This window comes from Actinomyces viscosus, from assembly GCF_900637975.1.
GTDB lineage: Bacteria > Actinomycetota > Actinomycetes > Actinomycetales > Actinomycetaceae > Actinomyces > Actinomyces viscosus.
The window spans coordinates 3,283,934-3,341,604 of record NZ_LR134477.1 but is presented as its reverse complement, the minus strand read 5'-3'; the positions used below and the strand labels follow the sequence as shown (position 1 = coordinate 3,341,604).

Sequence of the window (57,671 nt, the reverse complement as noted above, 5' to 3'; positions counted from 1 at the left end):
GCTCGCGCGGCCGGCGCTCCACCGGTCACGTCGGGGCCGTGAGCAGACCGCAGCGCGATCCGGGCCCACATCCTGCCACGTCCGGGACTCATCGCGAACCGCCTCCCACCTGGCCCCGGGCCTCGGCGAGCTCCAGGACGGCGCGGGCCGTGGCGTCGTCGACGACGAGGTCGGTGGCGGTGCGGGCCCGCAGGGCCGCCAGGAGGGCCCGGGCCTTTCCGGTCCCGGCGGCCACGCACAGGCGGCGCGGGATCCGGGCGAGCTGGGCGGGGGTCGGGCCGGTGGCGCGGGCGTTGAGAGTGACATCGCGCCAGGATCCGTCGGCACGCAGCAGCACGGTGCACACGTCCCCCACCACGTTCTGGCGGCGCAGGACGGCCTGGTCGCGGGCGGTGAGGTGGCCACCCTCGTAGACCTGGGAGGGCAGGGCCCCGTTGAGGGCGTCGAGGGCGCCGACGCCGAAGACGGCCAGGCTCGCGCGGCGCGTCACCGCCAGGACCCGCTTGACCGAGCGCTCCGACCACATGGCCTCGCGGGTGGCCACGTGGTCGAAGAAGGCCGGAACCGGGAAGGAGATCGTGCGGGCCCCCAGTGAGGCGCGCAGGCGCGAGAGCACCTCGCCGGCGCTGGGGCCCTCGCGCATCGGGTCCGAGGCTCCGTTGAGCTGGACGACGGTCAGCCCCGGGACCGGGCGCGAGGGCAGGGCGGCACTGACCTCCGACATGGTGGTGCCCCAGGCGACGCCGACGACGACGCCCCCGCCGCCGTCCCGGTCCGTATCCCGCCCGGCATCCTTCCCGACCACGCCGTCTCCCGAGGCGTTCCCGCCGGTGCCGACGCGATTGCCGTGGCTTCCTCCGACGTCGGGGCCCGACGCGCCCTGAACCGGCCCAGCCGGACCAGCCGGCCCCTGGGAATCGGCTCCGCCGCTCCCGCCCTGCTCGACCAGGGCCTCGACGAGATCGACCATGTGCGCGGCGGCGACGGAGGCGACCTGCTGGAGACGATGGATCTCCGTGGTGCCCTCGCGCACCGGCACGATGTGCGTGCGCACTCCGAAGACCTGCGCCATCCGCCCCTCCAGGGAGCCGGCGCCACCGGGCTGGACGAGGGTGACCCGCACGATCCCCTCCAGGCGGGCGCGCGCCAGAAGGCGGGAGACGGTGGAGCGCGAGACCCCCAGGTGGTGGGCGATGACCTCCATCGTCTCGCCCTGGACGTAGTACATGGAGGCCGCCTCATAGGCACGCACGAGCCCGCCGAGGTCGGTGGAAGCCGCTGCAGCGTCAGGGGCGTCACAGGCATCAGGGGCACTGGGGGCGGTTCTGCCGGTCACGACGATCTCCTTCTCCTCCCGCTGCTGACGTCACCACTGGCAGGGCCGTTCCACGCCACGGAAGGACACGGGATGACCCAGGAGGACGCCGGGGGCGCGGCCCTCATCCCACACAACATCAGATGTCCCCTTCTGGCGGAGCGTCTGCGCAGGTAAACGGACATCCTTGTGGAAGTCCTCAAACCAGTATGCACGTTTGTGCACCTACCTTGCGCATTCTTCCACGTACGGCGACAGTGGTGACCACCGCCACGGTGAACCCGTGCGAGCACAAACGAGGCGCAGCAGGAGCAGCGGAACCCGGTACCGGGACCCGGCATCACGTGCCGGAGCCCGGGCCCCGCCCCGCTCCCCTGCCCGGCACCCCGGTCAGCGCCGACCGGGGCCCGCGGGCCTCACCGACCCGCACCGGCCGCACCGGCCCACACAGACCCATCCACCCGACCTCACGACCCGTAGGAGCCCAGGAGCCATGACCTCCACCCGCACCCCCTCCTCGAAGAAGCCCTCCGCCCGCAGCTCCGCAGCCGGCCCCTCCTACCCCGTCCCCACGCACGACACCGCCCTCAACGCAGCCCAGCGCGAGCGCGCCCTGGAGGAGATGTCCTCCTCCGAGGGCCTGGACGTCCTCGTCGTCGGCGGTGGCGTCACCGGCGCCGGCATCGCCCTGGACGCGGCCGCCCGCGGCCTGCGCACCGGCATCGTGGAGATGGGCGACTGGGCCTCGGGCACGTCCTCGTGGTCCTCCAAGCTCGTCCACGGCGGCCTGCGCTACCTCTACCAGCTCAACTTCGCCCTCGTGCACGAGGCCCTCACCGAGCGCGGCCGCCTGCTGACCACCACCGCGCCGCACCTGGTCAAGGCCCAGCCCTTCCTGTGGCCGCTCAAGCACCACTACGAGCGCTCCTACTCGGCGGTCGGCGTGGGCATGTACGACGCCCTGGCCCTGGCCGGCGCCCGCGGCCACAAGACCGTGCCGATCCAGCGCCACCTGGGCCGCAAGGGCACCTCGGCCCTGGCCCCCTCGCTGGACACCAGCGGGCTGGCCGGCTCCATCCGCTTCTTCGACGCCCGCGTCGACGACGCCCGCCTGGTCATCGACCTGGTGCGCACCGCCGTCGGCCTAGGGGCGCTGGCCGCCAACCGCACCAAGGTCACCGGCTTCATCACCGACGAGCGCGGCCACGTCCACGGCGCCCGCGTCACCGACCTGGCCACCGGCGAGACCCACGAGATCCGCGCCAAGCGCACCATCAACGCCGCCGGCGTGTGGACCGAGGACGTCCAGGACCTGGCCACCGACGCCGGGGGCCTGAAGGTCCTGGCCTCCAAGGGCATCCACATCGTGGTCCCCAAGGAGGCCATCGACGCCGAGACCGGGGTGTTCCTGCGCACCGAGAAGTCTGTCCTGTTCATCATCCCCTGGCCCGAGTACTGGGTCATCGGCACCACCGACACCCCCTGGGACCTGGACGTCTCCAAGCCCGTGGCCACCGCCGCCGACGTCGACTACATCCTCGAGCACGCCAACTCCGTCCTGTCCCGGCCCATCACGCGCGAGGACATCATCGGCGTCTACGCGGGCCTGCGGCCCCTGCTCCAGCCCAAGCTCAAGCCGGGCGCGGAGGCCGCCTCCACGAAGGTCTCCCGCGAGCACACGGTCACCCGGGTCGCCCCGGGCCTGACCGCCATCGCCGGCGGCAAGCTGACCACCTACCGGGTCATGGCCTCCGACGCCGTTGACCACGCCCTGGGCGAGGCCCTCGCCCACGCCCACCCCTGCGTCACCCAGGAGCTGCCGCTGGTGGGTGCGGCCGGCTACCACGCCCTGGCCAAGCGGGCCGGGCGGATCGCCGGCGAGCGCGGCTGGACCCTGGAGCGGGTCACCCACCTGCTGGACCGCTACGGCGACGAGACCCCGGCCCTGCTGGCCTCCATCGATGAGGCCGACGCAGACTCGCGCCTGGGCGAGCCGCTGGAGGAGGCCCCCACCTACCTGCGCGCCGAGGTCGCCTGGGCCGTCACCCACGAGGGCGCCGAGAGCCTCGACGACGTCCTGCTGCGCCGGGTGCGCCTGGACCTGTCCCGCCGCGACCGGGGGCTGGCGGCCGCCGACGAGATCCTTGAGATCATGGCGCCCCTGCTGGGCTGGTCGAAGGAGGACGTCGCCGCCCAGAAGGAGGCCTACGCCCAGCGCGTGGCCCAGATCGCCGCGGCCGAGGCCGAGCTGACCGACGACGCCGCGGTGGCACACATCACCGAACCGATCTAGGCTCCTGCCGGCCGAGCGGACCGAGCCGGTGCCGCTCGGCCGGATGACCCCGTGCGACCCGCTGTTCCCGGCGGTGGCGGGCAGCACGCCAACCCATCACCCATCGAGAAACCGGACCACGCCGGTGCCGTCCGAACCCGCACAACGTCGTGCAGAAAGAGAGCCGCACATGTCTGCGACCCTGCCCCAGATATTCGCCTCGGAGGCGTTTGGGACCTTCCTCCTCATCCTCCTGGGCTGCGGCGTCGTCGCCGGTGTCGCGCTGCCCACCTCCAAGGCCAAGGACGGCGGCTGGATCGTCGTCACCATGGCGTGGGGGCTGGCGGTCTTCGTGGGCGTCTACGCCGCCTACAAGACCGGCGCGCACCTCAACCCGGCCGTCACCATCGGCCTGGCGGTCGCCGGACGGGACCTGGCCGAGGGGATCCCCGCCTCGGCCACCAACATCGTCGTCTACTTCGCCGCCCAGATGGTGGGCGCCATGGCGGGCGCCGCCGCCGTGTGGCTGGCCTACAAGAAGCAGTTCGACGAGAAGGCCGACGCCGCCGCCAAGCTGGGCGTGTTCGCCACCGGCCCGGCCGTGCGCTCCTACGGCTGGAACGTCGTCACCGAGGCCGTGGGCACCTTCGTCCTGCTGGCCTGGATCATCGCCTCGGGCAAGACCCCCACCGAGCTCGGCCCGCTGGCCGTCGCCCTGGTCATCGTCGTCATCGGCCTGAGCCTGGGCGGCCCCACCGGATACGCCATCAACCCCGCCCGTGACCTGGGCCCGCGCATCACCCACGCCCTCCTGCCCATCCCGGGCAAGGGCGGCTCGGACTGGGCCTACTCCTGGGTCCCGATCGTCGGCCCGATCATCGGCGCCGTCGCGGCCGGCCTCATCGTCCCGCACATCGCCGGCCTGTTCTGAGCCCGGCCCAGCACCGTATCGCTGCGGCCGGCGGGCCTCGCCGCACCGCAGCCCTCACCACAGCCCCCTCACAACGCAGTGAAAGGACAATTCCTTGAGCCCCAACAGCACAGCTGACAGCCCCGAGAAGAAGTACGTCCTGGCCATCGACCAGGGAACGACCTCCTCACGCGCCATCCTGTTCAACCACGACGGCGAGATCGTCGCCGTCGACCAGAAGGAGCACGAGCAGATCTTCCCGCGCGCCGGCTGGGTCGAGCACAACGCCGTCGAGATCTGGGACAACATCCGCTCCGTCGTCGGCGGGGTGCTCGCCAAGGCGCAGGTCAACCGCCACGAGATCGCCTCGGTGGGCATCACCAACCAGCGCGAGAGCGCCGTCGTGTGGGACAAGAACACCGGCGAGCCCGTCTACAACGTCATCGTCTGGCAGGACACCCGCACCCAGAAGATCTGCGACCGCCTGGCCGGAGACGAGGGGCCGGACAAGTACAAGGACCGCGTGGGCCTGGGCCTGGCCACCTACTTCGCCGGCCCCAAGGTCACCTGGGTCCTGGAGAACGTCGAGGGCGCCCGCGAGCGCGCCGAGGCCGGCGACCTCCTCATGGGCACCATGGACACCTGGACCCTGTGGAACCTCACCGGCGGCGTCAACGGCGGCGTGCACGCCACCGACGTCACCAACGCCTCGCGCACGATGCTCATGAACATCGACACCCTGGACTGGAACCCGGAGATCTGCGCCGACATGGGCATCCCCATGTCGATGCTCCCCGAGATCCGCCCCTCCTCGGGCGTGTTCGGCCACGGCCGCAAGAACGGCCTGCTGGTGGACACCCCCATCAGCGGGATCCTGGGAGACCAGCAGGCGGCCACCTTCGGCCAGGCCTGCTTCGAGAAGGGCCAGGCCAAGAACACCTACGGCACCGGCTGCTTCATGCTCATGAACACCGGCACCACCCCGGTGCGCAGCGAGAACGGCCTGCTGACCACCGTGTGCTACCAGATCGGGGACGAGCCGGCCGTCTACGCCCTGGAGGGCTCGATCGCCGTGGCCGGCTCACTGGTGCAGTGGCTGCGCGACAACCTGGGCATCATCAGCGACTCCAAGGACATCGAGGCGCTGGCCGCCAGCGTCAAGGACAACGGCGGGGCCTACTTCGTGCCGGCCTTCTCCGGGCTGTTCGCACCACACTGGCGCCCCGACGCCCGCGGCGCACTGGTGGGTCTGACCCGCTACGTCAACAAGGCGCACATCGCTCGGGCCGTGGAGGAGTCGACCGCCTTCCAGACCCGCGAGGTCCTCGAGGCCATGAACGCTGATTCCGGGCAGGCCCTGACCGAGCTCAAGGTCGACGGCGGCATGACCCGCGACGAGCTGCTCATGCAGTTCCAGGCCGACCAGGTGGGCGTGCCCGTTGTGCGCCCGAAGGTCGCCGAGACCACGGCGCTGGGGGCGGCCTACGCCTCCGGCATCGCGGTGGGCTTCTGGTCGGGCACCCAGGACGTCATCGACAACTGGGCCGAGGACAAGCGCTGGGAGCCGGCCATGGAGGAGGCCGAGCGCGAGCGGCTCTTCCGCAACTGGAACAAGGCCGTTCAGCGCACCCTGGACTGGGTCGACGAGGACGTCGTCGAGTAGCAGCCGTCCCGCAGCACCCCGCCGCCGGCGGATCCCGTCTCCCCACGGGTCCGCCGGCGGCGCCGTTTCGCGCCTTACCACGTCCCGGGCGGCTGGGGTTCGGCCTTTCCCCCGCCGATCTGTCACAGACGGCGACTTTTACCCCGCGCGCCCGCCCACCTCGCCAAGACCTCTCACACATCTACGCAGGTCAGCGCATTTCCGTCTGGGAGTGACCCTCAGAACCGGGATGAGAACGGGATGAAAAGTCGCCAATCGTGACACGGCGAGGGTTCCCGGGTCCCCACCTAGTCCTGACATACACTGCCGAGCCCCTTGAATGATCGGTAGATTCCTGGGTGGACCCGCCTGAGCTGCGGGGCCCGTCCCGTTCCCGTTGCGAGGAGTCCCCTATGACGGCTCATCCGCCCTCCCACCCTTACCCGACCACGCAGCCCCCCTCCGCCTCGACGCCGGCGCTGCCCGTTGACGAGTCCGACGACCCCTCGGGCCCCGGGGGTCCCGGCGGAGCCGGCTCGGGCGAGCGGATCATCGACCGGATCGAGCGGGCCGACATCGCGCGCATCGCGGTGGTGGGGCTGGCGGCCCTGGGCGCCTGGGCCGCGAGCGCGGCCGGCGCCTCCGGCTGGGCGGTGGGCAGCGTCGGGGTGGTGGCCCTGGTGGTGGGCTGCTGGCCGATCCTCGTCGAGGCGGTCGGGGACCTGCGCGAGCGGCGCATGAGCATGGAGCTGTCGATGCTGCTGGCCATCGTGGCGGCCGCGGCGATCGGTGAGTGGGTGACGGCGCTGGCCGTGACCGTCTTCGCTCTGTGCGCGGAGGTCCTGGAGGACCTGTCGATGGACCGGGGTCGTGACGCTCTGACGGACCTCATGTCCTTCCTGCCGCAGACCGCACGGGTGGTGACCGACCCGGAGACCGCCGAGACCACCGAGGCGCCTCTGGACGAGGTGCGCCCGGGGCAGGTCATCGCCCTGAGCCCCGGGGGCCGGGTGCCCGTTGACGGCCTGGTGCGCGCCGGCCGGGCCGATGTCGACCAGTCCCGGATCACCGGGGAGTCCCTGCCCGTCCAGGTCGGGCCCGGCGACCGGGTGCCGGCCGGGTCGATTACGCGCGGCGCCCTGGAGCTTGAGGTCGAGCGGGTCGGCGAGGACTCCTCCTACGGGCGCATCGTGGCGGCGGTGCGCCACGCCCAGTCCTCACGCGCGCCGGTCCAGCGCCTGGCAGACCGGCTGGCGGCCCGGATCGTCTACCTGGCGCTGACGGCGGCCCTCGTCACCTTCCTGGCCACCCGGGACGTGCGCGCCACGATCTCGGTCATCATCGTGGCCGGCGCCTGCGGGGTGGCCGCGGGAACGCCCCTGGCGGTTCTCGCGGCGATCGCCCGTGCCGCCCGCTGTGGGGCCTTCGTCAAGGACGGCACCCACCTGGAGCAGCTCTCCGCGGTGGACACGGTGGTGCTGGACAAGACCGGGACCCTCACCGTAGGTGCGCCCCGGGTCGTGTCCGTCAGTGCCGCGGGACCCGCGGAGGAGCCCGGTGAGAGCTCCGGTGAGGGGCCTGCCGAGGGCCCGCCCGCGGGCGAGGTCGAGATCCTGGCCCTGGCGGCCGCGGCGGAGTGGAACTCCGAGCACCCGATCGGCCGGGCCATCCGCACCGAGGCCGCCGTGCGCGACCTGACGGTGCCGGTGCCCAACGACGTCGCCTACTCCCCCGGCGCCGGGGTGAGCGCCCTTGTCGACGGACGGCGGATCACCGTGGGGCGCCGGCAGGATCAGACGCGCCGGCCAGGCCAGGAGGCCCCCACGCCCGACGCCAGTGCCACCATCGGCCCCGGCACCTCTGACGCCTCTGACCCGGAGGCGCCGTCGGCCACCTCCGTGGTGGAGGTCAGGGCGGACGATCGGCTCCTGGGCACCATCACTGTGGCCGACCGGCTGCGCCAGGGGGCGGCCACCGCCGTGCGCGACCTGGGTGAGATGGGGCTGGAGGTCCTCATGCTCACCGGCGACTCGGCCGCCTCCGCGAGCCGCGTGGCCCGCGCGCTCGGCCTGGCCGAGGACCAGGTGCGTGCCGGGCTCCTGCCCACCGACAAGGAGGAGGTCGTCCGTTCACTGCGCCAGGCGGGCAAGTGCGTGGCGATGGTGGGCGATGGCGTCAACGACGCCCCGGCCCTGAGCGCGGCCGACGTCGGTATCGCCATGGGCACCGGCACGGACGTAGCCCGGGAGGCCGGGGACGTGGTGCTCGTGGGATCCGACCCGGCCGACCTGGTCGAGACCGTGCGGGTGGCCCGCCGGGCCCGCGGCATCATCATGGTGAACTTCGTGGGCACGGTGGTGGTCGACGTCGCGGGCATGATCGCCGCCGGTCTGGGGGTGCTGGGGCCCGTGGCCGCAGCCCTCGTGCACGTCGTCTCCGAGTCCGCCTTCATCCTCAACTCGGCCCGCCTCGTGCCCCGCCCTGGCCGTCGGCGCTGAGCCCCGGGGCGGTCGGGGGCACGACCCGTCGCGGTCGTACCTTAGGTCGCGCGTTCGAGGGGTAAAGGGCACGACCGCGCGACCTACCCTACGAACACGCGGACGCCTCAGCGTGCGTTCGCAACAGGGTCCAGGTCCTTCCCCGTTTTTAGTGCACACATGGGCCCGCAATACCGGGCCCTGGACCGTCGGGGCCTGTTGCCCCCAGCGAGACGACCCGTCACTTTGACGCACGATTCTGCGCGAAAGCAGGAATCTACCGACGCACATGGTGCACGAGACACCTTCTCCGTGGCATGATCGTTAGGCCTTAGTACCCAGGAAGAGCATCCAGGAAGCAGCACCGCGGCTGCCAGCCCGGCCCCGTCCGCGACCTGGCCGACTTTCATCAGCACTCACAGTGGAGTAGCCATGACGCCAGCCGTCCTGTCAGCCCTGTCGGCGCACCCGGCGCCGCTCGCCCCCGCCCTGGCGGGCCTGCCCGCCGCCTTCACGCCGTCGACCACCGCCGTGGGCGGCAACGTCTACCTCACCGCCGCGGTGGGCCTGCTGCCGCTGGTGGTGTTCTTCGTCCTCATGGGCGTGTTCAAGGTGGCCACCCACTGGTGCGCGATCATCTCCCTGGCGGTTGCGGCCGTCACCGCCGTGGCCCTGTTCCACATGCCGGTGGGGATGACGGTCATGAGCGCCACCCAGGGCATGGCCATGGGACTCGTCCCGATCGTCTACATCATCATCGCGGCCGTGTGGCTCTACAACCTCACCGACGTCTCGGGCAGGTCCGCGGACCTGCGGGCCGTGTTCAACGCGATCGGCAAGGGCGACATGCGCGCCCAGGCCCTCATCGTGGCCTTCTCCTTCTGCGGGCTCCTGGAGGGGCTGGCCGGCTTCGGCGCCCCGGTGGCGATCGCCGCCGCCATGGTGGCGACCCTGGGCCTGCCCAAGATCAAGGCGGCCGTCGTCGTCATGGTCGGCAACGCCATCAACGTGGGCTTCGGTGCCATGGCCATCCCCACCACCACCGCCGGCAAGCTCGGCGGCGAGGACCCGGTGACGGTCGCCACCGCCATGGGTCACCTGACCTGGGTGTTCTGCGCCTTCATCCCACTCATCCTGCTGTTCATCCTCGATGGGCTGCGTGGCGTGAGGCAGCTGTGGCCGCTGGCGATCGTGGCGGGGCTGGCCACCGGCGTCGGCCACTTCTTCACCCCCTCGATCTCCTACGAGCTCACCGCGGTGCTGGCCTCCCTGCTGGGGCTGGCGGCCTCCTACATCTTCCTGCTGGTGTGGACGCCCAAGACGCCCGAGGAGTTCCGCTCCCACGTGGCCGCCGACGACGCCCCCGACCGCGAGCGCGTCCTGCTGGCCCTGCTGCCCTACATCCTGGTGGTCGTCATCATCGCGGCGACCAAGCTGTGGACCCTGGGCGTCAACCTCGACAAGGTCTTCAAGGCCACCGACCTGCAGGTGCAGTGGCCCGGCGTCTACGGCCAGCTGCTGACCGCTGACGGCAAGCCCGCCAAGAGCGCCGTCTACACGCTCCAGACCCTGTCCAACCCGGGCACCTGGATCTTCCTGACCGCCATCATCGTTACCCTCGTCTACGCGGCGCGCTCCGTGCCCGGCAAGTTCGAGATGAGCGTGGGCAAGGGCTTCAAGACGCTGGCGACCACCTGCTACACGCTGCGCATGGCGATCCTGACGATCGCGGCCGTCATGGCCCTGGCCTACGTCATGAACTTCTCCGGGCAGACCTCCGCGATCGGTGCGGCCCTGGCCGCCACGGGTGCGGCCTACGCCTTCCTGTCCCCGGTACTGGGCTGGGTGGGCACCGCCGTAGCCGGCTCGGCGACGAGCGCGGGCGCCCTGTTCGCCAACCTCCAGGCCACCGCCGCCCAGGGCGCCGGGCTGGACCCGAGGATCCTGCTGGCCGCCAACACGATCGGCGGCGGGCTGGGCAAGATCGTCTCCCCGCAGAACCTGGCGATCGCCTCGACCGCCGTCGACGCCCCCGGCACGGACGCCGAGATCCTCAGGAAGGCGGCCCCCTACTCCATCGGGCTGCTGGTGGTGCTGGGGGCGCTCGTGCTCCTGGCCTCGCAGCTGGGGCTCGGTATCTGAGCCGGCCGTGCGGGGGCCGACGACGCCGAACGCCGTCAGTTCCTGCACGCCCCGGCCGGCCCGGCTGCGGCTTCCTGCACGTCCGCACCCCCGGATCCTCCACGGTCCGGGGGTGCGGACGCGTCTACGGGCTGCGACGTCGTCGCGGACCATCGAGGGGCCTCATAGGCCGTCCAGGATCAGGCCAAGCCCCGAGCGCAGGTGCCCGACCACCTCGTCCGGCTCCGTCGGCGGGGCGTTGAGCAGGTCGAGGGTCAGCCCGTTGACGAGGGCCGTCACCAGGCGGGCCCCCTCGGCGGACGACAGGCCATCGCGCACCAGACCCGCCTGCCGGGCGCCGTCCAGGACGTCCTCGGTCCATGCCCGCATGATCTGAAGCGCCTCCCAGTAGGGGGCCGCCAGCCAGGGCCTGGTGGAGGCGGCAGCCCCGAAGGCGACCCAGGCGGCGGCGTCCTCGCGCTGCACCGCCCCGATCGGCAGAAGCTCGGCGAGAGCCCTCAGCAGGCTCTCCGGCTTCGCGGGGTCGACCTGGTGGGAGGCCACGCGCTCGGCCTGACGCTGGACGGAGCGGACGAGGGCCTCGGTCAGCAGGGCGCGTCGACTCGGCGACCGGTACTGGACGGTGCCCGGGGCGACACCGAGCCGCGCGGCGACGCTGCGCACACTGACCCGGTCGAAGCCCTGCTCGGCGATGATCGCGATGGTGGCGTCCGCGGTCGTGCTCACGGCCGGCGACATCGGGACCTCGAAGACCGACGGCTGGCCCCTGCCCTGCCCCTCGTCCTGATCCGCCTCCCGACCCGTGTTCCGGCCCATGGCGCTGTCCTCCATCCTTCTGCGTCTCCTCTGCGTCTCCGCCTTTGCCTCTGTCCTTGCCTGCGGCCTGCCAGCACCCTATGCGGTCGCTCCCGCGGCACCTCGGGCGTTCCACGGCCAGGTGCCTCACCAGCTTATCTCTCGTACGATCGTATAAGTGTTGCTGTACGATCGATTGGCAAAAGAAAAGAGGGGAGGTACCTCATGCAGCACGCCGTGACACTCGTGGGACTGGCCCTTCTGGACTCCACCAGCCTGGGCACGCTGGTCATCCCACTCGCGCTCGTCGTGCGCAGTCGCCGCGTGGACCGCGGCCCCATGGCCGTCTACCTGTCCACCGTGTGCCTGGCGTACCTCGGCCTGGGCATCGCACTGGTCGCCGGCTTCGAGCTCGTCGGTTCGACCGTGGCGCGCCTGGCCCAGACCCAGGCAGCCCAGTGGGCGACCCTCGTGATCGGCGTGGCGCTGGCGGCTTTCGGCATCCTCAGCCCCGACCCGGCCAAGCCCGACCCCGAATCCGGATCCGACTCCTTGGGAAGCCGCCCTGCCCCTGCCTCGACCGGAGCGATGATCCTCCTGGGGCTGGGAGCGTCCCTGACCGAGGCCGCCACCATGGTCCCTTACCTCGCGGCGACCGGGATCATCGCCTCCTCGCCGGCGTCGTGGCCGGCTCGGATCGTCACCCTTGCCCTGTACTGCCTGGTCATGATCTCACCCGCCCTGGTCCTGCTCGCCCTGGCCGACGCGCTGGGGCAGCACTTCCTGCCACGGCTCGCCAGGATCGCACCCAGGCTGGAGTACGAGGCCAAGGTCACCCTCCTGTGGGTCGCGGCGATCCTCGGCATCCACCTCGCCGGGCGCAGCGCAGCCGACCTGGGCCTGGTGGGGTAGCCCTTCCGACGACGTCGAGTCCCATGGCGGGCAAGACGCGGCCCACAAGGACCGGGACTGATGGCTCGAAGCAGATAACAACAGTGACCCATGACGCAATACGGCCCTGGGACTTACCTCCCACACCCTGCACTAATGACCCTCCCGGGTCCGGCCCACCCCACCGGGAACCGCGTCATCCCACCGGAAAACCCATCCCAGAAAACGGGGCTGACTGCCGGGAGCCCGAGGTTGTCAGATGACCTGCGTCGTCGGGCCGTAGCCTGAGGCACAGCCGAGGCCGCAGCAGATCCCACCCTGACGCAGGCAGTCCGGGTCGGCCCTCGTGAAGACACTGTCACCTACGACGTCGTGGAGGCATATCGTGCGAATCGCCCTTTTCGCCACCTGTCTTGCGGACACCATGTTCCCGCAGGCAGCGCAGGCAACCGTCACCATCCTGGAGCGCCTCGGCCACCAGGTCTGCTTCCCCGAGGGACAGGTCTGCTGCGGCCAGATGCACGCCAACACCGGCTACTTCAAGCAGGCCGCCAAGATCACCCGCAACCACGTGGAGACCTTCTCCCCCGTGCTCGACGGCGAGTGGGACGCCATCGTCATCCCCTCGGGCTCGTGCACCGGCGCGGTCCGCCACGAGCAGGGCCTCGTGGCCGAGCACGTGGGAGACACGGCCCTGGCCAGGCGGGTCGAGCAGATCGCCGAGCACACCTACGACCTCACCGAGCTGCTCATCGACGTCCTGGGCACCGAGGACGTGGGCGCCTACTTCCCGCACACCGTCACCTACCACCCCACCTGCCACTCGCTGCGGATCGCCAAGGTCGCCGACCGCCCCTACCGCCTCCTCAAGGCCGTCGAGGCCCTCACCCTCATCGAGCTGCCCGAGGCCGAGGTCTGCTGCGGCTTCGGTGGCACCTTCTCCATGAAGAACTCCGAGACCTCCACGGCGATGCTCGCCGACAAGATGAGCAACGTGATGTCCACTCGCGCCGAGGTCCTGTGCGCCGGTGACTACTCCTGCCTCATGCACATCGGCGGCGGCCTGTCACGCATCAACTCCGGGGTGCGTATCATGCACCTGGCCGAGATCCTGGCCTCCACCAAGGACGCCCCCTTCGAGGGCAACATCTCCTTCGCCCCCAGGTACGTCCAGCACACCGAGACCTCCCGCTACGCGCAGGCGGTGGCACGATGACGCAGGTATTTCTGGGCATGCCCCGCACGGGCGGCTGGCGCACCGACGTCGAGCAGCCCGAGAACACACTGCGCTGGGGCCACACCTTCCCCGAGGGCGCCCACAGGACGCTGGCCAACACCCAGATGCGCCGCAACCTGGGCCACGCCACGCGCACCATCCGCTCCAAGCGCGCCCAGCGCGTGGCCGAGATGCCCGACTGGCAGGACCTGCGCGACGCCGCCGAGGCCGTCAAGTTCGAGGTGGCCTCCCGCCTGCCCGAGCTGCTGGAGCAGTTCGAGGCCAACGTGACCGCGCGCGGCGGTATCGTCCACTGGGCGCGCGATGCCGCCGAGGCCAACCGGATCATCGCCGGCATCATCGCCTCCAAGGGCGTCGACGACGTCGTCAAGGTCAAGTCGATGGCCACCCAGGAGACGAACCTCAACGAGTACCTGGCCGACCGGGGCGTCACGGCCCACGAGACGGACCTGGCCGAGATGATCGTCCAGCTCGCCGACGACATGCCCTCCCACATCGTCGTGCCCGCCATCCACCGCAACCGCTCGGAGGTGCGCGGCATCTTCCTGGACCGGATGGACGACGCCCCCGACGAGCTCTCCGACAACCCCCAGGAGCTCACGGCCGCGGCCCGCTCCCACCTGCGCAACAAGTTCCTCCACGCCTCGGTGGCCGTCTCCGGCACGAACATGGGCGTGGCCGAGACCGGCACGGTCTCGATCTTCGAGTCCGAGGGCAACGGGCGCATGTGCCTGACCCTGCCGGACACGCTCATCACCCTCATGGGGATCGAGAAGCTGGTCCCCCGCTTCCAGGACGTGGAGATCTTCTCCCAGCTCCTGCCGCGCTCGGCCACCGGTGAGCGCATGAACCCCTACACCTCCATGTGGACCGGTGTCACCGAGGGCGACGGCCCCCAGGAGTTCCACCTGGTGCTCATGGACAACGGGCGCACCAGGACCCTGGCCGACCCGGTGGGACGCCAGGCGCTGGCCTGCATCCGCTGCGGGTCGTGCATGAACATCTGCCCCGTCTACCAGCACACCGGCGGGCACGCCTACGGCTCGGTCTACCCTGGTCCGATCGGCTCGATCCTCACTCCTCAGCTCACCCAGGGACTGGCCGACGACGACCCGGTCCACACCCTGCCCTTCGCCTCCTCCCTGTGCGGGGCCTGCGGCGAGGTGTGCCCGGTCAAGATCGACATCCCCACGATCCTCATCCACCTGCGGGCCCGCTCGGTGGACGTCAAGCGCCGCGCGGTGCCCGACGTGTGGGACGTGGCGATGAACGTCTCAGCACCGGTGATGTCGAAGAGCTCGCTGTGGGCGGCGGCCTCGGAGACGGTCAAGGCCTCGGCGCTGCTGGGTGGCAAGGAGGGCAGGATCGGGGCCCTGCCCTTCCCAGCCTCCCTGTGGACCGGGGCGCGAGACCTGCCGGTGGCGCCCTCGGAGACCTTCCGCCAGTGGTGGCGGCGCACCCACCCCGACGGCCAGACCCCGGTGAGCGGGACCGCGGGCTCCGCCGCCGGACGCGGACACGACGCCGGCGACGGGTTCCCGGCCGACCCGCCGCCTCCCGGTGAGGCGGCCACCGGGCCGGTGCCCGGCAGCGCGGCGGCCGACGGCGAGCCCGCCCCGGCCGCGCTGGACGCGCGCTCGGCCATCGTCAACCCCGAGCCGATCGCCCCGGGCACCGCGTCCCAGGCCCCGGCCGGCTCAACCAGTGAGGAGGAGCTGTGATGGACGCCAAGTCAGCGATCCTGGCCCGCGCCCGCGACGCGATCTCGCGGTCCCAGACCCGGCCGGTGGGGCCCATTCCCCGCAACTACATCCGCTCCGGTCAGAACCCTCCGGGCTCCAAGCCCGTGGTCGACGAGATGATCGAGAAGCTCGAGGACTACTCGGCCGGCGTCATCGTCGCCCCTAAGGACGCGGCGATCCTGGACGCCATCGACGAGATGCTCGGCGAGGCGCGCACCGTCGTCGTGCCCGACGGCCTGCCCGAGGCCTACAAGGAGGCGGCCGCCCGCGGCGGTCGCACCGTGGTGGAGGACTCCCGTAAAGAGGCGATCGCCACCCTCGACCTCAACGAGATCGACGCCGTGGTGACCTGCTCGCGCGTGGGCATCTCGATCTCGGGGACGATCATCCTCGACGGCGAGCCCGACCAGGGCCGCCGGGCCATCTCCCTGGTGCCGGACAAGCACGTCGTGGTCCTGGAGCGCGAGTCGATCGTGCCGACGGTGCCGCAGGCCGTTGACGTCCTGGGCGAGCACCCCACGCGCCCGATGACCTGGATCGCCGGCGGCTCGGCCACCAGCGACATCGAGCTGGTGCGCGTCAACGGCGTCCACGGCCCGCGCAACCTGCGCGTCGTCATCGCCCACTGAGGCTCCCTCACTGAGGTTCGTCAAGCGCAGTCACGGTCCGCGTCACCCGATCGCACACCGGTCGGGTGACGCGGACTCTTGTCCGCCTCGGCGGGAGTTGCGATGCCTGCAGGAGGGGCGCGGGCCGCACCGATGCACGCCCCCTGGTGCTCGCGCTCGTTCCTTTCCCACCTTCGCGTTGTTCACTTGCTATGACAGCAGAAAGGAACACTCATGAACGCCTCCTTGACTGAGTCCCAGCTGGCCCCCGACTACGACCGCTCCGCCATGACCACCGGGATCGTCCACATCGGTGTGGGCGGCTTCCACCGTGCCCACCAGGCCGCCTACCTCGACCGACTCATGCGCCGGCGGAGCCAGGCCGCAACCCCGGAAGGAGGATGCCTGGACTGGGGGATCTGCGGCGTCGGACTGCTGCCCGGGGACGCGTGGATGCGCGACGCCCTGGAGAGCCAGGACCACCTCTACACCCTGCTGCTCAAGCACCCCGGCGGGCTGCGGGACCCGGCGGTCATCGGCTCGATCCACGACTACCTCTTCGCCCCCGACGACCCCGAGACGGTCCTGGCCCTCATGAGCGCGCCGACCACGCGGATCGTCTCTCTGACGGTCACCGAGGGCGGTTACAACGTCGACGACGCCACCGGCGAGTTCCGCACCTCCAGTCCCGGCGCCATCCACGACGCCGAGCACCCGGGCGAGCCGACGACGGCCTTCGGCTACATCGTCGAGGCGCTGCGACGTCGTCGGGAGGCGGGGACCGAGCCGTTCACGGTGATGAGCTGCGACAACCTGCCCGGCAACGGGACGGTGGCGCGCACGGCGGTCGTCTCGCAGGCCGCGATGAGTGACCCGGAACTGGCCGACTGGATCGACGCCAACGTCGCCTTCCCCAGCTGCATGGTCGACCGGATCACCCCGCAGACCACGTCGTCGGACATCGCGGACCTTCAGCGCAGACTCGGCATCCAGGACGCCTGGCCGGTGGTCTGCGAGCCCTTCACCCAGTGGGTGCTTGAGGACGACTTCCCCGCCGGCCGGCCCCCGTGGGAGGAGGTCGGGGTGCAGATGGTCGACGACGTCGTGCCCTACGAGCTCATGAAGCTGCGCCTGCTCAACGCCTCCCACCAGGGGCTGGCCCACTGGGGGCGCCTGCTGGGGATCGAGTACGCCCACGAGGCCGCCGCTGACCCGGACATCGCCGCCTGGGTGCGGGCCTACCTGGAGCGCGAGGCCCGGGCCACGCTGCGCTCGGTGCCCGGGATCGACCTGGACGACTACGTGGACACGCTCTTCCGCCGCTTCACCAACGAGGCGATCGCCGACACGCTCTTCCGCCTGGCGCAGGACGCCTCCAGCCGGATGCCGAAGTTCGTCCTGGGCACGGTGCGCGACAACCTGACCGCCGGCGGGCCGATCCACCTGGGGACGGCGATGGTGGCCGCCTGGGCGCTGGGCGAGGAGGGAGTCGATGAGAGATGCGAGGAGATCGTCATCGACGACCCGCTGGCCGACGAGCTGCTGCCCCTGGCGGCCGCGCAGAGAGCCGGCCACGACACAGCCTTCATCTCCCACGAGGGCGTCTTCGGGGACCTGGCCACCGATGAACGCTTCCGGCGGACCTTCGTCGAGGAGCTGGGCGCCCTGCGCCGCGAGGGCGCCCGAGCGCGCCTGCGGGCCCTGGCCGGCGGTTCCCGGCAGGCTTAGGCGGGCTCGCAGACCCTGCGGTGCGACCAGGCCCCGGCTCCCATGAGGGCCGGGCCTCTCAGAACTTCTCGGGAAAGGACAGGTATGCGGGCCATCGTGCGTACCGGCGCCAGCGCCACCAGCAGTCACGACGGCGCCGCCCAGGCCGGGCCCGGCACGGAGATCAGCATGGAGATGCGGGAGGTGCCCGCTCCGCGGCCGGGGCCCGACGAGGCCGTCGTGGAAGTCGTGGCGGTGAGCCTGAACTTCGGGAGCCTGGCCTACGGGGAGCTGGCCCGGCCGGGCACCGTCCTGGGCGCCGACGGGGTCGGCCTCCTGCGTCACGACCCGAGCGGACGCCTGCCCACCCAGACCCGGGTGGCCTTCACCAGCCCTCACGGCACCTGGGCCGAGCGGTCCGTGGTTCCCTGCGACAGCCTCGCAGAGGTTCCGCCGGCCGTCAGTGATACCGACGCCGCCGCCCTGCCCGGGGCCGGGTTGACGGCCCTGCAGGCAGTGGACACGCTTGAGGCCGCACTGGACGGGCTGGCCGGCAGGAGCGTCCTGGTCACCGGGGCGGCAGGAGGGGTCGGAGGCTACGCCGTCCAGCTGGCCAAGCGCGCCGGAGCGGCGGTGACGGCCGTTGCCCGCTCGGTCGAACGTCAGGAGCACGCCAGGAGACTCGGAGCCGACCGGGCTGTCGGCTCCGTGGAGGCCGCCGAGGATGCGGGTGCCGCAGGGACTGCGGAGGCCGGGACGAGCGGCGTCGGCTTTGACGGGGTGATCGACACGGTCGGCGGGGAGGCGCTCGCGGCCGCCTGCCGGGTGGTGGCGCCCAGCGCGCTCATCCTCAACGTGGGCCACGCCTCCGGCCAGGCGTCTCTCATCGATGTCGAGGCCATGAGGCGTCGCGCTCCGGGGGCCCGGATCGACGCCTTCGTGTGCACCGATGTCAGCGGGCGGGCGCTGTCGCGGCTGCTGGCAATGGTGGCGGCCGACGAGCTCGAGGCCAATGTCGGGCGGACGCGCCCCTGGGGCGAGTACCGACAGGCCGTGCGCGAGCTGCTGGGGCGGAGGTCGGTCGGCAAGACGGTTCTGACGGTCTCATCACCGTCCCCGGCGGCCGAATAGAAAAAGGCGAAGGCGGCGGCCCTACTCGGCCGGGTCCCCTGCAGGCAAACCGACCATTCCCCGTCATTGCAGGGATTGCTAAGGCTTACCTTGCTTTGGTGACCTTTGTCCCATAGCATGAGGTGGTTCGTGGGCCTCAGGGCTGAGCCATGGAGGCCGGCCGTGCTCACGAGCGCTCCGCACCGCGGAGCGTCCAGAATCCGACTCACTGATGAGGTTCCTATGGTCAAGCGTCAGCTTCCCAACCCGAGCGAGATCTTCGAGCTGCTGCACTTCAAGACGCCCGAGCTCAACCCCAAGCGCCGACGCCTCGAGGCCGCGCTGACCACCTGGGACCTGCGCAAGATCGCCAAGCGGCGCACCCCGGCCGCGGCCTTCGACTACACCGACGGCGCCGCCGAGGGCGAGGTGTCGCTGCGCCGCGCCCGCCAGGCCTTCCGCGACATCGAGTTCCACCCCGACATCCTTCACCCCGCCGTCGACGTCGACACCTCCTGCGAGATCCTCGGCGGCCCCTCCGCCATGCCCTTCGGCATCGCCCCCACCGGCTTCACCCGCCTCATGCAGACCGAGGGCGAGATCGCCGGGGCCGGGGCCGCGGGCGCCGCCGGCATCCCCTTCACCCTGTCCACCCTGGGCACCACCTCCATCGAGGACGTCAAGGCCGCCAACCCCCGCGGGCGCAACTGGTTCCAGCTCTACGTCATGCGCAAGCGCGAGATCTCCTACGGGCTGGTCGAGCGCGCCGCGGCCGCCGGCTTCGACACCCTCATGTTCACCGTCGACACCCCCGTGGCCGGGGCCCGCCTGCGCGACAAGCGCAACGGCTTCTCCATCCCGCCGCAGATCACCGCCGGCACCGTCATCGACGCGATCCCCCGCCCCTGGTGGTGGTTCGACTTCCTGACCACCCCCAAGCTGGAGTTCGCCTCCCTGAAGTCCACCGGCGGCACGGTGGGCGAGCTGCTCGACAACGCCATGGACCCCACCATCAGCGACGAGGACCTTCAGGTCATCCGCTCCATATGGCCCGGCAAGATCGTCATCAAGGGCGTTCAGACCGTCGAGGACTCCAAGCGCCTCATCGACCTGGGCGTCGACGGCGTTCTGCTGTCCAACCACGGCGGGCGCCAGCTCGACCGCGCCCCCGTCCCCTTCCGTCTCCTGCCCGAGGTGGTTCGCGAGGTCGGCAAGGACGCCACGATCATGGTCGACACCGGCATCATGAACGGCGCCGACATCGTGGCCGCCATCGCCCTGGGCGCCAAGTTCGGGCTCGTGGGCCGCGCCTACCTCTACGGGCTCATGGCCGGCGGCCGCGAGGGCGTGGACCGCATGATCGAGATCCTCTCCGACGAGGTCATCCGCACCATGAAGCTCCTGGGCGTCTCCAGCCTGGACGAGCTCGAGCCGCGTCACGTCACCCAGCTGACCCGCCTGACCCCGGTGCGTCCGCAGGTCAAGGCGGCCGCCGACGTCGTCGCCCGCTGAGTCCGGCCGGAGCGATCAGTCCGGACCCGCCTGTATCAGCCGGTCCTGACCAGCCCTCCCCCTGCCCTCCGCCGTGCGGAGGAATCCCTGCGGCCGCCCTCGGGCGGCACCCGGTGGCCCCGGGCAGACAGCCCCGAAGCTGTCTGCCCGGGGTCACCGGCACTCTGCGCCGGAAGCATGCCGGAAACAGACTGCCCGCTATCGTCGCGGCAAAACCACATATCTTGTCGGCGACAGGTCTGGACCTCCTCCCGCACTCCGCGCACCATGGACCACCCGGCGCCCTGGATCGGATCACCGCGGTCGGCGCGCACCGCCACCGCTCATAGGAAGGGACAGCGCCATGGCACAGTCCACGCCAGGCCCCATCTCAGGCCCAGCAGCAACGGTCGACGACCTTGCGGACGACCTTGCGGACGAGGACGCCCAGCCGGGGCGTCTTATCTCCAGCCGGTGGCGGCCCGCCGCCCTGCGCACCACGCCGTCGAGACAGGACCGTGGGCTCTTCGGCCACCCCAAGGGCCTGCCGTGGATGCTCAACGTGGAGATGTGGGAGCGCTTCTCCTACTACGGGATGCGCGCCATCCTGCTGTACTTCATCACCGACACCGTGGCCAACGGCGGCCTGGGCCTGAGCGACAACTCCGGGCAGGTCATCCTCGCCTCCTACGGCGGCCGTCTACCTGCTGGCGATCCCCGGCGGCATCTTCGCCGACCGCATCATCGGGCCGTGGCTGTCCACCCTCTACGGCGGGGTGGTCATCATGGCCGGCCATATCTGCCTGTCCATCCCCGTGGTGGCCACCTCCTGGCTGGGGATCGTCCTGGTGGCCGTGGGCACCGGCTTCATCAAGCCGAACCTGACGACGATCGTCGGAGGCCTCTACCGATGACGACATCCGCCGTGACGCCGGCTTCCAGCTGTTCTACATGTCCATCAACGTCGGCGCCTTCGCCTCACCCCTGCTGACGGGTGGCTGCGCAACCACTACGGCTACCACGCCGGCTTCTCCTCGGCCGCCGTCGGCATGGCCTTCGCCCTGGCGGCCTTCGTCTACGGGCGCCACAAGCTCTCCGCCTTCGCCTTCACCGTCCCCAACCCCATCCGCCCCGAGGAGCGCCGGCGCCTCCTGCTGGGCTCCCTCGGGGTCCTGGCGGCTATTGGTGTCCTGGTGGCGCTCCTCCAGGTGGTCACCGGCAGCCTGGTGAACACCGTCGCCACGGCGGGCCTGCTGGTACCGGTGGGCGCCGCAGTGACCTACTTCGTGGTCATGTTCCGCTCCCCGAAGGTGACCGCCCGCGAGCGCACTCACCTGCACGCCTACATCCCCCTGTGGATCGGCGCGGTCCTGTTCTTCATGATCACCGAGCAGGCAGCTGGCAAGATGGCGACCTTCGCCGAGTCCAACACGGACCTGCGGCTGCCCCTTTTCGACTGGTCGACCACCGCCGAGGCCTACCAGTCCGTCAACCCCGCCGCGATCGTGCTCCTGGCCCCGCTGATCGGCATGCTCTTCACCCGCCGGGCCGGCAGGTTCCCCTCGACCATCATGAAGTTCGTCATCGCGGTGCTCATCGTCGGGCTCTCGGCGCTCATGCTGGGTTACGGCTTCCAGATCTGGCCGGGCGGGCAGCACCTGTCCCCCTGGTGGTTCCTCGCGCTGGTCTACGTCATCCAGACCGTGGCCGAGCTCTTCCTGACCCCGGTCGGCCTGGCCACGACGACGACCCTGGCCCCCAAGAGCTTCGCCTCCCAGGCGATGGGGCTGTGGTGGCTCAGCGTCGCCGCCGGGCAGGGCGTCGCCGGGTTCATCATCGCCCAGACCGAGGACATCTCCGACTCCACGTACTACTACGGCCTGGGCGTGGCCACGCTGCTGATGGCCCTGGTCCTGTTCGCCGTCGCCCCGTGGACGCAGCGGCAGATGGCCGACGTCGAGGCGGCAACCGCCGAGTAGGCGCCACGAGATCCTCCCGCGTTGTCCTCCGACATTCTCCCCCGACCGACCGCACGGTCGGGGTAGGGTTCACGGGTACCTGTGGTTCGTGCCGGACAGTGACGGTCCGGTTGCACGTCTCACCCGACCACAGGAAGGGAGAGTCTTATGCCAACGACCCCGACTCCCGTCGAGGACGATCTCGAAACCAGCCGGATGATCTCCAGCCGGTGGCGGCCCGACACCTTGCGCATGACGCCGTCGAAGGAGGATCGCGGACTGTTCGGTCACCCCCGGGGGCTGCCGTGGATGCTCAACGTGGAGATGTGGGAGCGCTTCTCCTACTACGGGATGCGCGCCATCCTGCTGTACTTCATCACCGACACGGTGGCCAACGGCGGCCTGGGCCTGAGCGACAACTCCGGGCAGGTCATCCTCGCCTCCTACAGCGCGGCCGTCTACCTGCTGGCGATCCCCGGCGGCATCTTCGCCGACCGCATCATCGGGCCGTGGCTGTCCACCCTCTACGGCGGGGTGGTCATCATGGCCGGCCACATCTGCCTGTCGATCCCTGTAACCGCCCTGTCCTGGCTGGGGATCGTGCTGGTGGCCGTGGGCACCGGCTTCATCAAGCCGAACCTGTCCACGATCGTCGGGGGCCTCTACGATGACGACGATCCCCGACGTGATGCCGGCTTCCAACTGTTCTACATGTCGGTGAACCTCGGGTCCCTGGCCTCCCCGCTGGTGACGGGCTGGCTGCGCGAGCACTACGGCTACCACGCCGGGTTCTCCTCGGCCGCCGTCGGCATGGCGGTGGCCCTGGCGGCCTTCGTCTACGGGCGCCACAAGCTCTCGGCCTTCGCCTTCACCGTCCCCAACCCCATCCGCCCCGAGGAGCGCCAACGTCTCCTCATGGTGTCGGTGGCGACCCTGGCGGGCACGGCCGCGCTCGTAGCCGTCCTGAGCAGCCTGACCGGCAGCCTGCTGGACGCCATCTCCACCACCATGCTCATCATCCCGGCGGGCGCGGCGCTGGGCTACTTCACGCTCATGTTCCGCTCCCCGAAGGTCACTGCCCGCGAGCGCACCCACCTGCGCGCCTACATCCCCCTGTGGATCGGGGCGGTGCTCTTCTTCATGATCTCCGAGCAGGCAGCAGGCAAGATGGCCACCTTCGCCAAGGCCAACACGGACGGCCGCATCCCCCTGCTGGGCTGGGTCATCAATCCTGAGACCTACCAGTCCATCAACCCGGCCACGATCGTCATCCTGGCCCCGTTCATCGGGTGGCTGTTCACCCGCCGGGCCGGCAGGTTCCCCTCGACCATCATGAAGTTCGCGATCTCGGTGCTCATCATCGGCTCATCGGCCTTCATCCTGGGCTACGGTTTCCAGGCCTGGCCGGGCGGGCAGGACCTGGCCCCCTGGTGGTTCCTGGCCGTGGTGTTCATCATCCAGACCGTCAGTGAGCTCTTCCTGTCCCCGGTGGGGCTGGCGACGACGTCGGCGCTGGCGCCCAAGAACTTCGCCTCCCAGACGATGAGCCTGTGGCTGCTGACGACCGCGACCGGTCAGGGGCTCGCCGGCTTCATCATCGCCCAGACGGAGAACGTCGCGAACTCCACCTACTACTACGGACTGGGCGCAGTGACGGTCGCCGTGGCCGTCATCCTGTTCGTCGTCGCCCCCTGGACGGAGCGGCAGATGGCCGACGTCGGGGTGACCTCGCAGGACTAGCCGCCAAGACCGCCGTTCCAGCCGCGCCTTCGTAGGGTAGGTCTCGCGTTCGTACCCTCTACCCCTCCGACCTCGACCCGTAAGGTACGACCGCGAGCCCCGGCCGCCGATGGGCTAACGGGAAAAAGGGGGTGCCCCGGGCGGCTGGCCCGGGGCACCCCCGTCGCTGGTCGGATCAGGCGAGGTCAGGAGGCCTTGGGGTAGGCCTTCTGGACGGCGTCGAGCATCTCGAGGGCCGAGTAGTAGTCCAGCCGGAAGGACGAGGGCGGCATGTACTGCACCTTGCCGCCGGTCACCGGGGCGGCCGAGCTGAAGGTCTCGTTGCTGGTGACGGCGGTCTTGGCGGTCTCGTCAGCGGCGATGACCACCCAGTTGTCGCCGGTCAGCCCGGCCTGGACGTTCTCAGGCGAGAGCTGGACGATGTCCTTGCGCTCACCCATGGACTGGTCGCCCTTGACGGAGTCGGGGACGGCGGCGATGGTGAAGCCCAGGTCCTTGAGGAGCTGGACCTGCGGGGCCTCCTCAGTGAAGGCGTTGGCGCCCTTGGTGCCGTCGCCCGGGACGGTGAAGACCGACGTCGACCCCTGCGGGACCGAGATGGCGCTCTTGGCCTTCTCCGCCTTGGTGTTGTAGTCCTGGATGACGGAGTCGGCCTTGGCCTGGCGGCCGGTGGCCTGGCCCAGGGTCTTGGTCACGTCCTGCCAGGAGTGCGAGCCGTAGTCGATGACGAGGACCGGCACCTCGAGCTGGCGCAGGCTGTCGACGACCTTGACGGCCGAGTCCTGGCCCGTCTTGGCGACGATGATGAGGTCGGGGTTGTCGCCGGCCACGGTCTGGGCAAGGTTGTCCTCCGTACCGTCGATGGCCTTGACACCCTTGTCAGTGGCCTGCTTGGACCACTGGACGAAGAAGCCGTTGTCGTCGGTCTTGTCATCCTTCTTCTTGGCGGGGGTCGAGGCGACCACCGGGGCATCGATGGCCAGGAGCGAGCCGGTGAGCGTCACGGAGGTGGACACGATGCTCTTGGGCTCGGCCTTGATCTCGACGTCGACGCCGTCGTCACCCTTGATGGTGACCGGCCAGGTGGCCTGCGGGGAGGCGGCCGACGACGCGGCGCCGGAGGCCCCTGCTGAGGCTGCGGCGGTTGAGGTGGAGGTCGAGTCGGAGGAGCCGCAGGCCGCCAGTCCGGTACTCAGCACCATGGCGACGACGGCGACGAGGCCCTGTCTCAAGCGGCGGGCGCGCCGCGTGGATGCGTTCATCTGTCGGTGTTCCTTTCTTGTCCGTCCTGCTGGGAGCGAGCAGTCGGGCTGATACCTGCCGAGGCGGGCTCGGCAGTGGACTGTGGAGCGGGGGCGGCGGGCACGGAGTCCGGGCCGGAGCCCGCCTGCGCGGCCGCGCCCAGGTTGCGGGGCACCACCATGGGGGTGCCGGCCACCGGGTCGGGGGCGATGACGGCCTCCAGGCCGAAGACCTCCTCGATGAGGTCCTCGGTGAGGATCCGGCGCGGGGAGCCGGTGACGCGCACCCGGCCGGCATGCATGACGATCATGTGCTCGGCGCAGCGTGCGGCCTGGTTGAGGTCGTGCAGGACGGCCACCACCGTGCGCCCGTCGGCGTTGAGGCGGCGGCACAGCTGGAGGATGTCGACCTGGTGGGCCAGGTCGAGGAAGGTGGTGGGCTCATCCAGGAGGATCGTCTCGGTGCCCTGGGCCAGGGCCAGGGCGATCCACACCCGCTGGCGCTGGCCGCCACTGAGCTCGTCGACGGGACGGGCGGCCAGCTCGGTGACGCCCACCATCTCCATGGCCTCCTCGACGGCGTCGCGGTCCTGGGGCGACCACTGGCGGAACAGGCCCTGGTGGGGGAAGCGGCCGCGGGCCACGAGGTCGCGCACCAGCATGCCGCTGGGCACGACGGCGCTCTGGGGCAGCAGGCCGACCCGGCGGGCCACCTCCTTGGTGCCCAGGCGGGCGATGTCGGCGCCGTCGAGCAGGACCGCGCCGCGGGCGGGCCGGTGCAGGCGGGCCAGGGCGCGCAGCAGCGTGGACTTCCCGCAGGCGTTGGGGCCCACGATGGCGGTGAAGACACCGGCCGGGATGTCGACGTCGAGGTCGCGGGAGACGACGTGGCGCTCGTAGGCGATGGTCGCGCCCCGGGCGGCCAGGCGAGCCGAGGAGGCGGCCGGCCCAGAGGCGACGGAGGAGTCCGTGGGCGGCTCGGCGGGCAGGTCCGAGAGCTCCGAGGAGCTGGGCAGGTCGGTCACAGGGGTCTCCTTCCGCGCGCCGCCACGGTCAGCGCCACCATGAGGTAGAGCCCGCCGACGGCGTTGGTCACCACGCTGACGGGCATCGACTCGAGCACCAGCTGGCTGAGCAGGTCGGCGCCCACCAGCAGGAGGCTCCCGGTCAGGCCGCTCACCAGCAGCGGGGGCTGCGGGGAGCCGGTGAGGAGCCGGGCGAGGTGGGGCGCGACGAGGGCCACGAAGCCGATGGGGCCGGCCGCCATCGTCACCACCGCCACCAGCACCGTGCCCAGCAGGATGAGGACGGCGCTGACGCGGCGGGTGGGGCTGCCCAGGATCGTGGACACCTGCTCGCCCAGGGACAGGACCTGCAGGTGCCTGCCGGCCAGCAGGGTGAGGGTCACGGCGACCGCGATGGCCAGGCAGGTCGGGGTGACCACCGGCCACCGGGCCGCCCCGAGGGTGCCGGTGATGGCCTTGAGGGCGCCCAGGCCCTGATCGTCGTCGACCCGCACCAGGAGCCAGCGGTTGACCGACACGAGCATCGAGCTGATGGCGATGCCCACCAGGATGAAGCGCAGCCCGGTGAATCCACCGCGCAGGGAGACGAGGTAGGTCACCGTCCCCACGGCGGCGCCGCCGATGAAGGAGGCCAGGGAGGTGGACAGCATGCCGCCGGGCAGGAGCAGGACGCTGACCAGGATCCCGGTCTGCGCGCCGGTGCTGAAGCCGATGAGGTCGGGCGAGCCCAGGGGGTTGCGGGTGATGGTCTGGAAGACGGCGCCGGCCACGCCCAGGGCCAGGCCCGCTACGAGCCCCAGCAGGATCCGGGGCAGCTTCCACATGACGACGACGATCTGGACGATCCGGCGCCCCTGCCCTCGGAGGGCGTCGATGACCTCCTGGGTGGAGACGGTGAACCTCCCCAGACGCAGGGCGGCGACGGCCACCGCGAGGCTGAGCGCCAGCAGGACGAGGCCGATGACGACGTGGCGCGGCCTGATGAGCACCGACCAGCGGCCGACGACGATCCACAACCGCCCGGCGTCGGTGCCCACGTGGAGGCGGCGGCGCGGGCCTGCGGCGACGGGCGGGCGCGTCGGTGCCAGTGCGCGGTGCGGCTCGCCGGCCCTCATGAGGCTCGGTCCTTCATCCGCAGGACCATGAGCAGCAGGACGGGTGAGCCGACGAAGGCTGTCAGCAGGCCGACCTGCATCTCTCCGGGGCGGGCCAGGACGCGGCCCAGGACGTCGGCGGCCAGGACGACGGCGGGCCCCACCAGCGCGCACAGCGCCACGATCCAGCCCCGGTGGGGTCCCATGAGCCAGGAGGCCGTCAGGGGCGCCATGAGTCCGACGAAGCCGATGGGGCCGGCCACCGTGGTGGCGGTGGCACACAGGACGGTGATGACCGCCAGGCTCGCCGCCCGCACGAGGCCGACCCGGGTGCCCAGGGCGGCCGCGACGTCGTCGCCCAGGGCGATGTTGTCCAGGGCGCCGGCCAGGAGGAGGGCCGCGCCGATCCCCAGGAGCACGAGGGCCGCCATGGCCGGCAGGGGGATGTCGGCGCGGGTCAGGGAGCCGACCTCCCAGTCGATGAAGGTGCGGAACAGGTTCGGCATCGTCAGCACGACGCCGCGGATGACCGCCTCGGCGAAGGCCGAGAAGGCCACGCCGATGAGGACCAGGCGCACCGGCGAGCCGCCGCCCGCTCCACCCACGGCGCTGCCGATCATGCCGATGACCTGGACGAGCGCGGTAGCCGCCAGGGCGCCGCCGGCCGCCAGGGCCAGCTGGCCGGGCACCGGGAGCACGCCGAGCGCGGCGGTCCCCAGGACGATGCCCAGTGAGGCGCCGGCGTTGACGCCGAGCAGGCCGGGCTCGGCCAGGGGGTTGCGGGTGACGGCCTGCATGACCGCGCCGGCCACTGCCAGGGCCGCTCCAACGAGCAGGCCGATGAGGGTGCGCTGGACGCGCAGGACGTTGATGTTGTAGCTGACGTTGGAGGCGTCCGGGTGGAGCAGGTAGTGGACGACCTGGTCGGCGGGGATCTTCGAGGAGCCGATGAGCAGGGAGGCCAGGATGCTCGCGGCCAGCAGCGCGGCGGCGGCCAGGAGGATGAGCGGGCGCCCAGGGCGAGGGCCGGGACCGGGGCGGGTGCCGGCCGTCTGTCCACCCGCTCCGGGTGGCGTCGCGCGGGTGCAAGAGGGGCGAGCACCGCTGCCGATGTCCTCCTCCGACATCAGGCCTCCCCCCGCTCCCCACAACAAAGGCACGCCTAACCTAAAGGTGCGTCCGGGGCCTGTCAAACATGGTCCGACCCGTCATTTTGATAGCTGAGACGATGTCCGTGCACCTCCCGCGCCGCCTCGGATCGAGGCTCTCACCCGCCCGAGCAGCAGGAGGCGATCTCCTCCTCACGGAGTATGCCGCGAGTGTATACACTCAGCGTATAGTCGCGAGCATGGAATCACGACTCACTCTTCTGGGCCTGCTCAGCGCGGGCCCGGGGCACGGCTACGACCTCAAGCGCTCCTGGGACCACTGGTTCGCCGCCTCCAGGCCGCTGGCCTACGGGCAGGTCTACGCCACGCTCGCCCGCCTGGTGCGTGACGGGCTCATCACCCAGGTCGAGGCCGAGGCGGGCGCCGGCCCGGAGCGCAAGCGCTACGAGGTCACCGACGCCGGTCGGGACGCCGTCGAGCAGTGGCTCCTGACCCCCGTCACCCCCGCCGGCGACGTCCAGGCGGACATCTTCGCCAAGACCGTCATCGCCCTCATGCTCGACGACGACGCCGGTCGGCTCCTCGACCTCCAGCGCGCCGAGCACATGGCGCGCATGCGCGAGCTGACCCGCCTCAAGCAGGACGGCGACCTGCGCACGGTGCTGCTGGCCGACCACGCCCTGTTCCACATCGAGGCCGACCTGCGCTGGATGGAGACCACCGCGGCCCGCCTGAGCGAGCTGAGGGCGGAGGTGCGCTCATGAGCACCACCGCCCACGCGGCCTGCGGCACCCGCACGGACGCCGGCGTCGGTGTCGGTGCCGGCGTCGGCCTTGAGTCCCGGCCCCAGACGGCGCGGCGCCCGGGCGAGGTCATCATGCGCGCCCGAGGACTGGAGATGAGCTTCGGGCAGACCCGCGCGCTGCGCGGCGTCGACCTGGACCTCCTGTCCGGCGAGGTCCTGGCCGTCACCGGCCCGTCGGGCTCGGGCAAGTCCACGCTCCTGCACGTCATGGCCGGGGTCCTCGTGCCCGACGCCGGCAGCGTCAGCTACTACGGCGCCGGAGCGTCCCGGGGCGGCGCGACGGACCCCGCCGAGGACACGGCCGCGGACACCACTGCGGATGTCTCAGTGGATGCCTCGGTGGACATCGCGGCCCTCGACGAGGCCGCCCGCAGTCGCCTGCGCCTGAGCGAGTTCGGCTTCGTCTTCCAGTTCGGCCAGCTCCTGCCGGACCTGACCGCCCTGGACAACGTCACCATCCCCCTGCTGCTGGCCGGGGCCCCGCGCCGGAGGGCGCTGGCCCGGGCCCGCGAGGCGCTGGGAGAGCTGGGGCTGAGCGAGCACCTGGACAAGCGGCCCGGCCAGCTCTCGGGCGGGCAGGCCCAGCGGGCCGCCGTCGCGCGGGCGCTGGTGACCAACCCGCGCCTCCTCTTCGCCGACGAGCCCACCGGATCCCTGGACTCCCTGGCCGCCGAGCGGACCATGGAGGTGCTGCTGGAATCGGTGCGCTCGCGCGGCGCCGGCCTGGTCATCATCACTCACGACGCGCGCGTGGCCGCCTACGCCGACCGGGAGGTCACCGTGCGCGACGGCCGTATCGGCGCCGGGGCCATCCAGTCGGCACGGCCCGCGCAGCGCGCACCGGAGAGGCCGGAGGAACGGTCATGAGCCGCATCGCCCTGACCCGGCTGCTCGTCGCCAACGACAGCTCAGCCCGGCGCCGCCTGGCCGGGATCGTCGCCGGGGTCATGGTGGGGGTGGCCCTGTTCCTCATGCTGCTGGCCGCCGCCCAGGCCTTCCCCGAGCGCAGCCTGCGCTCCAGCTGGGCAGACTCCGCCCTCCTGTCCGGCTGGCAGCAGCCGACCCATCAGGACCTCCAGCCCGACCACGTCCTGGCCGACAACGAGCTGGCCGTCGCCAGCGGCCTCGACACGGTGGGCGACGAGACGATCACGCTCCTGCAGGTGGCCCTGCCCGAGTCGGGGGCGACCTCGGTGACGATCCCCGGCTCCGACGTCGTCCCGAGGCCGGGCGAGTACCTCGCCTCCCCCGCCCTGGCCAGGCGCATCGTCTCCCTTCCGGCCGACCAGCTCGGCGACCGCTACGGGAAGCAGGTGGGCATCCTCTCCCCCGACGCTGTCGAGGGCCCGGACTCGCTGGTGGCCGTCGTCGGGACGGACCTGGGGACCGTGGCGGCCTCGCAGTCCCACATTCCTCCCCAGGTGGTCACCGCGTTCACGGGTGTTCCCTACGAGAACGAGGCCTACCGGATCGCCATGCTCATCGGCGCCATCGCGGTGCTCGTCCCCGCGCTGCTGCTCGTCGGGATCGTCACCGACCTGGGGGCGGCGCAGCGGGCGGAGCGCTTCGCGACGCTGCGGCTCATCGGGGCCACGCCCCAGCAGGTGGCCCGCACCGCAGCCCTCGAGATCGGGGCCACCACCTTGGTCGGCGCCCTGGCCGGCGTGGCGCTCTACCTGGCCATGATTCCCGTGGCCGCGCAGATCACGCTGGGCTCCAGCCGCTTCTACTACTCCGACCTGCTGCGCTCGCCGGTCAACGCGGTTCTCGCCGTCGGCATGACCACGGCGGGGGCGGCGGCCGTGGCCTGGTGGCGAACGCGGCGGGCCGACCTCGGCCCGCTGGGCGGGTCCCGGGAGCGCACCGAGCGCCGGCCCCGCCTCATCTCGCTGGCACCCGTGGTCCTGGGAATGGTGGGGCTGGTGAGTACTCCGACGGTGGCGCGTCAGGACTCCTCGCTCACCATCTACCTGCTGCCCGTGTCCTTCCTGTGCACGATGCTGGGGCTGCTGTGGGCCGGGCCGCTCCTGACCTGGTGGGTGGCGCGAGGCGGCCGGGCCCTGGCCCGCTCGGCGGCTCAGGTCATCGGCTTCAACCGGATCGCCCAGCATCCGCGGGCGGTCTTCAGAGCGGTGGCGGGCGTCGTCGTCGCCGTCTACGCCATGACGGTGTTCGCCGTGGCCATCACGGTGGCCGCGGGGACCCGTGACGTCACGCAGGGCGGTGGGCGCCTGAGCCCCACGACGCTCACGGCGGTGCTGGCCGGCGGCGACGAGGAGACCCTGGGGCGGGCCGTTGAGCGGATCGCCGCCGTCCCCGGGGTGACGACGGTCGCGGTAGGACGGATCAGTGGCGACCCCGGGCGGGAGGCGCAGGTCGTCCTCGAGGCCGACAAGGCCGAGGCTCTCGGGGCGCCGCACGTCGAGGCACCCGACGGCGCGGTGAGCATCAGCACCCGCTGGCTGTACGAGAACGTGGCCGCCTCACCGGTAGCGGTCAGCGCCGCCGAGGCAGGCACCGTCCGCGCTCAGGGGGTTCCCGTCATCCTCGTGGGCACCGACCCGGCCAGCTCCGGGGCCGTTGAGCGAGCCCGGACCGCGCTGCTCACCTCCGACCTGGTACTGGGAAGCTCACCCACCTCCCCCGGCTCCGTCCAGAGCATCCAGGCCTCGGCCATGGAGAACCAGTTCGCCCGCCTCGGCTACATCGGCATCCTCATCGCCGCCGGCATCTCCGCGGTGTCGCTCGGAGTCTCGACGGTGGCGGCGCTGCTGGGGCGCAGGCGCGTCCTGGGCCTGCTGCGCCTGGTCGGCATGCCTGCGGGGACACTGCGCTCCATGGTCTCCTACGAGACGGTGGTGCCGGCGGCCACGGCCCTGGTCATGAGCGTCGGCCTGGGCTGGTTGACCGCCTGGTCGCTCGTCGGCGGCGTGTCGGGTCGCCGCATCAGCTGGCCGAGCCTCGGCTACTGGCTGGTGCTGGGGGCCTGCCTGGTGCTGGTGGCGGCGGCGACCCTGGCCGGCGCCCGCTACGCCCGCCGCATGCTGGCCGGCACCACCGTCCGCTTCGAGTAGCAACGGCACGTAGTGTCCAAATCTGTAACAAAGGCCTTGACCGGGCTCAGTCGCAGAAAAGAAAACCGCATGATTCTGCGGTTTCTTTTGGCGGAATGATGGCCTCTGAACTCCTTTGTCACAGATTTGGACACAAGTCCCTCCTCCACACCCGGGCACCGGGGAGAACAACCCCCGGTGCCCGGCGTCGATCTGGGATAGAACAGGGCCATGACCGCTGCTCGGACCGATGCCGCCCCAGGCGCCTCCTGCGCGTCCTGCCCGAGGCCGCCGGCACTCAAGGCGCCGGATCTCCGTCGCCCGCGCGACGGCGGAGCCGATGAGCTGGCCGCCGGTGAGATGGTCGAGGACCTGCAGCTGGCCGGAGCGGACCTCAGCGGGGTCGACGCCCAGCGGGTCCGTTTCGAGGAGAGCCGGGTCGGCACGCTGCGGCTGTGTGACGGGAGCCTGGCCGATGTCGACCTGCGGGGCCTTGAGATGAAGGTGGTCAGCGGCGTCGGCTCCCTGGGTGGGGCAACTGTCAGTGGCCAGCAGCTCGCGGAGCTCGCCCCACTCATGGCCGCCCACCTGGGGCTGCGGGTGGACGGATAGAATCACAGACCGATATCAAACCCTCGACGCAGGAGATACGACGCATGGCGCTACTGACATCTGACGACGTCCTCAACGTGAAGTTCAATGTCTCCTCGTTCAAGGAGGGTTACGAGCAGAACGAGGTCGACGAGCTCCTCGATGAGGTCACCACCACGATGCGAGGGCTGGAGGAACGGATCGCCGGCTCACCGCAGTCCCCCTCCCACCGGGCCGCCGAGATCCTTCTGACCTCCAGGGACGTCAGGAACCGCCGGCTGTCCACCACCAGGTGGTCGGGTTATCACATCGATGAGGTCGACGCCTTTCTCGACCAGGTCGTCTCCTCGATGGAGGCCCTTGAGAGCAGCGTGCGTCGCGCAGGCGCCGGTCCGCAGGCCTACGGAGCCGAGGCAAGCGGTTACGGCGCGTCGGCCGGCGCTTACGGATCAGTTGCAGGCGGTGCTCCCGGTCAGGTCGGAGCTCCCGGTCAGGTCGGAGCTCCCGGCGGCCCGCGGTACGCCGAGGCGATCGCCCAGCGCGACCAGTACATCGCCCAGCTCCAGGAGGAGAACGCCTACCTGCGCGCTGACCTCGAGGCCGCCCAGCGCCGTCTGGGCACCTCCGGCCTCTAAGCCGGGGCGAAAGTCTGTCAGGTGTCGCGGACGCACCTGAGAGTCCGCAGACGGCCACAGGTGAGTCGCCGGGTCCTATGGTGCGTCCGCGAGCCCCCGAGTGGCCCAGTACTGGCAGGCTTGTATCGTGGCCCCGTGAGGGAGCCGTGCCCGGAGGCCGCTCAGGCGTGCTCGCGCCAGCCGGTCATCATCCGCTCGATGAGCTCGGCGACGCTCGGCTCGTCGTGGATGAGGGAGATCGCCGTGTTGACGCTGATGATGCCCGCCTCAAGGTCGCCGTCGACCATGCCGACGCGCACGGCCTCGGAGGCGACCAGCCGCGCGGAGGCGGCCTCGGCGTCGCCGTCGGAGTGGTACTGCTCGGCGAGCCCGCGCGCGTAGGGAGTCAGCACCGAGCGGCGTGACGGCGCCACCCAGTCGACGTCCCAGCCGGTGGCGTTGATGATCGCCTGCTTGGCGGAGCCGGCCAGCGGGGACTCCCGGGTCACCATGAGGCGGGTGCCCACGAAGACGCCCTGCGCGCCGAGCGCCTGGGCGGCGGCCACGCCCCGGGCGTCGTTGATGGCCCCGGCGGCGATCACCGGTACGCGGGCGGCGTCGACGAAGGTCGGCACGATGGAGAAGGTCCCGGTCGAGACGCTCGGGGTGATGCCGCCCTCGTCGTGGCCGGTGGCGACGATGAGGTCCGCCCCGAAGTCCTCGGCCCGGCGCAGCTCCTCCAGGGTCGGGTTGAGGGGACGGTGGATGATGACGGCGCCGGAGTCCTGGATCCTGCGGAAGGTGTCGGCGTCGGGCTCCCCGATCGTCACGTAGGCCTCGATGCCCTCCTCGAGAGCAACCTCAAGGGTCCGCTCGGAGAACTCGTTGCCGGGGGCGACGAGCAGGTTGAGTCCGATCGGCTTGTCGGTGAGCTCGCGCGTGCCCCGGATGGCGGCCCGGGTGCGCTCGGCAGTCTCCACCGGATCGGTGGTCACCGTGGTCTGGCCCGCGTTCACGCCGACGACGCCCAGGCCGCCGGCGTTGGCCACCGCCGCCACAAAGCCGGGGTTCGTCATCCAGTTCATGGGGGCCTGGATGAAGGGGTACCACGTTCCGAGGATGTCTGTCACAGCGCTCATGGGCGCTGCAACCGGCGCTCACGGCCGGTTATTCCGGTGGTTACTCCGACGCCGCGCCCCGGGAGACCGCCGGGGCGGGCGCCAGCCACCCGGGTCAGTTCCGCTTGACCAGGGGGAAGGTGATGGTCTCGCGGATCCCCTGGCCGGTGAGCACCATGAGGAGGCGGTCGATGCCCATGCCCATGCCGCCGCTGGGCGGGAAGCCCTGCTCCATGGCGACCAGGAAGTCCTCGTCCAGGACCATGGCCTCGGGGTCGCCCTTGGCGGCCGCGAGCGCCTGGGCCTCGAAGCGCTCGCGCTGGACCACGGGGTCGGCGAGCTCGGAGTAGGCGGTGGCGGTCTCGAAGCCGCGCACGTAGAGGTCCCACTTCTCGGTCAGGCCCGGCCGGCTGCGGTGGTAGCGGGTCAGCGGCGAGGTGTCCTCGGGGAAGTCGTAGACGAAGGTGGGCGCCCACAGCTTGTTGCCGACGAGCTCCTCGAAGATGTCCTCGACGACCTTGCCGGCCACGGCGTAGTCGTCCACCTCCAGGCCGATCCGCTCGGCGTGCGCGACGAGCTGGGCGCGCGGGGTCTCGACGGTGATCTCCTCGCCGAGGGCCTCGGAGACGGAGGTGTAGAGGTCGATCTTGTCCCAGTCGCCCGACAGGTCGTACTCAGTGCCGTCGGCGAGCGTGACGACCTCGCCGCCCTCGGGCAGGCCGAAGGCGTCGCGCGCCGCCTGCTGGACGAGATTGCGGGTCAGCTCGGCCATGCCGTCGTAGTCGGAGTAGGCCTCGTAGGCCTCCAGGGCGGTGAACTCCGGGGAGTGGGAGGAGTCGGCGCCCTCGTTGCGGAAGTTGCGGTTGATCTCGAAGACGCGGTCGACGCCGCCGACCACGGCGCGCTTGAGGTAGATCTCCGTGGCGATGCGCAGGTAGAGATCCATGTCGAAGGCGTTCATGTGGGTGATGAACGGGCGCGCGGCCGCCCCGCCGTGCACGACCTGGAGCATGGGGGTCTCCAGCTCCAGGTAGTCGCGGCGGAAGAAGTTCTCGCGGATGGAGCGCACGACGGCGGCGCGGGTGCGCACCATGTCCCGGGCAGCGGGCCGGGTAAGCAGGTCGAGCTCACGACGGCGCACGCGCTGCTCCTCCGAGAGCGTCACCGCCTCGCCGGCCTCGTTGGTCCAGGTCTTGGGCAGGGGGCGCAGGGCCTTGGAGGCGATCCGCCAGGCGGGGACCTCGACGTCGTCGTCCCCGGCCGCGGCGGCCTCGACGCCGCCGCGCAGGACGGGCTCGGCCATGACGGACAGCTCGCCGCGGCGCGAGGAGATGACGCGGCCGTGGACGAAGAGGTGGTCGCCCAGGTCGACGTCGGCCTTGAAGGCGGCCAGGCAGGTGTGGCCCTCGGCGGGCAGGGCCTTGGCCGAGAGCATGGCCTGGAGGGTGGCGCCGGCCCCGTCCTGGAGGGTGACGAAGCACAGGCGGCCGGTGTTGCGCAGGAAGACGACGCGGCCGGCGACGCCGACGACGTCGTCAGTCTCCTGGCCGGCCTCGAGGTGGGAGTAGGCCTGGCGCACGGCGGCGATCGTGGTGGTGACGGGCACGGAGACCGGATAGGGGTCCCAGCCCTCGCCGCGCAGGCGCTCACGCTTGCCGGCACGGACCTCGAACTGCTCGCCCGGGCCCGGGTCGGCCTTGGGCTGCTTGGGCTGGTCCGACTGGTCCGCCGAGCCGTTCGGGGTCTTCGAGGCCTTCGGGGACTTGGGGGACTCGGTGCCGGCGGGGGCGTCGGTGGCGGTCAGGTCGGGGCTGGGGGTGCTCTCGTCTGTCACGTGAGGGAGTCTAACGGCGCGCGCCCGCGCCGGTCGCCCCTCGGGGGTCGACGACGCCCGCACCACACTCGATCCTGGTCACACCAGTCGGGCGGGCTCAGGCGCGGGCGTCGGCCAGGGGGATGCCGGAGGGGCGCAGGCCCTGGAGGCGGGCGACATCGGAGTCGGTCGGGACCTGGCCGGGGTCGGTGCCCCGCTCGACGATCCGGTTGGCCTCGTCGACGAAGACGACGTGGGGCAGGTAGGTGCGGGCCTCGGCGTCGGACATCTGGGAGTAGGCGATGAGGATGACGACGTCGCCGGGGCTGACCAGGTGGGCGGCGGCGCCGTTGACGCAGATCTCGCCGGCGCCGCGCTGGCCGGGGATGACGTAGGTGGACAGGCGGTTGCCGTTGGTGCAGTTGCAGATGTCGACGCGCTCGCCGGGCAGCAGGTCGGCGGCCTCGAGCAGGTCGACGTCCACCGTGATCGAGCCGACGTAGTCGAGGTCGGCCTGGGTCACGGTGGCGCGGTGGATCTTGGACGTCATCATCGTCCGGGTGCGGGCGCTCATCGCCGCACAGAGTAGACGGCGGCGGGCGCAGCGCACTGTACGGTGCGGCACAGGGTGAGCGATCCGACAGCGACCCGGCACGGGCCGGGGCGCCTACGGGCGCAGGTCGATGAGGGTGTTGTCGATGAGGCGGGTGGTTCCCACGCGCGCGGCCACGGCCAGCAGGCCCGCGGCGGGCGGCTCCTCCCCCGCGGCCCCGCCCGCCGCAGCGCTGCGCGGCAGGCCGAGCCCGGCGTCGGTCAGGTCCTCAAAGCTGGCGGGATCGACGAGGGCCACGTAGTCGACCTCGACGCCGTCGGCGGCCTCCAGGGACGCCAGGGCGGCTCGGCGGACCGCGGCCGGGTCGGGGCCGGCGCCCGGGCCGGCCCCCTGGGCGGCGTCGCGGCCGGCCTGGAGGGCGCGCGAGAGGGCCAGGGCCTGGCGGCGCTGATCGGGGCTGAGGTAGGCGTTGCGCGAGCTCATGGCCAGGCCGTCGGGCTCGCGGCGGATATCGACCGGCACGATCTCCAGCGGGACGGCGAGGTCGCGCACCATGGCCTCGATGATCGCCAGCTGCTGGGCGTCCTTGCGGCCGAACAGCGCCCAGCGCGGCGCGGTCAGGTGCATGAGGGTGAGCACCACCTGGCACACGCCGGCGAAGTGGGTGGGGCGGGTGCGGCCCTCCAGGACGGTGGCGATGGGGCCGGGGTCGATGCGCACCGCGGGCTGCCCGGCCGGGTAGATGACCTCCGGGGTGGGGGCGAAGACGACGAGCCGCCCCACGCCCAGGGAGCCGTCGGCGCCGGTGAGGGTCCGGGTCAGGCCGGCCAGGTCGCCTTCGAGGTCGCGCGGGTAGGAGTCGAGGTCCTCGGTGGGGGCGAACTGGAGGGGGTTGACGAAGATGGTGACCATGACGGTTCCGGCCGGTCCGACGCGCCGGGCGGCCTCGCGCACGAGGTCGAAGTGGCCCTCGTGGAGGGCGCCCATGGTCATGACGACCGCGCGGGGGTCCGGGGCGCCGGCCAGGGCGGCGGCGAGCTCGGCGCGGCTGCGGGTCAGGACGGCTGCGGTGCCGGTGGAGCCGGGGGTGGCGGCTGATGTGGTGGCGGCCGAGCGGGGCTCAGGAACGGGCGTCGGTGCGGGTTCGGTGCTCACGCGCCCCACGCTAGTCGCCCCGCGGGGCCGAGCCGAATCCGAGACAGCCGGAAGCGGTCAACACCGGGCACAGGAGGGCAAAAGTGTCCAGAATGGAGACTTTTCCGTACGGAATCCGTGCAGTGGGGCCAAGTCGATTCGCGTTTTCGCAGTTCAGAGAGGTGGGCCTGGATGAGGAGCGGCCGGTGGTCGTCTGAAAAGCCGCCAGAACTGACACTTCTGTCCCTCCAAGCGCCTCGCTCGTCCCGACTCGAGCACCCGTGAGCCGCTCCGCGGGCGAATCCGGTTCACCGGGCGGGCATGAGAGCATCGGGGCCATGAGCGACATCGAGGGTACGGTTCCCGGTCCGGGCAACGGCGGGCCAGCTGGGGCTGCGGGGGCGGCTGCGGGTCGGCCGGGGCGGCTGGGCGTCGGCATCATCTCCGCCGGCCGAGTCGGCGCGGTCCTGGGCTGCGCGCTGCGCGCTGTGGAGCACCAGGTGGTCGGCGTCCATGCCGTCTCCGAGGACTCGCGCGAGCGCGCCGAGATGCTGCTGCCGGGCGTGCCGGTCCTGGAGGTCGAGGAGATCGTCGAGCGCGCCGAGCTCCTCCTGCTGGCCGTCCCGGATGACGCGCTCGGGCCGCTCGTGCAGGGACTGGCGGACCTGGGCCGCTGGCAGCCGGGCCAGCTGGTGGCCCACACCTCGGGCCGCTACGGCGCGGCCGTCCTGGCGCCCGCTCAACGCTGCGGGGCGATCCCGCTGGCCATCCACCCGGCGATGACCTTCTCCGGGTTCTCCACGGACGTGGCCAGGCTCGTCGGCTGCCCGATGGCCGTGACCGCCCCGGCAGCCGTGCTGCCCATCGCGCAGGCGCTGGTGGTCGAGCTCGGTGGCGAGCCCTTCGTCCTGGAGGAGTCGGCGCGTCCGGCCTACCACGCGGCTCTCGCGCACGGCGCCAACCACCTGCTGACCGTGGTGACGCAGGCCGTCCGGGTCCTGGGGGCCGCCGGGGTCGAGGACGGGGCGGCGACGCTCGGTCCCCTGCTCGCCGCGGCCCTGGACCGCGCCCTGCACGAGGGCGAGGCGGGCCTGACCGGCCCGGTCTCCCGGGGCGACGCCGGCACGGTGGCGGCCCACCTGGAGGCGCTCGGCTCCCTGCGCGACGGCGAGGGCCAGGGGCTCGACGACGTCGTCGCCTCCTACCGGCAGCTGGCCCGGGCCACCACCGAGCGCTGCGAGGCCACCGGGCGCCTCACCGCCGAGCAGGCCCAGCGCCTGCGCGAGACGCTGGCCCACGAGCGGCGAGACCAGTAACGACGGGGAACAACGGCGAGGACTGGCAGGCCTCGCGGACGCACCGTGGATCTCGCCGTAGGCCCCGCAGAGTCAGTCGTAGGGGCCTCGATGAAGCCGTTTCGGCGATGTGACGCCTGCTCACATCCGGCCACCTGAGCCAACACGGATCAAGCCTGGCTCAATCCGACCGCAGCTCAGCGCCCGCGAACTTCGGGGAATCCGCCTCAGGTCGCGACATGCCACTTGAGCTCGGCCTGTCGGTACTGCACGAGGCCTGTGGGCTACTGCCCAGGACATGGGTGTACTCCACGAGGTCGGGGCTCCCGTGCAGTGCGGTTAACCCCCGGCCAGTAGAACCCGAACCCCGTGCAGTGGGCAGAGTGGGCAGGCGGTCAATCAAGACTGGGGCTCGGTACCTCTGGGTGGGGCCGAGCCCCGTGCGGTATGCACCCAGGTGCACCTAGGCACGGCCAGCGGCTGCTTCTGGGCTACTCGCCGGTCACCGGCCCCGCGGCGACGGCGCGGGCGAGCCAGCGGTCCAGCTGCTCGGCGCTGGAGCGGCGCAGTGCCCGCTCGCTGATCCGCGCCGCGAGCGCCTTGGCGTCGGCGGCATCGAGGTTGGTGATCGAGGAGGGGACCTCCTGGGCCACCATGTCGAGCCGGAGGGAGGCCAGGTTCAGCCTGCGCGCCAGCGGCCCCTGGCGTACGTGCAGGGACTGGATGCGTTCGTAGGGGAAGACGGTCACCTGTCGCCGCCAGCGCCCGTGGCGCACGATGACGCAGGTGTCGGTCAGAATCGCGGCCGTGCGGCGCCACGTGAAGGGGTGGAAGACCCGCCCGCGTCGACTGATGCGCACGAATCCGCGGGCCGCAGAGCCCGCCGGCGCCTGCAGGTCTCCGACGCCGTCATCGTCCCGGCCGGTGAGGGCCAAGGTGAGCAGGGTGTCCGGGGCGGGCACGCCCAGGTCGGGGACCACGAGCCACAGGGCGCGCAGCGCGGTGTCGCGCACCCCCACGGGCAGGAGCAGGTTCCCGGTCTGCCGGTTCTGCCCGTCCTGGGGGCGGTCCTCGCGGCCGGCCACGGTGACATTCACCTTCCACCAGTCCTTGCCGCGCCACAGGATCGGCTGGGTGAGCCCGACGCCGTGGACCCGCCCGGGAGGCAGCGTGCGCGAGGTGTCTGCGGTCAGCCCGTAACGGATCCGGATGCCGCTGGGGGTCGCAGCGGCGTGGAAGTTCCAGGTGTCGTTGAAACGGGACCAGACAAGCGTCACGACACCGACGACGGTGGTGATGAGTGAGGTGACGGCCGTGACCATGCCGCCGCTGGGTGGGACATCCACGGCATAGGCGGCGATGACGAACGCGAGCAGGGCGGCGGGCAGCATCAGAACCACGTAGGTGGAGGGGCTGCGCAGCAGTGAGCCGATGAGGACTCCGGCATCGACGTTGTAGAGCGGGTGCTCCTGGAAGCTGGAGGCCCGCAGAAGCGTGGAGCGCGGCGGGGAGTCGGGGGCGCTCCCGGGCTCTGCGGTGGTTCCGGCCGGGCCCGCCGGCGGGGTCCCGCCGGCGTCGTCGGGGCGGCCCACGGGGGCAGTCGGGTCAGCGAGGTCGGCGGGAGCAGTGACGCCACTGCCCGGCCCGCTCTCCCCCGTCTCGCCTGTAGCGCCCCTCGTCGCGCCGGCTCCGGGCACCGCCACCTGCCCGGCGGCCAGGTCGAGGATGCGGTCGCGCAGGGCCTGGAGCTCACGGGTGGTGAGGAACCCGATGACGACCCGTGAGTCCCGGCCGCCGGCGACCTCGACGGTGAGCTGCCCCATGCCGAGGATGCGTCCGAGCAGGGGGTGGACGACGTCGACGGACTGGATGCGCGGCAGGCGGGCCGTGCGCAGCTTGCGGCTGAGGATGCCTGAGCGCAGGTAGACGCCGTCGGCGTCCACGGCGTAGGCGCGCCGCCACCAGCTGAGCAGGCCGAGTCCCGCCCACAGGACGATCACCGCGACCAGGCCGAGCAGGTAGTAGCCGATCTGGTCGCCCAGGGAGAAGCCGTGCTCGCGGATGAAGCGGTAGGCGCGCACAAGCTCGTCGAGGTTCTGGACCGTGACGAAGGCGAGGATGCCGGTGGCGATCTTCCAGCCCTCCAGCAGCGGTGTGATGACGCTGACCCGGTGCCAGGTGACGTTCTCGGGCAGGGGCAGGTCCCGGGAGGCGGCCAGCGGCTCCCCCTCCCGCCTGACCGGGCTGGTCTCCTGCCCGGTCCCCTGGTCGGCCTGCCGGGCGGCCTCCAGGCGGCTCTCCCAGCTCGATCCCCGCCGAGGGCTCACAGCCCGGCCATCCTCTCCTCACCGCGCCGGGACAGGACCTGGCGCAGGTTCTCCGCCTCGGCCACCGGCAGCCCGTTGATCGTGGCGTCGGTGCTGGCCGAGGCCGTGTGGAGCCTGACCTCGGCGATGCCCAGCCACCGGGCGAGCGGCCCCTGGGAGGTGTCCACGAACTGCATGCGCCCGTAGGGGGTGACGGTCATGGAGCGGAACATGACGCCGTGGCGCCACAGGAGGTGGTTGTCGGCCAGGGCGTAGCCCATGGCCCGCACCTGTCGGGGGATGAGCCAGAGCTGCCAGACGAACAGGACCGCGGCGAGTGCCGCCGGAACGAAGAATCCGGGGCTGACGAGAGCGCCGGGGATGACGAAGCCGATGACGAGGATGGCGTTGACGATGCCGGAGCCCAGGAGACGGGCGGTGGTGAGCCTGGGCGAGACCGGGTGGAAGACGACGCCGTCGGGGGCGAAGGGGTCGTCTCCGGCCTGCGGGCGCGGGCCGGGCTCCGAAACGGGGATGGCGGCCGGGGTGGAGGCCGGCACGGGGGCTGGGCTGGTCATGCGGGTGCTCCTGGTCCGTCGGGGGCCCGCCCGGAGGAGCTGGACGAGCCGTCGTCGTCGCCGTCACCGGAGATGGAGCACCACTGCTCGACGACGAAGCCGACGACGCACCACACCAGGCACGCCGCCATGCAACCGATCGAGGTCCAGGCCAGGTGGGTCATGGCCGGTGAGCGCGGCGTCACCAGCGCCAGGATGAGTCCACCGGCGTAGACGCCCCCGAGGACAGCGCCCACGATGGCCGAGGCCTGGGCGGCGGCGGCCGTGGTGGCGGCGCCGGTGGGGGTGATCCAGGTGCGCTCGTGCTCCCGCAGCCGCCGCACCGCCAGGCCGCACACGAGCACGATGCCGGCGATGACCAGCGCGGTTACCGCTCCCCAGGGGGTGAGGACCGGGACCCAGCCGAGGTGGCGCAGAAGGAGGTCGCCGGCCACCCAGGAGGCCACCGCGGCGGCGATGAACCAGGTGACGGCGCTGGTCCAGCGGGTGCGCCGCATCAGACGTCCTGGCGGGGCCCTGTCCCCTGGGCGCCTCCACCGATGACGTCGTTCCACTGCAGCGGGGACTGCCAGGCGTCCCCCTCGGCGTCATTCTGCTGGGGCTGGGCCTCGGTTGCGGCCTGCTCCTGCTGACCGGGCGCGTAGCTTGCATAGCTGCCGATGTCCTGCTGGTCACCGGGGAACCCGCCGGCGCCGGCGACCCGGCCGGGGGCGTAGCCGCCCTGTGAGCCAGTCGCCCCGGCCACGCCAGCGGCCTCGGGGGCGGAGGCCGCCCGGTAGGGCGAGTCGACCTGCGGGGCCTGGCCGGACCAGGTGCTCGAGTCGTAGGAGGAGTCGAACGGAGACTGTTCGAAGGGCGCCTGCTCGACCGGCGCCTGAGCGCCGAAGGGCTGGCCCGAGGGGGCGGGCCCGGCGGTGGCGGGCGAGCCGCCGGAGATGCTGCCGGCGTAGTCGGCGGCCAGGGAGGCGTCGGCCGCGGAGGACTCGTCACGGGTGGCGTCGTAGACGAGCTCCGGTCCGGCATCGCCGGCGTCCTGCTCCACCGGGGGCTCCACGTAGGGGCCGGTGGGCTTGTCCGGCAGGGAGTCGGAGTCGAGCCAGTCGAAAGCCAGCCACCGCAGGCCGCCGCGGTCGGGGGCGTTCTCGGCAAGCTCGGACACCGAACGCCCGGCCAGCTCGGCGAAGGGGTCGGCCTGGCTCCACGGCACGAGGACGAAAGCGCGCTCGGCGGCACGCGGGTGCGGCAGGGACAGTGCCGGGTCAGCAGAGGCGATGCCCTCGACCTCGATGAGGTCGACATCGAGCGTGCGCACGCCCCACGGCTCGGTGCGCACCCGCCCGGCGGCGGCCTCCAGGGAGTGGCACAGCTCCAGCAGCTCGCGCGGAGAGAGGGTCGTCATGGCCGTCACCACCGTGTTGAGGTAGTCGGGCTGCGGCTCGGCGCCCTCGGCGACGACGGCGACCGTGCGGGCCAGCGGCGCCACCTGCGTGACCTCGATGCCCTCCGCGGCCTTGAGGCCGTGGACGGCGGTGCGCAGGGACTCCACGACCGCCCCGACGTTGGCTCCCAGGCTGAAGACGACGCCGATGGGGCGGCCGGGCCGCTCGGCGAGCGGGTCGACCGGGGCGGCGGGCACCTCCGGGGCAGCTGGAGCCGTCCCGGGGGCGGCGATGCCCGGGAAGCCGGGCTGCGTCGGCGCCGAGGCCTGCGGCGCGGCGTTGACGGCGTTGGCAGCAGCGTCACCGGGCTGGGAGAAGTCCCCGGAGTAGGAGGGCTCAGAGTAAGACGGCTCGGAGTAGGTCGGTGCCGCGGCCTCCTGGCTCACAGACCCGGGGAACTCACCGGGCGCGGCGAAGGCGCTGGGCTCGGGCTCGGCCAGGGGCTGGGAGGCTGAGGCGTCGGCGAAGCCGTCCGCGGCAGCGGTGGTGGAGTCGGGGCCCAGGCCGTTCAGGGACGAGAAGGAGGCGTCAGCGTCTGCGCCCGCCGCGCCGGCCGGCTCGTCGTAGGCGGCCCCGCTGTAGCTGGACCCGCTGTAGGAGCCGGACTCGCCGAAGGGGCTGGATCCGCCCAGCAGGTCCACGGGACTGTCGACGACGGGAGCGGCCTGCTGCTCGACCTCCTCGGAGGAGGCCACGTGGCGCCCCTCCCGGGGGAGCTGGACGGGAAGCTCGCCCGCCGAGGAGGCGGGTTCGCTCGGGGCACCGGACACGGCACTGGCGGAGGCGTCGACGACCACCTCATCGGCGTAGCCGGAGGCGACAGGAGCCGAGCTGGTCTGAGGGGCGGAGGGCGCCACCCCCAGCGCGTCCGCCGCCAGACTCACGAATCCGTCGGCGCCGGCGGTCCGGCCGGCGGAGGCAGCGGTGGGCGCACTGGTCGAGGGGGTGTCGAGCAGGCTGGAGGCGGCCGACGAGGAGGAGGTCACGCTGTAGGAGTCGTAGGAGGACCCAGTGGAGAACTCCGAGACCCCAACGGCTCCGGAGGTCTCAGAGGCCTCTGCGACCTCCGGAGCCTCAGGCGCCCAGGAGGAGGCTGACGTGGAGGCGGAGGCGGCCGAGTCCGTGGCCCAGTCCGGCGCCCAGGGCTGGGTGGACGCCCCGGCCCCGCTGGGCTCCGCCGGCACCGGAGTGGGGACGGAGGGTGCGGCGGCCGCGAAGGAGGAGCGGGCCGGAGCCTCAAGCGGTGAGGCGGGCGAGGGCGTCGGGGTGATGGGGGGCTCGGGAGTCGGCACCATCGGCGCGGCGGCTGCGGCCTCCCCGACGAACGAGGCACTGGTGAAGTCGGAGGCCTCGGAGACGAGGGGCGCCGCGGGGGTGGCGGCGGGCGGCTCATAGGCGGGCGCCGCCGACGAGGCCGGGGAAGACGGCGTCGCCAGGGGCTGGGCGGAGACGGCCACCGGCTCCTCGCCCTGGGCGGCCCAGGCGGCCTGGCTGGTGGCGGGGGACCCGCCGTGGCCCGCGGCGGCATCGGCCACCCGGTGGATGGTCACCGAGACGTCCTCGAAGGCGACGTCGAGGGGCGCCTCGGGCTTGTGCACGGTGACCTCGGCAGCCACGACACGGGGGAAAGACAGGACCCGCTCGGCGATCCTGTCCGCCAGGGACTCGATGAGGTTGACCGGCTCCCCCTCGATGATGCTCACGATGCCGTTGGCCACCCGGGAGTAGTCGACGGCGTCGGTCACCGAGTCGGTGACGGCGGCGACGGCGGTACCGCGCTGCCCCAGGTCGAGGACGACGTCGACCGTGAAGAGCTGGCCCTCCTCCCGTTCGAAGGGCAGGACGCCGTGGTGGCCGCGGGCGGACAGGCCGACGAGGCTGATCCGGTCGGTGGTCGCGGAGACGGTGGTGCTCACTGGTGTTCCTTCCAGAGGGAGGCGGTGCGGACGGCGGCCCGGTTAACCGGGACCTCGTGGACTCTGACGGCCCAGGCGCCGGCTGCGGCGGCCAGGGCGGTGGTGGCGGCGGTGACGGCGTCGCGCTGGACGGGGGTGGCCCCGGCCTCGGCGGCCCGGGTGAGGAAGCGCTTGCGGGAGGCCCCGACCAGGAGGGGCCGCCCCAGGCCCTCGATGAGGCGCGGGGTGGCGGCCAGCAGCTCCCAGGACTGGGCGTGGGTCTTGGCGAAGCCGAGACCGGGGTCCAGGACCACCTGGGAGCGCGCGACCCCAGCGGCGTCGAGCTCGGCCAGGCGCTCACGCAGCTCGGCCTCCACCCCGGCGACGACGCCGCCCGGGTAGTCGGTGAGCCGGTCCATGGTCTCGGGGTCGCCGCGCCAGTGCTGGCAGACGTAGACGACGCCGGTGCGGGCGATAAGCCCGTGCATGGCGGGGTCGGCCAGGCCCCCGGAGACGTCGTTGATGATGTGGGCGCCGGCGTCGATGGCGGCCTCGGCGGTGGCGGCGTGGATGGTGTCGACCGAGACGATCGCGCAGCCGGCGGTTCCATCGGCGCCATCGGCCCCGTCGGCGACGAGTGCGCGCACAACGGGCAGGACACGGGAGATCTCGGTGTCGACGTCGACTCTCCGGGCGCCGGGGCGGGTGGACTCCCCGCCGATGTCGATGATGTCGGCGCCCTGGGCGATGAGCTCGCGGGCATGGGCCACGGCGGTCTCGGTCTCGGCCCAGCGGCCGCCGTCGGAGAAGGAGTCAGGAGTGACGTTGAGGACGCCCATGAGGAGCGTCCGGTCGCGAGGAACCCACCCCGGCAGGGGGGCCGGGGCGGCGGCGGGAAGAATCGTCACGGGGTCAGGCTAACGGTTGGTCCGGCGCTGCGGGAGGACCGAAACATCTTCAGCCGGCCGCAAACTGAGAGGCGGAACACGATCCACCTCGGCTCGGGCGGCCGCCCCACGACCTCGGTGCCGCATCAGCTCTCCCGGGCTCCCCCTAAAGGTGGACGACGCCGCAGCGCGTCCCGCCCTTCGACGCATTCCGGCGCCATGGCGCCGTTTCTAGGATTTTTCACGCCAACAGGGCAGCTCGGACGCGCACGTTCCCCGGCGACCGGCTCCGCCCCGCACGAGTCAGCCAACGAGAAGGGTCATGAGATGACGACTCACCCCCAGCCCCCGTCCTTCAACCGGATCGTCGCTCCTGCGCCGGGCGCCCCGGGCGCACCGGTCACCCCGGGCGCACCGGCAGCACCCGCGCCCTCAGTTCCCGGTGCGGCGGCCCCGTTCCGCGTCGTCGAGGCCCGCGGTCTGACCAAGGTCTACGGCGAGGGCGAGGCCCGGGTCGTCGCCCTGGACTCGGCGAGCCTCGTGGTGGGGCGCGGCGAGTTCGTGTCCATCATGGGCCCCTCCGGCTCGGGCAAGTCCACGCTCCTGCACTGCCTGGCAGGCCTGGACACCCCCACCTCCGGCAGCGTTCTCATCGCCGGCCAGGACCTGTCCGGCATGAAGGACAAGCAGCTCACCGCCGTGCGCCGCGACCGGCTCGGCTTCATCTTCCAGTCCTTCAACCTCCTGCCCACCCTCACCGCTGAGGAGAACATCCTCCTGCCCCAGCGCCTGGCCCACCGCAAGCCGGACCAGGACTGGTACGACGCCGTCATCTCCACCCTGGACATCGGCGACCGCCTGGCCCACCGCCCCAGTGAGCTCTCCGGGGGCCAGCAGCAGCGCGTCGCCGTGGCCCGGGCGCTGGTAGGCCGCCCCGAGGTCGTCTTCGCCGACGAGCCCACCGGTGCCCTGGACACCGCCTCAGCCGCCTCCCTCCTGGCGACCCTAGCCCGCATGTGCGAGCAGCTCGGCCAGACCGTCGTCATGGTCACCCACGACGAGCAGGCCGCCGCCACCACCAACCGCATCATCCGCCTGCGCGACGGGCGCATCACCGGGGTTGAGGCCGTGCGCCGCCCGGCCGGCACCCGCGTGGCCTCTCCCGGCGCGCCCAGTGCACGTCATGCCGCGCCCTCCCCCGCTGCCGGCCCCGCACCCCGGACGGAGGCCCGCTGATGCCATCGCTCCTCGATCTTCGGCGCACCGCCGCCGCCCTCGTGGCGGTGGCCATGAGCGCCGCCCTCATCGCCTTCGCCTTCATCATCTCCGACTCCTTCCGCACCCAGATGCAGACCGGCGCCCGCCTGTCCGTCGGCGACGCGAGCGTCGTCGTCGAGCGGGCCAAGGGTAGTCAGGCTCCCGGAAGCGACCTGGATGACGCCCTCCTCAACCAGGTCTCCGCTCTCGACGGCATCGCCTCCGTGAGGGGCGTCCACTGGGACGTCATCCAGCTCGACCTGCCCGAGCAGCTGCGCCATGCCGCCGGCGTCTCCGTCAGCGCGCAGAACGTTCCAGCCCTGAGCCAGTTCACCACCCTGAGCAGCGGCCGCCTGCCCTCCGCCGCCGGGGAGGTCGCCATCAGCACGGAGCTCGCCGAGCAGTGGGGCCTGAGCGTCGGCGACACGATCCGGCTGACCGCAGACAGCACCGGCAAGGACGCTGACGCCCCACACAGCGCCCCCACCGTGGTCGGGATCGTCTCTGCCGGCCCCGACACCAACCTGGCCGGAATCGGAGCCGTCTACGCCACCACCGAGCAGCTCCAGGCGATGGGCGCCCGCACCAGCTACTACCAGCTCTACGTCACCGCGACGCCGGGAACCGACGCGCAGGCCCTCACGGCGAAGGTGGAGCAGACGGTTCACGCCGTCCAGCCCGGTGCCTCGGTCCAGAGCCGGGACGACGTCGTCGCCCAGCGCTCGCAGAGCCAGCAGGGCGGGACGATGATCGCCACCGTCCTCAACATCCTGGCCCCGGTCTGCGCGGCGGTCGCCGTCATCGTCATCGCCACGACCTTCAGCACGCTGGTGGCGCGCCAGACCCGCACGATCGGGCTCATGCGCTGCATCGGCACCACCCGCCGACAGGTGATGCTCGCCGTCCTGCGCACCGGGCTCATCACTGGCCTGGCCGGCTCTGTCCTGGGCACGGCCGCCGGGACCGGGATCGCCGCCGCCGTGGTCTCCTCGGGGCGCATCGCGGACCTCAAGGCGGACCAGCTCACCATCTCACCGGTGTCGCTCGGTCTCACCGTCGCCCTGGGGACGCTGGTCACCCTCATCGCGGTCCTGCGCCCCGCCCGCAAGGCCACGCGCATCTCACCGCTCGTAGCCCTGACCGGGCAGGTTGCGAGCACCAGGCAGGCAGGGCGCGCCAGGTTGTGGACGGCCGCCGCGGGAGTCGTCGTCGCCGTCATCGGTGCGGCCGTGGTTGCCCTCGGCGTTCAGGCATCCGACATCTACATCACCGCGGGTGGGAGCGCCGTCGTCGGCATCGGTACGATCCTGGCCCTTCCGCTGCTGGTCACCTCCATCATCAGCCTCATCGGCAGGATCAGTGGCGACGCGCGGTTCCCGGTGCTGCACCTGGCCACGCGCAACCTGGCCCGCAACTCCGGACGGTCCGCCGCGACCGCCGCCACGCTCTTCGTCTGCGTCCTGGTGGGCTCGGGGCTCTTCGTCGGCCTGTCCTCCTTGAACGCCTCCTTCGACACCATCCTCGGCCACAGCTCTCCCGTGGACGCCAGGGTCTTCGGCGTCGCGCCGCAGACCGATACCGCGCAGCTGACGAAGCAGGTCAAGGCCGTCGACGGCGTCAAGGACGTCACCTACGTCCCCTCCCTCGACCTGACCCAGACCGTCAACGGGCAGACCAAGGACATCAACGTCGACGTCATCGACGTAGGTGCTATCGCTCCCGTCGCGCGCTCGACCAGCGGCCTGGAGGGCCTTCATGACAACACCCTTATCGTGGGAGGCATCTACCAGATCCCGGACGGCTCCACGGTGACCCTGACCGGCGCTGCCGGAAGCGTCGAGCTGACGGCCCGTGTCCAGGAGGGCTGGGGCGCCGTGGTCAGTCCGGCGGTGGCTCAGCGCCTCAACGGAGACGCCCCCACCAATGCCACCATGTGGGTCCGCTCCACCGGCAGCACCATCACGCCTGCGACCGAGCGCGCTCTCAATGCAGCCGTTCGGGGCCAGGAGCTGATGGTGAACGGCAGTGCCTCCGGCGTCGAGCGGATATCGGCCGTCATGACGAGGATGGCCCTCATCGTCTGCCTGGTTCTGGGCGCCGCCCTGGTCATCGCCCTGTCCGGGCTGGCCAACACCACGGACGTCTCGGTCCTGGAGCGGATTCGAGAGATCGGGGTCCTGCGCGCCACCGGCAGCTCCCGCCGGGAGATCCGGCGCCTCATCGTCGCCGAGGGCACGCTCCTGGCGGCCGTGGGCGGCGGGCTGGGGCTCGTCGTCGGCGCGCTCCTCGGGACCGCGGGCACCCTCGCGGCAGCCGGCGAGATGGAGGGGATGACCGTCACCATCCCCTGGCTCGCGCTGCTCGGCACTCTTGCTGTGACCCTGGCCGTGGGCCTGCTGGCCTCGCTGCGCCCGGCCGGACGGGCCGCCTCGGTGGCGCCGGTCATGGCCCTGTCCGAGGAGTGAGGCGGTGGAGAGGACGGGCTCAGACCCCCTGGGTCTTGTGGACGGCGACGACGAGCTTGAGCCGGGAGGGGACGTCGTACTTCTTCATGAGGTGGGAGACATGGGTCTTGACCGTGGACTCGGCGATAACGAGCTGCTCGGCGATCTCGGCGTTGGAGTAGCCCTCGCACAGGAGGGTCAGGACCGCCTGCTCGGCCTCGGTGACGTCGGGGGCCTGGGTCGTCTGCGGGGGCCGCAGGTGGCGGGTGACGAGCCGGGAGGTGGCGGTCGGGGAGATCGTGGTCCCGCCGGCGCTGGCGGCGATGACGGCGCGGATGATCTCCTCGGGCGAGGCGTCCTTGAGCAGGAAGCCGTTGGCGTGCTGGACGAGTGCGGTGACCATGGCCTCGTCGTCGTCGAAGGAGGTGAGCACGACGACGGCGGTGCGGGGCCACTGCTGGCGCACCCGGGTGAGGAGCTCCAGGCCGTCCATCTCGGGCATGCGCACGTCGGTGAGCAGCACGTCCACCCGGATCTTGCGGAGGAAGGCCAGGGCGTCGGCGGCGCGGGAGAAGGTGCTGGCGACTTCGATGCGCTCGTCCGAGCTCAGGTAGGCCCGCAGCGCGTGGAGGACGAAGGGGTCGTCGTCGACGATGGCGACGCGCAGGACCTGTGAGGCCGCGGCGGGATCATCAGTAACGTTGGGGACCGTCATGGAAGAATATTATCCGGATCGGCTCGGGGGAAGGTGGTGAGACGGTGCCCGTGGTTGTGGAGAGCCTGATGCAGCCCACGCGGTACACGGCGTGGCGGCCGAGCTGGAGACTGCACCTGGCGCACGTCCTCCTGGCCGCTGTGCTGACCCTGTTCTCGATCACGAACGTACTGCCGCAGTCCACCTCCATGATCCCCTTTGACCTCCTCGGGGCCCTGGTGCTGGCGCTGTGCACCCGCTTCCCGTGGCCCGGGGCGGCACTGGGCGCCGCTGTGACCTGGAGCGCCGTGGTCGTGTCGGACGAGCAGACCATCTTCCTGGGCCTCCTGCCCTGGTTGTGTGCGGCGATCCTGGTGGCACGCGGCTTCCAGCGCATGCTTGCCTACAGCCTGGTGGTCTTCACGATCGTGCTCATGATCGCCGACGCCCAGTGGGGTGACGTGAGCTTGGGCTGGTCCGAGATGCTGCTGTGGTGGGGATTCATCGGGGGCGCGGCCCTCACGATGGCCGAGCTCATCCGCAGCCCCCGCGACCAGGCCGAGCGCTCTCTGTACACCTATCGGGAGAGCATGGAGCGTCAGCACCTCCTGGTGGTCACCGAGCTGCACGACACGGTGGTGCGCGACCTGACCCACGCGGTCATGACGGCCGAGCAGGCCCGGCTGGCGCACCCCGAGGACACGGCGCTGGCGCCCGAGCTCGATGCGATGACGGCGGCCGTGCGCGCGGCGGTGGAGCAGATGCGCCACGCGCTGCGCGCCATGAGCGACATCCGCGGAGGCGAGCGGCTGGATATTGAGGCGACCTCCGCGCCGCGCCCCTTGGAGGAGGTGCTCGCCGACGCCGCGGCCGTCCTGGGGCAGCGCGGGGCGAGGCTGGAGGTCCAGGGCCTGGAGCTGCTCGGGATCCCGGTGATCCCGCCGGGTGTGCGCCTCCAGCTGCTGCGGGTGCTGGGCGAGCTGGTGACGAACATGTCCAAGTACACGGCCCCGCGGGGGCGGGCGCGCCTGGTCATCGAGTCCGACGGGCGCTCCCTGGAGGCGATGGCGAGCAACGACATCGGCGCACCGGGAACGGTGGGTGCCGTGGTGCCGACCGGCGAGGCATGGGTGGGCGGAGGCGTGCCGGGCAACGGTATGTCCGCGTACGGCGTCTACTCCTCGGGGCTGGGTCTGGAGGGGGCGCGGCGCCGCGTGGAGTCCCTGGGTGGCAGCCTGAGCGTCAGCCGCAGCGAGGGCCGCTGGATCACGATCCTCAGTGTCCCCTTCCAGCCCTCAACAGGCACCGCGCCTCCGGTCGAGGGTTACCAGCAGCGCACAGCACGGTAACCCCGCCTGAGCCCAACCACCATCCCCCTTCGAGACGAGACCGGTCAACATGCCCTTCCCTGCCTTCGACAGCCAGAAATCCGTCACATGGCGCCCCACACGACGCACTCACCTGCTCCACGCAGGAGTTGCCATCTTGCTCCTCAGCACCTCACCGGTGACCATGGGTGTCCCTCCCACCCCCTCCGCGCTCCTGGTCACCGCCCTGAGTCTGGCCTGCATCCCCCTCACATCCATGCTTCCCACCGCAGGAGCAGCTACAAGCCTGGCCATCGCCTGGTTCGCCGCCAACTCCCCATACGATCTAGGCGGCATAGCCTTGTTACTGCCGTGGGGGCTTTGCATCATGCTTTTGGGCCGAGGCCTCCGACGCGACATGATTTATGTCCTCGCCTTCGCAACGACGCTGGCACACCTCTCAGCAGCATCAACGTGGTACTTAGGGCTGATCCAAACAGCAACTTTCGGTGTTCCTTGTGTGGTGATCGGTGAGGTCGTTCGTCATCACCGCCTCCAGGTCAGCACCGCCGAGCAGGAACGCCAGCACAAGCTCGACCAGCAACGACGCCTGGTCGTCTCCGAGCTCCACGACACCGTCGTACGCGACCTCAGCCACGCCGTCATGATCGCCGAGCAAGCCCGCCTGGCCGACCCCCACAACACCCGCCTCAACCAAGAGCTCGCAGCCATCATCACCCCCGTACGCACCGCCGTCGAACAGCTACGACGCAGCCTCAAAGCCATGAGCGCCGCCGAAGGAGACGACTCCCTCCTCCTGCTGGCCGCCTCACCCCCACCACCCCTGACCGACACCATCCACACCGCCCAGGAAACCCTCGCACACCGAGACGCCCACCTGACCACCCACGGCATCGACCTGCTCGACAACCCCAACATCGGCCCAGGCGTCCGCCAACAGCTCGTCCGCGTCATCGCCGAGCTCATCAACAACGCCGCCAAGTACACACCCCCCCTCCAGCACCGCCACCCTCACCATCGAGACCGACAACGACACCCTCGAGTGCATGTGCACCAACCCCATCGCCCCCAACCAACCCACCAGCACCACCACCTCATCCCAGCTCGGCCTCACCCAAACCCAACAACGCATCGAATCCCTCGGCGGCTCCCTCCACATCACCCACACCCTCGACCGCTGGACCATCATCTTCACCGTCCCCCTCCAACCCGTCACTCCAATGCCCACCGACTGGAGCACCGGCCAGGACCGACGCGCGCAGCATTGACAGGGTTGCCGGCGGGAACAAGCTTCGCGTGCGGGGACAGGATTTCTGTCCCCGCACGCGTGGACTGCACCCGACGACGAGTCCTGCTCCCGGGGACCTACTCCACGAGCCTCGGGGGGCTGCCCAGGAGTTGACCGCACTGCACGGGACTCCGACCCTCGTGGAGTGCACTCATGTCTTCCCCAATAGGGTCCGGCCCTCGCGCAGTACGCCCACCGCGCTGCTCGACGTCGTCGTCAGTGCACGCTTCCCACTTCGACAAGGAGCACTCCAGCCATGATGAGGGCGATCCCAGCGATCATGGTGCGGGTCAGTGGCTCACCGAAGAGGAGCCGCGAGGCGATCGCGGTGGCAGCAACTCCCCCAGCCGACCAGATCCCGTAGGCGACGCCGAGAGACAGGCCCTCCCTGAGGCCCAGGGTGAGCAGGGCGAAGGCCGCCAGGTAGCCGACCACGACGACGCCGTACCACCGATACCCCCTGCTGTCGGAGGCGAGCTTGAGTGACAGGGTTCCGGTGACCTCGGAAGCAATGGCCCCCAGGAGGTAGATCCCGCTCATGACGCGTCCCCATCATCCTGCTGAGCACCTGCGCGCTGGGCCCCGATCTCGACGAGAAGCACTCCAGCCATGATGAGCACGATTCCGATGGCGATAGGAGCCGTAATCAACTCCCCGAAGAGAACCGCCGACAGCAAGGCGGTCAGTGCGACCCCCAGGGCACCCCAGATTCCGTAGGCGACGCCGAGAGACATCCCCAATCGCAACGCGAGCGACAGGAAGATGAAGGCCAAGGCGTACCCGATCCCGACGACGGTATAGAAAGCGGGATGATCCAGCGCCTGACGCAGGGCAAGCGTCGCCGACACCTCGGAGACGATGGCGCCACCGAGCACGAGCCCGGAGCACATGCCGCGACTCATCGAGCGCGATCGGTCTCTCAGCCCGTTGAGCACCCTCGGGACCTCGAACACGCACTGGCGACATTCGTGCCACCACGTCGACGGGCACAGTGCGCTCTTGACAGTCACGTGCGGTTCTCCGCGGTTTCGAGCCGCCGGCAGACCATGGAGCCGAAGGCGAGCGCCGGAATGAGCATGAGCAGGGCGTTGGGCCCCCACCACAGCGGGTCGAAGTCGCGGTAGAAGGACCAGAAGGAGATCGCCATGAATCCGGCGCAGAAGGTCAGCATGAGCCCGACCGTCAGCACCAGGTCCCCGATCCTGCTGCCCGCGCGCGTCAGGTAGGCACCGAGGAAGACCGTCAGGGCGGCGGCGACGTCGAGCGGGAAGAAGGACCAGTTCCAGGCCTGAATGACCTGGTTGGAGTAGTCCTTGAAGCGCAGGTGCTCGGGAATGAGGTTGAGGAAGACGGCCGCCCAGTAGAGCAGCAGCCCGGCGTCGACCGCCACCAGCAGCTTCTTGTAGATGGGACTCATTCGTCCACTATTTCACCGGCATTCTCCGGTGTCGAGCCCCCGCCTGGCAGACTCTCAGGATCGCCGGCCCAGGACCAGGCTCATGGCCTCCGAGCGGGTGGCGGCGTTGCGCATGATGCCGCGCACGGCGGAGGTGATGGTGTTGGAGCCGGGCTTGCGCACGCCCCGCATGGACATGCACAGGTGCTCGGCCTCGACGACGACGAGCACCCCCCGGCACTCCAGGCGCTCGACAAGCGCGTCGGCGATCTGCCGGGTGAGCCGCTCCTGGACCTGGGGACGGCGGGCGTAGCCGTCCACGAGCCGCGCCACCTTGGACAGGCCGGTGACGCGCCCGTCGGGGCTGGGGATGTAGCCCACGTGCGCGGCCCCGTGGAAGGGCAGGAGGTGGTGCTCGCACACCGAGTACATGGGGATGTCGCGCACGAGGACCATCTCCTCGTGCCCGACGTCGAAGACCCGCTCGACGTGCTCGGCCGGATCCTGCCCGAGGCCGGAGAACATCTCCTGGTAGGCGCGCGCCATGCGCTCGGGGGTGTCGCGCAGGCCGTCACGGTCGGGGTCCTCCCCGATGGCGACGAGCAGGTCGCGCACGGCCCGCCGCACGCCCTCGGCGTCATAGCTCATGTCCGGCCTCCACCCTTCCCCGCTCCCGCCGGGCCACCCGGGCCCGGCCAGAGCTCACTTGCTGTAGCCCCAGAAGTCGTCCCCGCCGTGGGTGCTACCGGTCCCCCCACTGACGGCGTCGTCGTCGGTGGAGGCAGCGGAGGTGACGGTGGCGGGCGCGACCTCGACGACGGACAGCGTCTCGTCGCTGCGCCACAGAGGGCGCTCGGGCTGCTTGACGACGCGGGAGAAGATCCTCTCCAGGTCCTTCTCCAGGAGCGTCTCGCGGGTGAGGAGCTCCTCGGCCAGCTCATCGAGCACGGCGCGGTTGCGGGTGAGGATCTCCCAGGCCTCGCGGTGGGCGGTGTCGAGCAGGGCGCGGACCTCGGCGTCGACGGTGGCGGCGACCTCCTCGGAGAAGTCGCGGTTGGTGGCATTGAGCCCCAGGACCGTCTCGTTCTCCGTGGTGCCGAGCTTAACGGCGCCGACCGCGCTGGTCATGCCGTAGTCGGTGACCATCTTGCGAGCCGTGGAGGTGGCCTTCTCGATGTCGTTGGAGGCGCCGGTGGTGGGGTCACGGAAGATGATCTCCTCGGCGGCCCGCCCGCCCATGGCGTAGACGAGCTGGTCGAGCAGCTCGTTGCGCGTGGTGGAGTACTTGTCGTCCTGGGGCATGACCTGCGTGTAGCCCAGGGCGCGCCCGCGCGGCAGGATCGTCACCTTGGTGACCGGGTCGGAGTAGGCACCGGCGGCCGCACACAGGGCGTGACCGGCCTCGTGGTAGGCAGTGACGCGCTTCTCGTGGTCGCGCATGACGCGGGTGCGCTTCTGCGGGCCGGCGATGACCCGGTCGATGGCCTCGTCCAGGGCCCGGTTGTCGATGAGGTGGGCGTTGGAGCGGGCGGTGAGCAGGGCGGCCTCGTTGAGGACGTTGGCCAGGTCGGCTCCGGTGAAGCCGGGGGTGCGCTTGGCCACGAGGTCGAGGTCGACGTCGTCGTTCAAGGGCTTGCCCTTGGCGTGGACCTTGAGGATGGCGGCGCGCCCGGCCATGTCGGGGGCCTCGACGCTGACCTGCCGGTCGAAGCGGCCGGGGCGCAGGAGGGCCGGGTCCAGGACGTCGGGGCGGTTGGTGGCGGCGATGAGGATGACGTTGGTGTTGGCGTCGAAGCCGTCCATCTCGACGAGGAGCTGGTTGAGGGTCTGCTCGCGCTCGTCGTGCCCGCCGCCGGTGCCCGAGCCGCGGTGGCGGCCGACAGCGTCGATCTCGTCGACGAAGATGATGGCGGGGGCGTTCTCCTTGGCCTGGTCGAACAGGTCGCGCACGCGCGAGGCGCCGACGCCGACGAACATCTCGACGAACTCGGAGGCGGCCATGGAGAAGAAGGGCACGCCGGCCTCGCCGGCAACGGCCTTGGCGAGCAGGGTCTTACCGGTTCCGGGCGGGCCGTAGAGCAGGACGCCCTTGGGGATCTTGGCGCCGACGGCGCGGAACTTGTCCGGCTCGGAGAGGAACTCGCGGATCTCCTCGAGCTCCTCGACGGCCTCGTCCTCACCGGCGACGTCGGCGAAGGTGACGTCGGGCATCTCCTTGGAGCCGACCTTGGCCTTGGAGCGCCCGAAGCCCATGGCGCCTCCGCGCCCGCCGCCCATGCGGCCGATGAGCCACCACATGATGCCGCCCAGCAGGAGGGCGGGCACGAGCAGCTGGATCATCGAGGACCACCAGGTGGTGGTGGGCACGACGGAGTTGAAGCCGTCCTTGGGGGCGGCGGCCTGGACGAGGCGGTCGACCTGCTCGGCCTGGGCGTCGGTGAAGGAGAACTCGACCTTCTTGCCCAGGGGGCGGGCCTCGGAGTCGCCCTTCTTCTTGGGCTGGACGTAGGTGGAGCTGAGGTCCACCTCGACGCGCTGGGTGCCGTCGACGACGGTGATCGACTCGATCGTGTCCGCCTTGTCGCGCAGGAGGGCCAGGCCGTCGGAGGTGTCGATGGTGCGGTAGCCGAACATCGAGGAGAAGACGGCCCAGCCGAGGATCACGACCAGGAGGAAG

General features: G+C 71.4%; 45 protein-coding genes and 1 pseudogene (1 of these 46 cut by a window edge). 23 read left to right on the top strand and 23 right to left on the bottom strand.

Features of this window, described 5'->3' with window-relative positions:
* Positions 1 to 88: 88 nt before the first annotated feature.
* Complete coding sequence (locus EL340_RS14080) at positions 89 to 1,336, bottom strand: sugar-binding transcriptional regulator (protein ID WP_126415144.1); 1,248 nt, start codon at positions 1,334 to 1,336, stop codon at positions 89 to 91.
* Positions 1,337 to 1,808: 472 nt separating this feature from the next.
* On the opposite strand from EL340_RS14080, the gene EL340_RS14075 reads away from it, so the two are divergent.
* The 5 genes from EL340_RS14075 (at position 1,809) to EL340_RS14055 (ending at position 10,758) form a co-directional block, all read left to right on the top strand.
* Positions 1,809 to 3,608, top strand: coding sequence for a glycerol-3-phosphate dehydrogenase/oxidase (locus EL340_RS14075; protein WP_126415143.1), 1,800 nt, complete (start codon positions 1,809 to 1,811; stop codon positions 3,606 to 3,608).
* Positions 3,609 to 3,777: 169 nt separating this feature from the next.
* Positions 3,778 to 4,518, top strand: coding sequence for an MIP/aquaporin family protein (locus EL340_RS14070; protein WP_126415142.1), 741 nt, complete (start codon positions 3,778 to 3,780; stop codon positions 4,516 to 4,518).
* Between the two features lie 94 nt (positions 4,519 to 4,612).
* Positions 4,613 to 6,160 carry a glycerol kinase GlpK gene (gene glpK, locus EL340_RS14065; RefSeq protein ID WP_126415141.1) on the top strand — a complete coding sequence of 516 codons (1,548 nt, stop codon included), beginning with the start codon at positions 4,613 to 4,615 and terminating at the stop codon, positions 6,158 to 6,160.
* A 392-nt stretch (positions 6,161 to 6,552) separates the two neighbouring features.
* The gene (locus EL340_RS14060; RefSeq protein ID WP_126415140.1) at positions 6,553 to 8,637 is read left to right on the top strand and encodes a heavy metal translocating P-type ATPase; all 2,085 of its coding nucleotides are present in this window, start codon (positions 6,553 to 6,555) and stop codon (positions 8,635 to 8,637) included.
* A 411-nt stretch (positions 8,638 to 9,048) separates the two neighbouring features.
* Positions 9,049 to 10,758 (top strand): L-lactate permease, encoded by a 1,710-nt coding sequence (locus tag EL340_RS14055; protein ID WP_126415139.1) that lies wholly within the window; start codon positions 9,049 to 9,051, stop codon positions 10,756 to 10,758.
* A 162-nt stretch (positions 10,759 to 10,920) separates the two neighbouring features.
* On the opposite strand, the gene EL340_RS14050 is transcribed toward EL340_RS14055, so the two are convergent.
* Positions 10,921 to 11,574 carry a TetR/AcrR family transcriptional regulator gene (locus tag EL340_RS14050; RefSeq protein ID WP_126415138.1) on the bottom strand — a complete coding sequence of 218 codons (654 nt, stop codon included), beginning with the start codon at positions 11,572 to 11,574 and terminating at the stop codon, positions 10,921 to 10,923.
* A gap of 204 nt (positions 11,575 to 11,778) precedes the next feature.
* Between EL340_RS14050 and EL340_RS14045 the strand changes: the two genes are divergently transcribed.
* From EL340_RS14045 to EL340_RS14005, 9 genes and pseudogenes are all read left to right on the top strand, one after another.
* Entirely contained in the window at positions 11,779 to 12,465 is a 687-nt protein-coding gene (locus tag EL340_RS14045) for a GAP family protein (protein WP_126415137.1), read from the top strand.
* A gap of 364 nt (positions 12,466 to 12,829) precedes the next feature.
* The gene (locus EL340_RS14040) at positions 12,830 to 13,660 is read left to right on the top strand and encodes a (Fe-S)-binding protein (RefSeq protein ID WP_126415136.1); all 831 of its coding nucleotides are present in this window, start codon (positions 12,830 to 12,832) and stop codon (positions 13,658 to 13,660) included.
* Complete coding sequence (locus EL340_RS14035; protein WP_126415135.1) at positions 13,657 to 15,402, top strand: LutB/LldF family L-lactate oxidation iron-sulfur protein; 1,746 nt, start codon at positions 13,657 to 13,659, stop codon at positions 15,400 to 15,402. The genes EL340_RS14040 and EL340_RS14035 overlap by 4 nt, the downstream gene beginning before the upstream one ends.
* The gene (locus tag EL340_RS14030) at positions 15,402 to 16,052 is read left to right on the top strand and encodes a LutC/YkgG family protein (RefSeq protein WP_126415134.1); all 651 of its coding nucleotides are present in this window, start codon (positions 15,402 to 15,404) and stop codon (positions 16,050 to 16,052) included. Before EL340_RS14035 ends, EL340_RS14030 begins: the two co-directional genes overlap by 1 nt.
* A 213-nt stretch (positions 16,053 to 16,265) precedes the next feature.
* Positions 16,266 to 17,759 (top strand): mannitol dehydrogenase family protein, encoded by a 1,494-nt coding sequence (locus EL340_RS14025; protein WP_126415133.1) that lies wholly within the window; start codon positions 16,266 to 16,268, stop codon positions 17,757 to 17,759.
* An 84-nt stretch (positions 17,760 to 17,843) separates the two neighbouring features.
* A complete protein-coding gene (locus tag EL340_RS14020) occupies positions 17,844 to 18,869 on the top strand; it encodes a zinc-binding dehydrogenase (RefSeq protein WP_126415132.1) in 1,026 nt (341 codons plus the stop codon).
* A gap of 222 nt (positions 18,870 to 19,091) precedes the next feature.
* A complete protein-coding gene (locus EL340_RS14015) occupies positions 19,092 to 20,360 on the top strand; it encodes an alpha-hydroxy acid oxidase (RefSeq protein ID WP_126415131.1) in 1,269 nt (422 codons plus the stop codon).
* Between the two features lie 343 nt (positions 20,361 to 20,703).
* Positions 20,704 to 22,318, top strand: a pseudogene (locus EL340_RS14010) (peptide MFS transporter).
* Positions 22,319 to 22,465: 147 nt separating this feature from the next.
* On the top strand, positions 22,466 to 24,037 hold the full coding sequence (locus EL340_RS14005) for a peptide MFS transporter (RefSeq protein ID WP_126415130.1): 1,572 nt from the start codon (positions 22,466 to 22,468) through the stop codon (positions 24,035 to 24,037).
* A gap of 185 nt (positions 24,038 to 24,222) precedes the next feature.
* Here EL340_RS14005 and fepB read toward each other — a convergent pair whose 3' ends face one another.
* The 4 genes from fepB to EL340_RS13985 are packed head-to-tail and all read right to left on the bottom strand — an operon-like array spanning position 24,223 to position 28,524.
* Positions 24,223 to 25,299 carry a Fe2+-enterobactin ABC transporter substrate-binding protein gene (gene fepB / locus EL340_RS14000; protein WP_126415129.1) on the bottom strand — a complete coding sequence of 359 codons (1,077 nt, stop codon included), beginning with the start codon at positions 25,297 to 25,299 and terminating at the stop codon, positions 24,223 to 24,225.
* A complete protein-coding gene (locus EL340_RS13995; RefSeq protein ID WP_126415533.1) occupies positions 25,296 to 26,294 on the bottom strand; it encodes an ABC transporter ATP-binding protein in 999 nt (332 codons plus the stop codon). The genes fepB and EL340_RS13995 overlap by 4 nt, the downstream gene beginning before the upstream one ends.
* 5 nt (positions 26,295 to 26,299) lie before the next feature.
* Positions 26,300 to 27,418, bottom strand: a complete 1,119-nt coding sequence (locus EL340_RS13990; protein ID WP_126415128.1) for a FecCD family ABC transporter permease — start codon at positions 27,416 to 27,418, stop codon at positions 26,300 to 26,302.
* The gene (locus EL340_RS13985) at positions 27,415 to 28,524 is read right to left on the bottom strand and encodes a FecCD family ABC transporter permease (protein WP_232023110.1); all 1,110 of its coding nucleotides are present in this window, start codon (positions 28,522 to 28,524) and stop codon (positions 27,415 to 27,417) included. Before EL340_RS13985 ends, EL340_RS13990 begins: the two co-directional genes overlap by 4 nt.
* Positions 28,525 to 28,745: 221 nt before the next feature.
* Between EL340_RS13985 and EL340_RS13980 the strand changes: the two genes are divergently transcribed.
* The 5 genes from EL340_RS13980 (at position 28,746) to EL340_RS13960 (ending at position 33,590) form a co-directional block, all read left to right on the top strand.
* Complete coding sequence (locus tag EL340_RS13980; RefSeq protein ID WP_126415127.1) at positions 28,746 to 29,270, top strand: PadR family transcriptional regulator; 525 nt, start codon at positions 28,746 to 28,748, stop codon at positions 29,268 to 29,270.
* 113 nt (positions 29,271 to 29,383) lie between these two features.
* Positions 29,384 to 30,178, top strand: a complete 795-nt coding sequence (locus tag EL340_RS13975; RefSeq protein ID WP_126415531.1) for an ABC transporter ATP-binding protein — start codon at positions 29,384 to 29,386, stop codon at positions 30,176 to 30,178.
* Complete coding sequence (locus EL340_RS13970) at positions 30,175 to 32,385, top strand: FtsX-like permease family protein (RefSeq protein WP_126415126.1); 2,211 nt, start codon at positions 30,175 to 30,177, stop codon at positions 32,383 to 32,385. The genes EL340_RS13975 and EL340_RS13970 overlap by 4 nt, the downstream gene beginning before the upstream one ends.
* A gap of 210 nt (positions 32,386 to 32,595) precedes the next feature.
* Positions 32,596 to 32,976: a hypothetical protein gene (locus EL340_RS13965; protein ID WP_126415125.1), complete on the top strand. Its 381-nt coding sequence runs from the start codon at positions 32,596 to 32,598 to the stop codon at positions 32,974 to 32,976.
* A 44-nt stretch (positions 32,977 to 33,020) separates the two neighbouring features.
* Positions 33,021 to 33,590, top strand: a complete 570-nt coding sequence (locus EL340_RS13960; protein WP_126415124.1) for a DivIVA domain-containing protein — start codon at positions 33,021 to 33,023, stop codon at positions 33,588 to 33,590.
* Positions 33,591 to 33,751: 161 nt separating this feature from the next.
* Here the strand turns inward: EL340_RS13960 and EL340_RS13955 are convergent, their stop codons facing one another.
* The 4 genes from EL340_RS13955 to panC all read right to left on the bottom strand — a co-directional run bounded on the left by EL340_RS13955 (position 33,752) and on the right by panC (position 38,217).
* Positions 33,752 to 34,708, bottom strand: coding sequence for an NAD(P)H-dependent flavin oxidoreductase (locus EL340_RS13955; RefSeq protein WP_126415123.1), 957 nt, complete (start codon positions 34,706 to 34,708; stop codon positions 33,752 to 33,754).
* A gap of 94 nt (positions 34,709 to 34,802) precedes the next feature.
* Complete coding sequence (locus tag EL340_RS13950) at positions 34,803 to 36,521, bottom strand: lysine--tRNA ligase (RefSeq protein ID WP_126415122.1); 1,719 nt, start codon at positions 36,519 to 36,521, stop codon at positions 34,803 to 34,805.
* 97 nt (positions 36,522 to 36,618) lie between these two features.
* Entirely contained in the window at positions 36,619 to 37,074 is a 456-nt protein-coding gene (gene panD, locus EL340_RS13945) for an aspartate 1-decarboxylase (RefSeq protein ID WP_126415121.1), read from the bottom strand.
* A gap of 93 nt (positions 37,075 to 37,167) precedes the next feature.
* Positions 37,168 to 38,217, bottom strand: coding sequence for a pantoate--beta-alanine ligase (gene panC, locus EL340_RS13940; RefSeq protein WP_126415120.1), 1,050 nt, complete (start codon positions 38,215 to 38,217; stop codon positions 37,168 to 37,170).
* A 308-nt stretch (positions 38,218 to 38,525) separates the two neighbouring features.
* Between panC and EL340_RS13935 the strand changes: the two genes are divergently transcribed.
* Positions 38,526 to 39,503 carry a Rossmann-like and DUF2520 domain-containing protein gene (locus EL340_RS13935; RefSeq protein WP_126415119.1) on the top strand — a complete coding sequence of 326 codons (978 nt, stop codon included), beginning with the start codon at positions 38,526 to 38,528 and terminating at the stop codon, positions 39,501 to 39,503.
* A gap of 470 nt (positions 39,504 to 39,973) precedes the next feature.
* On the opposite strand, the gene EL340_RS13930 is transcribed toward EL340_RS13935, so the two are convergent.
* The 5 genes from EL340_RS13930 to folP are packed head-to-tail and all read right to left on the bottom strand — an operon-like array spanning position 39,974 to position 46,608.
* Complete coding sequence (locus EL340_RS13930; RefSeq protein WP_126415118.1) at positions 39,974 to 41,809, bottom strand: PH domain-containing protein; 1,836 nt, start codon at positions 41,807 to 41,809, stop codon at positions 39,974 to 39,976.
* A complete protein-coding gene (locus EL340_RS13925) occupies positions 41,806 to 42,366 on the bottom strand; it encodes a PH domain-containing protein (protein ID WP_126415117.1) in 561 nt (186 codons plus the stop codon). Before EL340_RS13925 ends, EL340_RS13930 begins: the two co-directional genes overlap by 4 nt.
* Positions 42,363 to 42,863 (bottom strand): DUF3180 family protein, encoded by a 501-nt coding sequence (locus EL340_RS13920; RefSeq protein WP_126415116.1) that lies wholly within the window; start codon positions 42,861 to 42,863, stop codon positions 42,363 to 42,365. The genes EL340_RS13925 and EL340_RS13920 overlap by 4 nt, the downstream gene beginning before the upstream one ends.
* Positions 42,863 to 45,721, bottom strand: a complete 2,859-nt coding sequence (gene folK, locus EL340_RS15765) for a 2-amino-4-hydroxy-6-hydroxymethyldihydropteridine diphosphokinase (protein ID WP_164719404.1) — start codon at positions 45,719 to 45,721, stop codon at positions 42,863 to 42,865. The genes EL340_RS13920 and folK overlap by 1 nt, the downstream gene beginning before the upstream one ends.
* On the bottom strand, positions 45,718 to 46,608 hold the full coding sequence (gene folP / locus EL340_RS13900) for a dihydropteroate synthase (RefSeq protein ID WP_126415115.1): 891 nt from the start codon (positions 46,606 to 46,608) through the stop codon (positions 45,718 to 45,720). The genes folK and folP overlap by 4 nt, the downstream gene beginning before the upstream one ends.
* Positions 46,609 to 46,914: 306 nt before the next feature.
* Between folP and EL340_RS13895 the strand changes: the two genes are divergently transcribed.
* Entirely contained in the window at positions 46,915 to 47,823 is a 909-nt protein-coding gene (locus EL340_RS13895; RefSeq protein ID WP_126415114.1) for an ABC transporter ATP-binding protein, read from the top strand.
* Positions 47,823 to 50,309 (top strand): FtsX-like permease family protein, encoded by a 2,487-nt coding sequence (locus EL340_RS13890; protein WP_126415113.1) that lies wholly within the window; start codon positions 47,823 to 47,825, stop codon positions 50,307 to 50,309. The genes EL340_RS13895 and EL340_RS13890 overlap by 1 nt, the downstream gene beginning before the upstream one ends.
* A 19-nt stretch (positions 50,310 to 50,328) precedes the next feature.
* Here EL340_RS13890 and EL340_RS13885 read toward each other — a convergent pair whose 3' ends face one another.
* Entirely contained in the window at positions 50,329 to 51,003 is a 675-nt protein-coding gene (locus tag EL340_RS13885; RefSeq protein WP_126415112.1) for a response regulator, read from the bottom strand.
* 68 nt (positions 51,004 to 51,071) lie between these two features.
* Between EL340_RS13885 and EL340_RS13880 the strand changes: the two genes are divergently transcribed.
* Positions 51,072 to 52,331, top strand: coding sequence for a sensor histidine kinase (locus tag EL340_RS13880; RefSeq protein ID WP_126415111.1), 1,260 nt, complete (start codon positions 51,072 to 51,074; stop codon positions 52,329 to 52,331).
* A 439-nt stretch (positions 52,332 to 52,770) separates the two neighbouring features.
* On the opposite strand, the gene EL340_RS15625 is transcribed toward EL340_RS13880, so the two are convergent.
* The 7 genes from EL340_RS15625 to ftsH form a co-directional block, all read right to left on the bottom strand.
* Entirely contained in the window at positions 52,771 to 52,989 is a 219-nt protein-coding gene (locus EL340_RS15625) for a hypothetical protein (RefSeq protein WP_232023330.1), read from the bottom strand.
* A gap of 129 nt (positions 52,990 to 53,118) precedes the next feature.
* Complete coding sequence (locus tag EL340_RS15835; RefSeq protein ID WP_309341020.1) at positions 53,119 to 53,505, bottom strand: hypothetical protein; 387 nt, start codon at positions 53,503 to 53,505, stop codon at positions 53,119 to 53,121.
* Between the two features lie 309 nt (positions 53,506 to 53,814).
* Entirely contained in the window at positions 53,815 to 54,138 is a 324-nt protein-coding gene (locus EL340_RS13870) for a DMT family transporter (RefSeq protein WP_126415110.1), read from the bottom strand.
* The gene (locus EL340_RS13865; protein ID WP_408608551.1) at positions 54,135 to 54,608 is read right to left on the bottom strand and encodes a DMT family transporter; all 474 of its coding nucleotides are present in this window, start codon (positions 54,606 to 54,608) and stop codon (positions 54,135 to 54,137) included. The genes EL340_RS13870 and EL340_RS13865 overlap by 4 nt, the downstream gene beginning before the upstream one ends.
* Entirely contained in the window at positions 54,605 to 55,015 is a 411-nt protein-coding gene (locus EL340_RS13860) for a YvaD family protein (protein WP_126415109.1), read from the bottom strand. The genes EL340_RS13865 and EL340_RS13860 overlap by 4 nt, the downstream gene beginning before the upstream one ends.
* A 54-nt stretch (positions 55,016 to 55,069) precedes the next feature.
* Positions 55,070 to 55,642 carry a GTP cyclohydrolase I FolE gene (gene folE, locus EL340_RS13855; protein ID WP_126415108.1) on the bottom strand — a complete coding sequence of 191 codons (573 nt, stop codon included), beginning with the start codon at positions 55,640 to 55,642 and terminating at the stop codon, positions 55,070 to 55,072.
* Positions 55,643 to 55,696: 54 nt separating this feature from the next.
* Positions 55,697 to 57,671, bottom strand: the 3' portion of a protein-coding gene (gene ftsH / locus EL340_RS13850; protein ID WP_126415107.1) for an ATP-dependent zinc metalloprotease FtsH. The gene runs 131 nt beyond the window's last position; 1,975 of the gene's 2,106 nt are visible here — the last part of the coding sequence; the start codon falls outside the window, past its right edge; the stop codon is at positions 55,697 to 55,699.

Bases quoted from the DNA above. Each gene is read 5' to 3' on its own strand.
- EL340_RS14075 (WP_126415143.1), top strand. From the start codon at position 1,809: ATGACCTCCACCCGCACCCCCTCCTCGAAGAAGCCCTCCGCCCGCAGC.
- EL340_RS14070 (WP_126415142.1), top strand. From the start codon at position 3,778: ATGTCTGCGACCCTGCCCCAGATATTCGCCTCGGAGGCGTTTGGGACC.
- EL340_RS14060 (WP_126415140.1), top strand. From the start codon at position 6,553: ATGACGGCTCATCCGCCCTCCCACCCTTACCCGACCACGCAGCCCCCC.
- EL340_RS14055 (WP_126415139.1), top strand. From the start codon at position 9,049: ATGACGCCAGCCGTCCTGTCAGCCCTGTCGGCGCACCCGGCGCCGCTC.
- EL340_RS14050 (WP_126415138.1), bottom strand. From the start codon at position 11,574: ATGGGCCGGAACACGGGTCGGGAGGCGGATCAGGACGAGGGGCAGGGC.
- EL340_RS14045 (WP_126415137.1), top strand. From the start codon at position 11,779: ATGCAGCACGCCGTGACACTCGTGGGACTGGCCCTTCTGGACTCCACC.
- EL340_RS14035 (WP_126415135.1), top strand. From the start codon at position 13,657: ATGACGCAGGTATTTCTGGGCATGCCCCGCACGGGCGGCTGGCGCACC.
- EL340_RS14030 (WP_126415134.1), top strand. From the start codon at position 15,402: ATGGACGCCAAGTCAGCGATCCTGGCCCGCGCCCGCGACGCGATCTCG.
- EL340_RS14025 (WP_126415133.1), top strand. From the start codon at position 16,266: ATGAACGCCTCCTTGACTGAGTCCCAGCTGGCCCCCGACTACGACCGC.
- EL340_RS14020 (WP_126415132.1), top strand. From the start codon at position 17,844: ATGCGGGCCATCGTGCGTACCGGCGCCAGCGCCACCAGCAGTCACGAC.
- EL340_RS14015 (WP_126415131.1), top strand. From the start codon at position 19,092: ATGGTCAAGCGTCAGCTTCCCAACCCGAGCGAGATCTTCGAGCTGCTG.
- EL340_RS14005 (WP_126415130.1), top strand. From the start codon at position 22,466: ATGCCAACGACCCCGACTCCCGTCGAGGACGATCTCGAAACCAGCCGG.
- fepB (WP_126415129.1), bottom strand. From the start codon at position 25,299: ATGAACGCATCCACGCGGCGCGCCCGCCGCTTGAGACAGGGCCTCGTC.
- EL340_RS13990 (WP_126415128.1), bottom strand. From the start codon at position 27,418: ATGAGGGCCGGCGAGCCGCACCGCGCACTGGCACCGACGCGCCCGCCC.
- EL340_RS13985 (WP_232023110.1), bottom strand. From the start codon at position 28,524: ATGTCGGAGGAGGACATCGGCAGCGGTGCTCGCCCCTCTTGCACCCGC.
- EL340_RS13980 (WP_126415127.1), top strand. From the start codon at position 28,746: ATGGAATCACGACTCACTCTTCTGGGCCTGCTCAGCGCGGGCCCGGGG.
- EL340_RS13975 (WP_126415531.1), top strand. From the start codon at position 29,384: ATGCGCGCCCGAGGACTGGAGATGAGCTTCGGGCAGACCCGCGCGCTG.
- EL340_RS13970 (WP_126415126.1), top strand. From the start codon at position 30,175: ATGAGCCGCATCGCCCTGACCCGGCTGCTCGTCGCCAACGACAGCTCA.
- EL340_RS13965 (WP_126415125.1), top strand. From the start codon at position 32,596: ATGACCGCTGCTCGGACCGATGCCGCCCCAGGCGCCTCCTGCGCGTCC.
- EL340_RS13960 (WP_126415124.1), top strand. From the start codon at position 33,021: ATGGCGCTACTGACATCTGACGACGTCCTCAACGTGAAGTTCAATGTC.
- EL340_RS13955 (WP_126415123.1), bottom strand. From the start codon at position 34,708: ATGAGCGCTGTGACAGACATCCTCGGAACGTGGTACCCCTTCATCCAG.
- panD (WP_126415121.1), bottom strand. From the start codon at position 37,074: ATGAGCGCCCGCACCCGGACGATGATGACGTCCAAGATCCACCGCGCC.
- EL340_RS13935 (WP_126415119.1), top strand. From the start codon at position 38,526: ATGAGCGACATCGAGGGTACGGTTCCCGGTCCGGGCAACGGCGGGCCA.
- EL340_RS13925 (WP_126415117.1), bottom strand. From the start codon at position 42,366: ATGACCAGCCCAGCCCCCGTGCCGGCCTCCACCCCGGCCGCCATCCCC.
- EL340_RS13920 (WP_126415116.1), bottom strand. From the start codon at position 42,863: ATGCGGCGCACCCGCTGGACCAGCGCCGTCACCTGGTTCATCGCCGCC.
- EL340_RS13895 (WP_126415114.1), top strand. From the start codon at position 46,915: ATGACGACTCACCCCCAGCCCCCGTCCTTCAACCGGATCGTCGCTCCT.
- EL340_RS13890 (WP_126415113.1), top strand. From the start codon at position 47,823: ATGCCATCGCTCCTCGATCTTCGGCGCACCGCCGCCGCCCTCGTGGCG.
- EL340_RS13885 (WP_126415112.1), bottom strand. From the start codon at position 51,003: ATGACGGTCCCCAACGTTACTGATGATCCCGCCGCGGCCTCACAGGTC.
- EL340_RS13880 (WP_126415111.1), top strand. From the start codon at position 51,072: ATGCAGCCCACGCGGTACACGGCGTGGCGGCCGAGCTGGAGACTGCAC.
- EL340_RS13870 (WP_126415110.1), bottom strand. From the start codon at position 54,138: ATGAGCGGGATCTACCTCCTGGGGGCCATTGCTTCCGAGGTCACCGGA.
- EL340_RS13860 (WP_126415109.1), bottom strand. From the start codon at position 55,015: ATGAGTCCCATCTACAAGAAGCTGCTGGTGGCGGTCGACGCCGGGCTG.
- folE (WP_126415108.1), bottom strand. From the start codon at position 55,642: ATGAGCTATGACGCCGAGGGCGTGCGGCGGGCCGTGCGCGACCTGCTC.